59 protein-coding genes (2 of these 59 cut by a window edge) are annotated in these 53972 nt (G+C 66.5%); 34 read left to right on the top strand and 25 right to left on the bottom strand.

From position 1 onward, the window contains the following. The 3 genes in view from pyrR to J2T47_RS03385 are tightly spaced (at most 45 nt apart) and all read left to right on the top strand, a layout consistent with a single transcriptional unit that may run on beyond the window. A protein-coding gene (gene pyrR / locus J2T47_RS03395) for a bifunctional pyr operon transcriptional regulator/uracil phosphoribosyltransferase PyrR (protein WP_253442387.1) crosses the window boundary here: on the top strand, positions 1 to 156 show its 3' end. It extends 357 nt beyond the left edge of the window; 156 of the gene's 513 nt are visible here — the last part of the coding sequence; its start codon lies off the left edge, out of view; the stop codon is at positions 154 to 156. Between the two features lie 45 nt (positions 157 to 201). Further along, positions 202 to 1206, top strand: a complete 1005-nt coding sequence (locus J2T47_RS03390; RefSeq protein WP_138519691.1) for an aspartate carbamoyltransferase catalytic subunit — start codon at positions 202 to 204, stop codon at positions 1204 to 1206. Next, a complete protein-coding gene (locus J2T47_RS03385) occupies positions 1203 to 2474 on the top strand; it encodes a dihydroorotase (protein WP_253442385.1) in 1272 nt (423 codons plus the stop codon). The genes J2T47_RS03390 and J2T47_RS03385 overlap by 4 nt, the downstream gene beginning before the upstream one ends. Positions 2475 to 2624: 150 nt before the next feature. Here J2T47_RS03385 and J2T47_RS03380 read toward each other — a convergent pair whose 3' ends face one another. The 5 genes from J2T47_RS03380 to pilT all read right to left on the bottom strand — a co-directional run bounded on the left by J2T47_RS03380 (position 2625) and on the right by pilT (position 8143). Continuing rightward, the gene (locus tag J2T47_RS03380; RefSeq protein WP_253442382.1) at positions 2625 to 3794 is read right to left on the bottom strand and encodes a trans-sulfuration enzyme family protein; all 1170 of its coding nucleotides are present in this window, start codon (positions 3792 to 3794) and stop codon (positions 2625 to 2627) included. After that, entirely contained in the window at positions 3791 to 5164 is a 1374-nt protein-coding gene (locus J2T47_RS03375) for a pyridoxal-phosphate dependent enzyme (RefSeq protein WP_253442380.1), read from the bottom strand. The genes J2T47_RS03380 and J2T47_RS03375 overlap by 4 nt, the downstream gene beginning before the upstream one ends. 212 nt (positions 5165 to 5376) lie before the next feature. After that, positions 5377 to 5781 carry an NINE protein gene (locus J2T47_RS03370; protein WP_253442377.1) on the bottom strand — a complete coding sequence of 135 codons (405 nt, stop codon included), beginning with the start codon at positions 5779 to 5781 and terminating at the stop codon, positions 5377 to 5379. Positions 5782 to 5859: 78 nt separating this feature from the next. Further along, positions 5860 to 7005: a type IV pilus ATPase PilU gene (pilU, locus tag J2T47_RS03365; protein WP_253442375.1), complete on the bottom strand. Its 1146-nt coding sequence runs from the start codon at positions 7003 to 7005 to the stop codon at positions 5860 to 5862. A 103-nt stretch (positions 7006 to 7108) separates the two neighbouring features. Continuing rightward, complete coding sequence (pilT, locus tag J2T47_RS03360) at positions 7109 to 8143, bottom strand: type IV pilus twitching motility protein PilT (RefSeq protein WP_253442372.1); 1035 nt, start codon at positions 8141 to 8143, stop codon at positions 7109 to 7111. Between the two features lie 73 nt (positions 8144 to 8216). Between pilT and J2T47_RS03355 the strand changes: the two genes are divergently transcribed. From J2T47_RS03355 to J2T47_RS03300, 12 genes are all read left to right on the top strand, one after another. Next, entirely contained in the window at positions 8217 to 8906 is a 690-nt protein-coding gene (locus tag J2T47_RS03355; RefSeq protein WP_253442370.1) for a YggS family pyridoxal phosphate-dependent enzyme, read from the top strand. Between the two features lie 17 nt (positions 8907 to 8923). Further along, positions 8924 to 9757 (top strand): pyrroline-5-carboxylate reductase, encoded by an 834-nt coding sequence (proC, locus tag J2T47_RS03350; RefSeq protein ID WP_253442367.1) that lies wholly within the window; start codon positions 8924 to 8926, stop codon positions 9755 to 9757. Positions 9758 to 9979: 222 nt separating this feature from the next. Continuing rightward, the gene (locus tag J2T47_RS03345; protein WP_045212986.1) at positions 9980 to 10573 is read left to right on the top strand and encodes a YggT family protein; all 594 of its coding nucleotides are present in this window, start codon (positions 9980 to 9982) and stop codon (positions 10571 to 10573) included. 6 nt (positions 10574 to 10579) lie between these two features. Then, on the top strand, positions 10580 to 10870 hold the full coding sequence (locus J2T47_RS03340) for a DUF167 domain-containing protein (RefSeq protein ID WP_253442365.1): 291 nt from the start codon (positions 10580 to 10582) through the stop codon (positions 10868 to 10870). 118 nt (positions 10871 to 10988) lie between these two features. Beyond that, positions 10989 to 12956, top strand: a complete 1968-nt coding sequence (locus J2T47_RS03335) for a dynamin-like GTPase family protein (protein WP_253442363.1) — start codon at positions 10989 to 10991, stop codon at positions 12954 to 12956. Between the two features lie 99 nt (positions 12957 to 13055). Beyond that, positions 13056 to 14195, top strand: a complete 1140-nt coding sequence (metX, locus tag J2T47_RS03330; protein WP_081519586.1) for a homoserine O-succinyltransferase MetX — start codon at positions 13056 to 13058, stop codon at positions 14193 to 14195. Positions 14196 to 14203: 8 nt separating this feature from the next. Further along, positions 14204 to 14824, top strand: coding sequence for a methionine biosynthesis protein MetW (metW, locus tag J2T47_RS03325; RefSeq protein ID WP_253442361.1), 621 nt, complete (start codon positions 14204 to 14206; stop codon positions 14822 to 14824). A gap of 34 nt (positions 14825 to 14858) precedes the next feature. Further along, a complete protein-coding gene (locus J2T47_RS03320; protein WP_253442359.1) occupies positions 14859 to 15281 on the top strand; it encodes a DUF4426 domain-containing protein in 423 nt (140 codons plus the stop codon). Beyond that, the gene (rdgB, locus tag J2T47_RS03315) at positions 15278 to 15871 is read left to right on the top strand and encodes an RdgB/HAM1 family non-canonical purine NTP pyrophosphatase (protein ID WP_192210406.1); all 594 of its coding nucleotides are present in this window, start codon (positions 15278 to 15280) and stop codon (positions 15869 to 15871) included. Before J2T47_RS03320 ends, rdgB begins: the two co-directional genes overlap by 4 nt. After that, a complete protein-coding gene (gene hemW, locus J2T47_RS03310) occupies positions 15868 to 17055 on the top strand; it encodes a radical SAM family heme chaperone HemW (RefSeq protein ID WP_253442357.1) in 1188 nt (395 codons plus the stop codon). The genes rdgB and hemW overlap by 4 nt, the downstream gene beginning before the upstream one ends. 72 nt (positions 17056 to 17127) lie before the next feature. Then, positions 17128 to 17451, top strand: a complete 324-nt coding sequence (locus J2T47_RS03305) for a DUF3392 domain-containing protein (RefSeq protein WP_017520106.1) — start codon at positions 17128 to 17130, stop codon at positions 17449 to 17451. Positions 17452 to 17494: 43 nt separating this feature from the next. Next, entirely contained in the window at positions 17495 to 17749 is a 255-nt protein-coding gene (locus J2T47_RS03300) for a hypothetical protein (RefSeq protein ID WP_253442355.1), read from the top strand. A 244-nt stretch (positions 17750 to 17993) separates the two neighbouring features. On the opposite strand, the gene J2T47_RS03295 is transcribed toward J2T47_RS03300, so the two are convergent. The 5 genes from J2T47_RS03295 to J2T47_RS03275 all read right to left on the bottom strand — a co-directional run bounded on the left by J2T47_RS03295 (position 17994) and on the right by J2T47_RS03275 (position 21849). After that, positions 17994 to 19340: a DUF1329 domain-containing protein gene (locus J2T47_RS03295; protein WP_253442353.1), complete on the bottom strand. Its 1347-nt coding sequence runs from the start codon at positions 19338 to 19340 to the stop codon at positions 17994 to 17996. A gap of 170 nt (positions 19341 to 19510) precedes the next feature. After that, the gene (gene trmB, locus J2T47_RS03290; RefSeq protein WP_242015329.1) at positions 19511 to 20182 is read right to left on the bottom strand and encodes a tRNA (guanosine(46)-N7)-methyltransferase TrmB; all 672 of its coding nucleotides are present in this window, start codon (positions 20180 to 20182) and stop codon (positions 19511 to 19513) included. A gap of 135 nt (positions 20183 to 20317) precedes the next feature. Continuing rightward, positions 20318 to 21124 (bottom strand): thiazole synthase, encoded by an 807-nt coding sequence (locus J2T47_RS03285; RefSeq protein WP_253442351.1) that lies wholly within the window; start codon positions 21122 to 21124, stop codon positions 20318 to 20320. 54 nt (positions 21125 to 21178) lie between these two features. Further along, positions 21179 to 21379: a sulfur carrier protein ThiS gene (thiS, locus tag J2T47_RS03280; RefSeq protein WP_017520101.1), complete on the bottom strand. Its 201-nt coding sequence runs from the start codon at positions 21377 to 21379 to the stop codon at positions 21179 to 21181. A gap of 101 nt (positions 21380 to 21480) precedes the next feature. Continuing rightward, positions 21481 to 21849, bottom strand: coding sequence for a DUF423 domain-containing protein (locus J2T47_RS03275; protein ID WP_253442349.1), 369 nt, complete (start codon positions 21847 to 21849; stop codon positions 21481 to 21483). Positions 21850 to 21881: 32 nt separating this feature from the next. Between J2T47_RS03275 and mtgA the strand changes: the two genes are divergently transcribed. Further along, on the top strand, positions 21882 to 22604 hold the full coding sequence (gene mtgA, locus J2T47_RS03270; protein ID WP_253442347.1) for a monofunctional biosynthetic peptidoglycan transglycosylase: 723 nt from the start codon (positions 21882 to 21884) through the stop codon (positions 22602 to 22604). On the opposite strand, the gene J2T47_RS03265 is transcribed toward mtgA, so the two are convergent. From J2T47_RS03265 to ftsY, 5 genes are all read right to left on the bottom strand, one after another. After that, positions 22601 to 23215, bottom strand: a complete 615-nt coding sequence (locus tag J2T47_RS03265) for a hypothetical protein (protein WP_253442345.1) — start codon at positions 23213 to 23215, stop codon at positions 22601 to 22603. The genes mtgA and J2T47_RS03265 overlap by 4 nt on opposite strands. 83 nt (positions 23216 to 23298) lie before the next feature. Then, a complete protein-coding gene (gene rpoH, locus J2T47_RS03260) occupies positions 23299 to 24153 on the bottom strand; it encodes an RNA polymerase sigma factor RpoH (RefSeq protein ID WP_045213023.1) in 855 nt (284 codons plus the stop codon). Between the two features lie 110 nt (positions 24154 to 24263). After that, positions 24264 to 25274 carry a permease-like cell division protein FtsX gene (gene ftsX / locus J2T47_RS03255; protein WP_253442343.1) on the bottom strand — a complete coding sequence of 337 codons (1011 nt, stop codon included), beginning with the start codon at positions 25272 to 25274 and terminating at the stop codon, positions 24264 to 24266. Next, complete coding sequence (gene ftsE, locus J2T47_RS03250) at positions 25274 to 25945, bottom strand: cell division ATP-binding protein FtsE (RefSeq protein ID WP_017520095.1); 672 nt, start codon at positions 25943 to 25945, stop codon at positions 25274 to 25276. Before ftsE ends, ftsX begins: the two co-directional genes overlap by 1 nt. Beyond that, positions 25942 to 27408, bottom strand: coding sequence for a signal recognition particle-docking protein FtsY (gene ftsY, locus J2T47_RS03245; protein ID WP_253442341.1), 1467 nt, complete (start codon positions 27406 to 27408; stop codon positions 25942 to 25944). The genes ftsE and ftsY overlap by 4 nt, the downstream gene beginning before the upstream one ends. Positions 27409 to 27599: 191 nt before the next feature. Here ftsY and J2T47_RS03240 point away from each other — a divergent pair, with 191 nt between their 5' ends. Genes J2T47_RS03240 through rsmD form a run of 3 tightly spaced genes read left to right on the top strand, consistent with a single transcriptional unit; the run spans position 27600 to position 31094 of the window. Beyond that, positions 27600 to 28970, top strand: coding sequence for a M16 family metallopeptidase (locus tag J2T47_RS03240; protein ID WP_253442339.1), 1371 nt, complete (start codon positions 27600 to 27602; stop codon positions 28968 to 28970). Further along, positions 28963 to 30486 (top strand): M16 family metallopeptidase, encoded by a 1524-nt coding sequence (locus J2T47_RS03235; RefSeq protein ID WP_253442337.1) that lies wholly within the window; start codon positions 28963 to 28965, stop codon positions 30484 to 30486. The genes J2T47_RS03240 and J2T47_RS03235 overlap by 8 nt, the downstream gene beginning before the upstream one ends. Continuing rightward, on the top strand, positions 30486 to 31094 hold the full coding sequence (rsmD, locus tag J2T47_RS03230; protein ID WP_253442335.1) for a 16S rRNA (guanine(966)-N(2))-methyltransferase RsmD: 609 nt from the start codon (positions 30486 to 30488) through the stop codon (positions 31092 to 31094). Before J2T47_RS03235 ends, rsmD begins: the two co-directional genes overlap by 1 nt. A gap of 4 nt (positions 31095 to 31098) precedes the next feature. Here rsmD and J2T47_RS03225 read toward each other — a convergent pair whose 3' ends face one another. Continuing rightward, complete coding sequence (locus J2T47_RS03225) at positions 31099 to 31452, bottom strand: hypothetical protein (protein ID WP_253442333.1); 354 nt, start codon at positions 31450 to 31452, stop codon at positions 31099 to 31101. 108 nt (positions 31453 to 31560) lie between these two features. Between J2T47_RS03225 and J2T47_RS03220 the strand changes: the two genes are divergently transcribed. Continuing rightward, a complete protein-coding gene (locus J2T47_RS03220; protein WP_253442331.1) occupies positions 31561 to 32556 on the top strand; it encodes a hydrolase in 996 nt (331 codons plus the stop codon). An 82-nt stretch (positions 32557 to 32638) separates the two neighbouring features. Beyond that, a complete protein-coding gene (locus J2T47_RS03215) occupies positions 32639 to 33055 on the top strand; it encodes a GNAT family N-acetyltransferase (RefSeq protein WP_253442328.1) in 417 nt (138 codons plus the stop codon). A 105-nt stretch (positions 33056 to 33160) separates the two neighbouring features. Here J2T47_RS03215 and J2T47_RS03210 read toward each other — a convergent pair whose 3' ends face one another. Then, on the bottom strand, positions 33161 to 33814 hold the full coding sequence (locus tag J2T47_RS03210; protein ID WP_253442326.1) for a TetR/AcrR family transcriptional regulator: 654 nt from the start codon (positions 33812 to 33814) through the stop codon (positions 33161 to 33163). Positions 33815 to 34060: 246 nt separating this feature from the next. Between J2T47_RS03210 and J2T47_RS03205 the strand changes: the two genes are divergently transcribed. The 6 genes from J2T47_RS03205 to ggt all read left to right on the top strand — a co-directional run bounded on the left by J2T47_RS03205 (position 34061) and on the right by ggt (position 40711). Further along, positions 34061 to 35491, top strand: coding sequence for a coniferyl aldehyde dehydrogenase (locus J2T47_RS03205; RefSeq protein WP_253442324.1), 1431 nt, complete (start codon positions 34061 to 34063; stop codon positions 35489 to 35491). Positions 35492 to 35524: 33 nt separating this feature from the next. After that, positions 35525 to 36070, top strand: a complete 546-nt coding sequence (locus J2T47_RS03200; RefSeq protein ID WP_253442322.1) for a twin-arginine translocation pathway signal protein — start codon at positions 35525 to 35527, stop codon at positions 36068 to 36070. Positions 36071 to 36109: 39 nt separating this feature from the next. Then, entirely contained in the window at positions 36110 to 37705 is a 1596-nt protein-coding gene (locus tag J2T47_RS03195) for a GMC family oxidoreductase (protein ID WP_253442321.1), read from the top strand. Positions 37706 to 38019: 314 nt separating this feature from the next. Continuing rightward, positions 38020 to 38499, top strand: coding sequence for a pantetheine-phosphate adenylyltransferase (gene coaD, locus J2T47_RS03190; protein WP_024767001.1), 480 nt, complete (start codon positions 38020 to 38022; stop codon positions 38497 to 38499). A 133-nt stretch (positions 38500 to 38632) separates the two neighbouring features. Continuing rightward, on the top strand, positions 38633 to 38884 hold the full coding sequence (locus J2T47_RS03185) for a YfhL family 4Fe-4S dicluster ferredoxin (RefSeq protein ID WP_253442320.1): 252 nt from the start codon (positions 38633 to 38635) through the stop codon (positions 38882 to 38884). A 123-nt stretch (positions 38885 to 39007) separates the two neighbouring features. Beyond that, positions 39008 to 40711 carry a gamma-glutamyltransferase gene (ggt, locus tag J2T47_RS03180; RefSeq protein WP_253442319.1) on the top strand — a complete coding sequence of 568 codons (1704 nt, stop codon included), beginning with the start codon at positions 39008 to 39010 and terminating at the stop codon, positions 40709 to 40711. Here the strand turns inward: ggt and J2T47_RS03175 are convergent, their stop codons facing one another. The 6 genes from J2T47_RS03175 to nudE form a co-directional block, all read right to left on the bottom strand. Further along, on the bottom strand, positions 40712 to 42559 hold the full coding sequence (locus J2T47_RS03175; protein WP_253442318.1) for a Na/Pi cotransporter family protein: 1848 nt from the start codon (positions 42557 to 42559) through the stop codon (positions 40712 to 40714). Positions 42560 to 42632: 73 nt separating this feature from the next. Next, complete coding sequence (locus tag J2T47_RS03170; protein WP_045213063.1) at positions 42633 to 42971, bottom strand: hypothetical protein; 339 nt, start codon at positions 42969 to 42971, stop codon at positions 42633 to 42635. Between the two features lie 83 nt (positions 42972 to 43054). Further along, positions 43055 to 43633 (bottom strand): lysophospholipid acyltransferase family protein, encoded by a 579-nt coding sequence (locus J2T47_RS03165; protein ID WP_253442317.1) that lies wholly within the window; start codon positions 43631 to 43633, stop codon positions 43055 to 43057. An 81-nt stretch (positions 43634 to 43714) separates the two neighbouring features. Beyond that, a complete protein-coding gene (gene mutM / locus J2T47_RS03160) occupies positions 43715 to 44527 on the bottom strand; it encodes a bifunctional DNA-formamidopyrimidine glycosylase/DNA-(apurinic or apyrimidinic site) lyase (RefSeq protein ID WP_253442316.1) in 813 nt (270 codons plus the stop codon). Positions 44528 to 44626: 99 nt separating this feature from the next. Then, complete coding sequence (gene cysQ / locus J2T47_RS03155; RefSeq protein WP_253442710.1) at positions 44627 to 45445, bottom strand: 3'(2'),5'-bisphosphate nucleotidase CysQ; 819 nt, start codon at positions 45443 to 45445, stop codon at positions 44627 to 44629. Further along, entirely contained in the window at positions 45445 to 46011 is a 567-nt protein-coding gene (gene nudE, locus J2T47_RS03150; RefSeq protein ID WP_253442314.1) for an ADP compounds hydrolase NudE, read from the bottom strand. The genes cysQ and nudE overlap by 1 nt, the downstream gene beginning before the upstream one ends. A gap of 126 nt (positions 46012 to 46137) precedes the next feature. On the opposite strand from nudE, the gene yrfG reads away from it, so the two are divergent. Further along, positions 46138 to 46800 (top strand): GMP/IMP nucleotidase, encoded by a 663-nt coding sequence (yrfG, locus tag J2T47_RS03145; protein ID WP_253442312.1) that lies wholly within the window; start codon positions 46138 to 46140, stop codon positions 46798 to 46800. 51 nt (positions 46801 to 46851) lie between these two features. On the opposite strand, the gene lysM is transcribed toward yrfG, so the two are convergent. After that, the gene (lysM, locus tag J2T47_RS03140) at positions 46852 to 47289 is read right to left on the bottom strand and encodes a peptidoglycan-binding protein LysM (protein ID WP_253442310.1); all 438 of its coding nucleotides are present in this window, start codon (positions 47287 to 47289) and stop codon (positions 46852 to 46854) included. 149 nt (positions 47290 to 47438) lie between these two features. Here lysM and J2T47_RS03135 point away from each other — a divergent pair, with 149 nt between their 5' ends. The 6 genes from J2T47_RS03135 (at position 47439) to J2T47_RS03110 (ending at position 53898) form a co-directional block, all read left to right on the top strand. After that, on the top strand, positions 47439 to 48338 hold the full coding sequence (locus tag J2T47_RS03135; RefSeq protein WP_253442308.1) for a LysR family transcriptional regulator: 900 nt from the start codon (positions 47439 to 47441) through the stop codon (positions 48336 to 48338). A 93-nt stretch (positions 48339 to 48431) separates the two neighbouring features. Next, a complete protein-coding gene (gene fdhD, locus J2T47_RS03130) occupies positions 48432 to 49268 on the top strand; it encodes a formate dehydrogenase accessory sulfurtransferase FdhD (protein ID WP_253442306.1) in 837 nt (278 codons plus the stop codon). Positions 49269 to 49297: 29 nt separating this feature from the next. Then, on the top strand, positions 49298 to 51619 hold the full coding sequence (locus J2T47_RS03125) for an FdhF/YdeP family oxidoreductase (protein WP_253442304.1): 2322 nt from the start codon (positions 49298 to 49300) through the stop codon (positions 51617 to 51619). A gap of 397 nt (positions 51620 to 52016) precedes the next feature. Next, on the top strand, positions 52017 to 52517 hold the full coding sequence (locus J2T47_RS03120; protein WP_253442302.1) for a hypothetical protein: 501 nt from the start codon (positions 52017 to 52019) through the stop codon (positions 52515 to 52517). Between the two features lie 120 nt (positions 52518 to 52637). Next, the gene (locus J2T47_RS03115) at positions 52638 to 53075 is read left to right on the top strand and encodes a glycine zipper domain-containing protein (protein ID WP_253442299.1); all 438 of its coding nucleotides are present in this window, start codon (positions 52638 to 52640) and stop codon (positions 53073 to 53075) included. 457 nt (positions 53076 to 53532) lie between these two features. Continuing rightward, a complete protein-coding gene (locus J2T47_RS03110) occupies positions 53533 to 53898 on the top strand; it encodes a hypothetical protein (RefSeq protein ID WP_253442298.1) in 366 nt (121 codons plus the stop codon). An 18-nt stretch (positions 53899 to 53916) separates the two neighbouring features. On the opposite strand, the gene J2T47_RS03105 is transcribed toward J2T47_RS03110, so the two are convergent. Continuing rightward, a protein-coding gene (locus J2T47_RS03105) for an acyl-CoA thioesterase (RefSeq protein WP_253442296.1) crosses the window boundary here: on the bottom strand, positions 53917 to 53972 show its end. 379 nt of this gene lie beyond the right edge of the window; only the last 56 of its 435 coding nucleotides appear in the window; its start codon lies beyond the right edge, outside the window; the stop codon is at positions 53917 to 53919.

Genomic DNA, 53972 nt, shown 5'->3' with positions numbered 1-53972 from the left:
ACCCTGGTCAGCCTGGTCGACCTGAACAAGCGCGAGCTGCCCATCCGCCCGGATATCGTCGGCGAAACCCTGTCCCTGGCACCCAACGAGCGGGTAAAATTGCGCGGTCCCGCACCACTCGTCCTCGAGCGCACGCTTCTCAGCACGGCGCTGTAACTCCGCGCGCCCGGACCTCCACCCCCAACTTTCAGGGCCTGCCACATGCCGACCGACGCCAAGCGCCCGCTGCAGCTCAACGACCTGGGCCAGCTGCGCCACTTCCTCTCGCTCGACGGGTTGTCCCGCGAACTGCTGACTGAAATCCTCGATACCGCCGACTCCTTCCTCGAAGTCGGCGCCCGCGCGGTGAAGAAAGTCCCGCTGCTGCGCGGCAAGACCGTGTGCAACGTGTTCTTCGAGAACTCCACGCGCACCCGCACCACCTTCGAGCTGGCAGCGCAGCGCCTGTCCGCCGACGTCATCTCGCTGAACGTGTCGACCTCCTCGACCAGCAAGGGCGAGACGCTCACCGACACCCTGCGCAACCTCGAGGCCATGGCCGCCGACATGTTCGTCGTGCGCCACAGCGACTCGGGCGCCGCGCACTTCATCGCCGAGCACGTCAGCCCCAACGTCGCCGTGATCAACGGCGGCGACGGCCGCCACGGCCACCCGACCCAGGGCATGCTCGACATGCTCACCATCCGCCGCCACAAGGGCAGCTTCGAGAACCTCTCGGTGGCCATCGTCGGCGACATCCTGCACTCGCGGGTGGCGCGCTCGGACATGCTGGCGCTGAAAACCCTCGGCTGCCCGGACATCCGCGTGATCGCCCCACGCACCCTGCTGCCGGTGGGCCTGGAAGAGCAGTACGGGGTGAAGGTGTTCACCGACGCCAACGAAGGCCTGAAGGACGTCGACGTGGTGATCATGCTGCGCCTGCAGCGCGAGCGCATGGCTGGCGGCCTGCTGCCCAGCGAAGGCGAGTTCTTCAAGCTCTACGGCCTGACCCAGAAGCGCCTGCAGCTGGCCAAGCCCGACGCCATCGTCATGCACCCCGGCCCGATCAACCGCGGCGTGGAGATCGACTCGGCCGTGGCCGACGGTGAACAGTCGGTGATCCTCAACCAGGTCACCTACGGCATCGCCATCCGCATGGCCGTGCTGTCCATGGCCATGAGCGGCCAGAACGCCCAACGCCAGCTGGAACAGGAGGACGCGCAATGACCGTCAGTATTCGTGGCGCCCACCTGATCGACCCGGCCAGCGGCCTGGACAAGGTCTGCGACCTGCACATCGAGGCCGGCCGCATCGTCGCCATCGGCGACGCCCCGCAAGGCTTCCACGCCGCCCAGGAAATCGACGCCGCCGGCCTCGTCGCCGCGCCCGGCCTGGTGGACCTGAGCGTCGCCCTGCGCGAGCCGGGCTACAGCCGCAAGGGCAGCATCGAGAGCGAAACCCGCGCCGCCGCCGCCGGTGGTGTCACCAGCCTGTGCTTCCCGCCGCAGACCAAACCGGTGCTGGACACCTCCGCCGTCGCCGAGCTGATCCTCGACCGCGCCCGCGAAGCCGGCAACGCCAAGGTGTTCCCCATCGGTGCGCTGACCAAGGGGCTCGCCGGCGAGCAGCTCTCCGAACTGGTCGCCCTGCGCGACGCCGGCTGCGTGGCCTTCACCAACGGCCTGGCGCCGATGGCGAGCAACCGCGTGCTGCTGCGTTCACTGGAGTACGCGGCGACCTTCGACCTGACCGTGGTGTTCACCTCCCAGGACGCCGAACTGGCGGCCGACGGCATCGCCCACGAAGGCCCGACCGCCAGCTTCCGCGGCCTGGCCGGTATCCCGGAAACCGCCGAGACCGTGGCCCTGGCCCGCAACCTGCTGCTGGTCGAGCAGTCCGGCGTACGCGCGCACTTCAGCCAGCTGACCAGTGCCCGTGGCGTCGAAATGATCGCCCAGGCCCAGGCCCGCGGCCTGCCGGTCACCGCCGACGTGGCGCTGTACCAGCTGATCCTCACCGACGAGGCACTGGCGGACTTCTCCAGCCTGTACCACGTGCAGCCGCCGCTGCGCTCGCACAAGGACCGCGACGCCCTGCGCGAAGCGGTGAAGAGCGGCGTGATCCAGGCCATCGCCAGCCACCACCAGCCCCACGAGGCCGACGCGAAGAACGCCCCGTTCGCCGCGACCGACCCGGGCATCAGCAGCGTCGAACTGCTGCTGCCGCTGGCCATGACCCTGGTGCAGGACGGCCTGCTCGACCTGCCGACCCTGATCGCGCGCCTCTCCAGCGGCCCGGCCGCCGCCCTGCGCCTGCCGGCCGGCAAGCTGGCAGTGGGTGCCGCGGCAGACGTGGTGCTGTTCGAAGCCGACGGCCAGACCCTGGCGGGCGAGACCTGGCTCTCCCGCGGCCAGAACTGCCCGTTCCTCGGCCACTGCCTGCCGGGCGTGGTGCGCTGCACCCTGGTGGACGGGCATATCGTCCACGCGGTGTAACGCTTCGCTGCTCCATGAAAAAGCCCGCCGAATGGCGGGCTTTTTCATGCCCATTGTAGGAGCGAGCTTGCTCGCGACCCCGTACAACTCCGATGCTCGGTATGTTCGCGAGCAAGCTCGCTCCTACGAAAAGCCCGCAGGCGCCGGGATTCAGATCATCGCCAGAGCCTTGGCCAGGTCGGCCCGCAGGTCTTCCACGTCCTCCACGCCCACCGACAGGCGAATCAGCGAATCGCCGATGCCCAGCGCCGCGCGGTTCTCTGGCGGGATGCTGGCGTGGGTCATGATCGCCGGGTGTTCGATCAGGCTTTCCACGCCGCCCAGGCTTTCCGCCAGGGCAAACAGCTGGACGTTCTCCAGGAAGCGCCGCGAGCCAGCGAGGTCGGTATCCAGGTCCAGCGAGATCATCCCGCCAAAGCCCTTCATCTGCGTGCGCGCCAGCTCGTGCTGCGGGTGCGACGGCAGGCCGGGGTAATAGACGCGCTTCACCTGCGGCTGCTGTTCCAGCCATTTCGCCAGCTCCAGGGCATTGGCGCAGTGGCGCTCCATGCGCAGGGCCAGGGTCTTCACCCCGCGCAGGGTGAGGAAGGCGTCGAACGGGCCGGCAATGGCACCCACCGAGTTCTGCAGGAAGCCCAGGCGCTCGGCGAGGTCGGGGTTGTCGCCGACGATGGCGATGCCGCCGATGACGTCGGAGTGGCCATTGAGGTACTTGGTGGTGGAGTGCACGACGATGTCGAAGCCCAGGTCCAGCGGGCGCTGCACGTAGGGGCTGGCGAAGGTGTTGTCGGCCACGCAGAGGATGCCGCGCGCGCGGCAGGTGCGGGCGATGGCGGCCAGGTCGGTCAGGCGCAGCAGCGGGTTGCTCGGGGTTTCCACCCAGACCATGCGCGTCTTGTCGGTCAGCGCCGCTTCCAGCGCACCGGGCTGGGCCAGGTCGGCGAAGTGGAAGTCATGCCCGGCGCTGCGCCGGCGCACCCGCTCGAACAGGCGGAAGGTACCGCCGTACAGGTCGTTGCCGGAGACGATGTGCGAGCCGGCATCGAGGAGTTCCAGCACCGCCGAGATCGCCGCCAGCCCCGAGGCGAAGGCAAACGCCTTGCTGCCGCCCTCCAGGTCCGCCACGCAACGCTCCAGCGCCCAGCGCGTGGGGTTGTGCGAGCGGCCGTAGTCGAGCCCCTTGTGCACGCCGGGGCTTTCCTGGCGGTAGGTGGAGTTGGCGTAGATCGGCGGCATGATCGCCCCGGTGGACGGGTCCGGCTCCTGCCCGGCGTGGATCACGCGGGTGGCGAAACCGAGGCGGTCGTCGTGCTGGCTCATGGGAGGGTCCTCCGCAAGTGGTTGAGCAGGTCGAATCTTGTGATCAGGCCGTGGAAGCCCGAGGCGTCGGCGATGATCGCCACCAGGCCGCGCCCGAGCACCGCTTCCAGTTCGGCGAGGCTGGCGCCGGGGGCGAGGGTTTCCGGGGCGTCGCTCATGGCGCTGGAGACTTCGCAGCGGTAGTGCGCCGGGTCGTCATGCACGCCCATGAGGATGTCGGACTCGTCGATCACGCCCACCAGGCGCTTGCCGTCGAGCACGGGGAGTTGGGAGATGTCCGCCAGGCGCATGCGCTGGAAGGCGGTGAGCAGGGTGTCGCCGGGACCGACGCTGACTACCCGGCCTTCCTCGAAGCGCCGCGCGATGATGTCGCGCAGGTCACCGTAGCGCTTGCGCTGCAGCAGGCCCTGGTCGGTCATCCACTGGTCGTTGTAGATCTTCGACAGGTAGCGCGTGCCGGTGTCGCAGACCAGGCTGACCACGCGCCTGGGCTCCGTCTGCTCGCGGCAGAAGCGCAGCGCGGCGGCCAGTAGCGTGCCGGTGGACGAACCGGCGGCGATGCCTTCGTTGCGCAACAGCTCGCGGGCCGTGGCGAAGCTTTCCTCATCGCTGATCGAGTAGGCGTGGCGCACGCTGGAGAGATCGGCAATCGACGGCACGAAGTCTTCGCCGATACCCTCCACCGCCCAGGAGCCGGGCGTACCGATGGCGCCGGAGCGCGAGTACTCGGCCATGATCGAGCCCACCGGGTCGGCCAGGACCATTTCCAGCTCGGGCTGGACCTTCTGGAAGAAGCGCGTGAGACCGGTGAGGGTGCCGGCGGAGCCGACTCCGACCACCACAGCGTCGAGGTCGTGGCCGGTCTGCGCCCAGATTTCCGGGCCAGTGCCGGTCTCGTGGGCCAGCGGGTTGGCGGGGTTGTTGAACTGGTCGGCGAAGAAGGCATCGGGCAGGTCCTGCGCCAGCCGCGCCGCGACGTCCTGGTAATACTCGGGGTGACCCTTGCCGACGTCCGAACGGGTGATGTGCACCTCGGCGCCCATGGCGCGCAGGTGCAGGACCTTCTCGGTGGACATCTTGTCCGGCACCACCAGCACCACCCGGTAGCCCTTGGCGCGACCCACCAGCGCCAGGCCCAGGCCGGTGTTGCCGGCGGTGGCTTCGACTATCACGCCGCCGGGCTTGAGCCGGCCGTCGCGCTCGGCGGCCTCGATCATGGCGACGCCGATGCGGTCCTTGATGGAGCCGCCGGGGTTCTGCGATTCGAGCTTGAGGAACAGGGTGCAAAGTCCGGTATCGAAGCGCGTCACGCGGACCATGGGGGTATTGCCGATCAGGTCGAGTACGGCAGGGCGGGATTCGTTGCTCATGGCAGCCACTCCTTCTGCGGCGCCATGGGGATCGCCCGACGGCGCCTGCTACTGTCCTCCTGACCTTAGGCGGGCGGCACAGGTCGCGCCAGGCGGCACGACGAAAGACGGCGGATTGGCTTTTCGCAGGAGCGGACTGCGTCCGCGACAGGTGCGCATCGCGCTGGCGGTCATCGCGGACAGAGTCCGCTCCTGCGGGGAGTGAGCAGGGATCAAATGCGCTGCGGGCCGTTGCGCTCGGATATCTGGCTGTTCAGCGTCCAGAAGTCGTACAGCACGCCGACGAAGAACAGGCCGCCAGTGAGAAGGTAGAGGATGCCGGTGAGCCACTTGCCCATGTACATGCGGTGTACGCCGAACAAGCCGAGGAAGGTCAGCAGGATCCAGGCGACGTTGTAGTCCACGCCACCGGCGCGGAAGCGCTGGTCGGCCGCGTCATCCATGGACGGGATGAGGAACAGGTCGATGATCCAGCCGATGAAGAACAGGCCGAGGGTGAAGAACCAGATGGTGCCGGTGATCGGCTTGCCGTAATAAAAGCGGTGCGAGCCGGTGAAGCCGAAGATCCACAACAGGTAGCCAATGACCTTGCTGTGGGTGTCAGGGTTGGCGGACATGCCTTTCTCCCGTTGCGTGACAAGACCCTCAGCATAAACGAAAAGCCCGCACGGGGCGGGCTTCTCAAGCGGCACGAGTCAGCGGAAACGGCGACTGGGGTCGTCGTCGTTCAGCTCCAGGGTCAGGCCCTGGGTCATGCTGCTCAGGTGGTCGGCGTCGGTCTCCGAACCCAGCTTGATCATCAGGCGCAGGTCGTTCGCCGAGTCGGCGTAGGCCAGCGCATCTTCGTAGGTGATCTCGCCCTGGACGTAGAGCTGGTAAAGCGCCTGGTCGAAGGTCTGCATGCCCTGCTCGGTGGAGCGCTTCATCAGCGGCTTGAGCTCGTGGACCTCGCCCTTGCGGATCAGGTCGGCGGCCAGCGGGGTGTTCAGCAGCACTTCGATCACCGCGCGGCGGCCCTTGCCGTCCGGGGTCGGCACCAGCTGCTGGGCGACGATGGCCTTGAGGTTCAGCGAGAGGTCCATCCACACCTGGCCATGCCGGTCGGCCGGGAAGAAGTGGATGATCCGCTCCAGCGCCTGGTTGGCGTTGTTGGCGTGCAGGGTCGCCAGGCACAGGTGGCCGGTTTCGGCGAAGGCCACGGCGTGGTCCATGGTCTCGCGCGAGCGCACCTCGCCGATCATGATCACGTCCGGCGCCTGGCGCAGGGTGTTCTTCAGCGCCACCTCGAAGGTATCGGTATCCAGGCCCACCTCACGCTGGGTGACGATGCAGCCCTGGTGTTGGTGGATGTACTCGATGGGGTCTTCGATGGAGATGATGTGGCCGGTGGAGTTCTTGTTGCGGTAGCCGATCATCGCCGCCAGCGAGGTGGATTTGCCGGTTCCGGTGGCGCCGACGAAGATCACCAGGCCGCGCTTGGTCATCGCCAGCTTCTTGAGGATTTCCGGCAGCTTCAGGTCGTCGATGGTCGGGATGTTGGTCTCGATACGGCGCAGCACCATGCCCACCAGGTTGCGCTGGTAGAAGGCACTGACACGGAAGCGGCCAACGCCGCGGGCGCTGATGGCGAAGTTGCACTCGTGGTTCTCGGCGAAGTCGCGGCGCTGCTGCTCGTTCATCACCGACAGCACGGTCTCGCGGGTCTGCTCCGGCGACAGCGCGGTCTTGGTGACCGGCAGCACCTTGCCGTTGACCTTCATCGAAGGCGGCACGCCCGCCGTGATGAACAGGTCGGAGGCTCCCTTTTCCACCATCAGGCGCAACAGCTTCTCGAATTCCATGATCTTTCTCGCCGAGTTCACGCTGACTACGACAGGGCTGTCGGATCACGAAGCGGGTGCGTGTGGCGCGCTCCGTGCGCCGGGCCGCAGGGGCCCGGTGGGATTAGAAGTTTTCCGGGATCTTGGCTTTTTCTTTCGCCGCGTCACGGGTGACCAGGCCCTTGGCGACCAGGCCCTTGAGGCACATGTCGAGGGTCTGCATGCCCAGCGCGCCGCCGGTCTGGATGGCGGAGTACATCTGCGCGACCTTGTCCTCGCGGATCAGGTTACGGATCGCCGGGGTGCCGATCATGATCTCGTGGGCCGCGACCCGACCGCCACCGATCTTCTTCAGCAGGGTCTGGGAAATCACCGCCTGCAGGGATTCGGAGAGCATGGAGCGGACCATGGATTTCTCTTCGGCGGGGAACACGTCGACGATACGGTCGATGGTCTTGGCCGCGGAGGTGGTGTGCAGGGTGCCGAACACCAGGTGACCGGTTTCCGCGGCGGTCAGCGCCAGGCGGATGGTCTCCAGGTCACGCATCTCGCCCACCAGGATGATGTCCGGGTCTTCACGCAGGGCCGAGCGCAGGGCCTCGTTGAAGCCGAGGGTGTCGCGGTGCACCTCACGCTGGTTGACCAGGCACTTCTTCGATTCGTGGACGAATTCGATGGGGTCTTCGACGGTGAGGATGTGGCTGTACTTGGTGTTGTTCAGGTAGTCGAGCATCGCTGCCAGCGAGGTGGACTTGCCCGAACCGGTGGGGCCGGTGACCAGCACCAGGCCGCGCGGCACGTCGGAGACGCGCTTGAAGACCTCGCCCATTCCCAGGTCTTCCATGGTCAGCACCTTGGAGGGAATGGTCCGGAACACGGCGCCGGCGCCGCGGTTCTGGTTGAAGGCGTTGACCCGGAAACGCGCAACCCCCGGGACTTCGAAGGAGAAGTCGGTTTCCAGGAATTCTTCGAAATCCTTGCGCTGCTTGTCGTTCATGATGTCGTAGATCAGCGCGTGAACCTGCTTGTGCTCCAGCGGCGGCAGGTTGATGCGGCGAACATCGCCGTCGACGCGGATCATCGGCGGCAGACCGGCCGAGAGGTGCAGGTCCGAAGCGCCCTGCTTGGCGCTGAAGGCGAGCAGCTCGGTAATATCCATGGGACTCCCCAATCAAGAGCAAGCAGGTAGAATGCCGCAGAACACGCAGCAGCCAGGCGGAAAAGCGACGGTAATGTCCACGATAGCAGAGAATATTGCAAAGGTTCGCGTACGAATCCGTGAGGCGGAACAAGCGAAAAATCGCACGCCTGAGTCGGTGCAGTTGCTTGCCGTGAGCAAGACCAAACCCGCCGCCGCGATTCGCGAAGCGTTTGCCTGCGGCCTGGCCGATTTCGGTGAGAACTACCTGCAGGAAGCGCTGCTCAAGCAGGCCGAGCTGGCCGACCTGCCGCTGACCTGGCATTTCATCGGCCCCATCCAGTCGAACAAGACCCGACCGATCGCCGAGCACTTCGACTGGGTGCACTCGGTGGACCGCCTGAAGGTCGCCCAGCGCCTCTCCGAGCAGCGCCCGGCGAACCTGCCGCCGCTGAATGTGCTGCTGCAGGTGAATGTCAGCGGCGAGGACAGCAAGTCCGGCTGCTCCCCTGCCGAACTGCCCACCCTCGCCCAGGCCGTGGCGCAACTGCCCCACCTGAAACTGCGCGGCCTGATGGCCATCCCCGAGCCCACCGAGGACGTCGCCGCGCAGCACGCCGCGTTCGCTCGCCTGCGCGAGCTGATGCAAGCCCTGAATCTCGGCCTGGACACCCTGTCCATGGGCATGAGCCACGACCTCGAAGCCGCCATCGGCGAAGGCGCCACCTGGGTGCGGATCGGTACCGCCCTGTTCGGTGCCCGCGACTACGGCGCCTCCCACTAATTAAAGGAAGAGACTTCATGAGCAGCACCCGCATTGCCTTCATCGGCGCCGGCAACATGGCCGCCAGTCTCATCGGTGGCCTGCGCGCCAAGGGCGTCGCCGCGAGCGACATCCGCGCCAGCGATCCAGGCGCCGAGCAGCGCGCGAAGATCGCCGCCGAACACGGCATCGAAGTGGTCGGCGACAACGCCAGCGCCGTGGCCGGCGCCGACGTGGTGGTCCTGGCGGTCAAACCGCAGGTCATGAAGGATGTCTGCCTGGCGTTGGCGCCGGCGCTGACCGAGAACGCCCTGATCGTCTCCATCGCCGCCGGCATTCCCTGCGCCAGCCTCGAACGCTGGCTGGGCGAGGTGAACGGCCAGCCGCGCGCCATCGTCCGCTGCATGCCCAACACCCCGGCGCTGGTTGGCCTTGGCGCCAGCGGCCTGTACCCCAACGCCAGCGTCAGCAGCGCCCAGCGCGAGCAGGCGCAGCAACTGCTGAGCGCCGTGGGCATCGCCCTGTGGCTGGACGAGGAGCGTCAGATCGACGCGGTCACCGCCGTCTCCGGCAGTGGCCCGGCGTACTTCTTCCTGCTGATGGAAGCCATGACCGCCGCCGGCGAGAAACTCGGCCTGTCCCGCGAAGTCGCCGGTCAGCTGGCCCGCCAGACCGCCCTGGGCGCCGCGCAGATGGCCACCAGCAGCGATGTCGACCCGGCCGAACTGCGCCGCCGCGTGACCTCGCCCAAGGGCACCACCGAAGCAGCCATCACCACCTTCCAGGCCAACGGCTTCGAGGCGCTGGTGGAAAAGGCGGTAAACGCCGCCGACCACCGCTCCGCCGAGCTGGCCGAACAACTGGGCCGCTGATTGCCGTGTCGCAGGCGACCAGGGACGGCCGCCCCGCTCCCGCCGCTGAAGGACAACCCCTGATCGCCAGGCGGGGTTGAATTTGCACGCGACGAAACACACTTACAGGCGACCGGCGACGATGAATTCCCTAGAGTATGGCGTGACAGCGCCGTCGTTGACCGACCGCCCGATTCGCCCGGCCCTGCGCGCCGGCGCCCAACGTTCACCAAGGACCGCCCAATGACCGGACTTTCCACAGCCGCCATCTATGTGATCCAGACACTTGGCAGCCTGTACCTGCTGATCGTGCTGCTGCGCTTCATCCTGCAGCTGGTCCGCGCCGACTTCTACAACCCGCTCAGCCAGTTCATCGTGCGCGCCACCAAGCCGCTGCTGAACCCGCTGCGCCGCGTCATCCCCGGTTTCGGCGGCATCGACTTCGCCTCGCTGGTGCTGGCCATCCTGATCCAGCTGGTGCTGATGGTCGTCACCCTCACCCTGATGGGCTACGGCGTCGGCGGCTACATCCTGCAACTGCTGGTGTGGTCGATCATCGCGGTGACCTCGCTGTTCCTGAAGATCTTCTTCTTCGCCCTGATCATCAGCGTGATCCTCTCCTGGGTCGCCCCGGGCAGCTACAACCCCGGCGCCCAGCTGGTGAACCAGATCTGCGAGCCGTTCCTGGCACCCTTCCGCAAGCTGCTGCCAAACCTCGGCGGCCTGGATATCTCGCCGATCTTCGCGTTCATCGCGTTGAAGCTGATCGACATGCTGGTGATCGGCAACCTGGCCGCCATGACCGGGATGCCGCAAATCCTCTCGCCCTTCATGTAATCGGGCATGCCGTTCTACCACTGGGACGGCGAGGACCTGATCCTCGACTGCCACCTGCAGCCCAAGGCGAGCCGCGACGAGTTCGCCGGGCTGCACGGTGAGCGCCTGAAGATCCGTCTCACCGCGCCACCGGTCGAGGGCAAGGCCAACGCCCACCTGCTGGCCTTCCTCGGCAAGGCCTTCGGCGTGGCGAAAAGCGCAGTGAAGCTGGAAAGCGGCGAGCTGAACCGGCAGAAGCGCGTGCGCATTCCCCGTCCGACGAAACTTCCGACAGAACTGAGGATAGCCGCTCAGTAGCCTTGGCCGACCTTACGTGTAGGAATGTGCTGTAGGCCAATTGCTATTCCTACAGTCCATCGCATAATCCACGCCATCCATTCCCCGCGCAGGACGCGCCAGCCCAAGGAACGCCCGGATGAGCATGGAACGTCTCAGTCAGCAGATCGATGCCTACGTCACCTGGAAGCGCGAGCTGGTCCGCGAGATCACCCGCTATCGCAGCTGGCTGGAGCGCGCCCGGCTGAATACCCCGGAAATCGAGAACCGCCTCGAACGCACCCTGCGCCTGCTGCGCGTCGACCACATCACCCTGGCCTTCGTCGGCGAGTACTCGCGCGGCAAGACCGAGCTGATCAACAGCCTGTTCTTCGCCGGCTTCGGCCGCCGCATGCTGCCGTCCCAGGCCGGGCGCACCACCATGTGTCCCACCGAACTGTTCTTCGACCCCCGCTCCGAGCGCCCGTACATCCGCCTGCTGCCCATCGAGACCCGCGTCGCCGACGCCAGCGTCGCGCAGTTCAAGCGCATCCCGCGGCACTGGGTGAACATCCCGCTGGACACCTCGGACCCGGCGAACATGGCCGAGGCCTTCGCCCAGGTCGCGAAGACCAAGCCGTTGCCGGTGGAGCAGGCGATCCAGCTGGGCTTCCACCCGGACATGCTCGAAGCCACCGACAAGCCCGGCATCGTGCTGGTGCCGGCGTGGCGCCACGCACTGGTCAACTTCGACCACCCGCTGCTGCGCCAGGGCCTGCGCATCCTCGACACACCCGGCCTGAACGCCTTGGGCAGCGAACCGGAGCTGACCCTGTCGATGCTGCCCAGCGCGCAGTCGATCCTCTTCCTGCTGGCCGCCGACAGCGGCGTCACCGCCTCCGACATGGCCATCTGGCAGGACCACGTGCGCCAGCTCGGCGAGGACGGCCACACCTCTCTTTATGCGGTGCTGAACAAGATCGACGTGCTCTGGGACGACCTGGCTGGCGAAACCTTCGTGCAGAACGCCATCCGCCACATCCAGGACACCACCGCGCGCCAGCTGGGCATCGCCCGCGAGGATGTGCTGCCGCTGTCGGCCAAGCAGGCGCTGCTGGCCAAGGTGCGCGGCGACCGCGAACTGCTCGTGCGCAGCCAGATGGAATCCCTCGAAGACCTGCTCTGCGAGCGCATCGTCGCGCAGAAGGAGCGCCTGCTGGAGACCGCCGTGGTCGGCCAGGTGCTGGCACTGGTCAACAACAGCCAGCACAGCCTGCGTGTGCGCCTGGACAAGGTGAAGGAGCAGCAGGTGCTGCTCAACGACCAGCAGCAGGACAGCGGCCAGCTGCTGTTCGAGCTGACCGCGCGGACCAAGGACGACCACAACCTGCACCACAAGCGCCTGCTCAGCCTGAAGACCAACCAGCGCCTGCTGCGCCACCAGGGCGAGCAGCTGCGCGAGGCGGTGCGCGCCGAGCGTCTGGAACAGCACCTGAAGAAGGTCCACGACAAGCTGCGCGGCAGCTGGACCACGGTCGGCATCCACCAGGCCATCCTGCAGTTCTTCCGCACCGTGGAAGGCGACCTGGTCGCCCTCGGCCACGAAGCGGAAACCGCCAACCGCATGGTCGCGGCCATCTACCTGCGACACAACGAGGAAAACCCGCTCAATGCCCTGGACGCCCCGCAGTTCCGCGTTCAGCGCTACCTGCGCGACCTCGCCAAGCTGCAGGACAAGGCCGACCGCTTCCGCCTGCACCTGAAGACCCTGCTCACCGAGCAGCGCCTGCTGACCCGGCGCTTCTTCGCCACCGTCGCCCAGGAAGTCATCGGCCTGCACCAGCGCCTGCGCGAGGAGGCCGAGCAATGGGCCGCCGACGCCCTGATGCCATTGATGCAGTACAGCCTGGAACACAAGCAGATGCTGGAAACCCACATGCTGCGCCTCAAGGCACTCGCCCAGGAAACCCAGCAGGCACGGCAGCGCTCGCTGCTGCTGGGACGCTATACCGAGGAACTGGAACAACAGCTCAGCGAGGCCACCGACATCCTCCGCCAGCTGCGCCGCCCGGCGCCGCTGCAGCGCCAGGCCAAGGTCGTCACCCTGCCCACCTCCCAGCGCGCCTGAAAGCCGCGCCACGCCCGCCCTGCCCCTTGCCGAGCGCGCTTGCCGCAGGGGGCGGCGCTCTTTAGACTGGCCGTCCTTTTTTATTCATGAGCCGGGTCGATGCCAACAGTCTTCCCCGAAGATTCCGTCGGTCTGGTCACGCCCCAGACGCTGCAGTTCAACGAACCGCTGCCCCTGGCCTGCGGCAAGACCCTGCCCGAATACCAGCTGGTGATCGAGACCTACGGCGAGCTGAACGCCACGGCGAGCAACGCCGTGCTGATCTGCCATGCGCTCTCCGGCCACCACCACGCCGCCGGCTACCACAGCGAGGATGAGCGCAAGCCGGGCTGGTGGGACAGCTGCATCGGCCCGGGCAAGCCCATCGACACCCGCAAGTTCTTCGTCGTCGCGCTGAACAACCTGGGCGGCTGCAATGGATCCACCGGGCCGACCAGCCTCAATCCCGCCACCGGCAAGACCTATGGCGCGGATTTCCCGGTGGTCACGGTGGAAGACTGGGTCAACAGCCAGGCCCGTCTGGCCGACCGCCTCGGCATCCACAGCTGGGCCGCCATCGTCGGCGGCAGCCTGGGCGGCATGCAGGCGCTGCAGTGGACCATCAGCTACCCCGAGCGCGTGCGCCATTGCCTGTGCATTGCCAGCGCACCCAAGCTGTCGGCGCAGAACATCGCCTTCAACGAGGTCGCGCGCCAGGCCATCCTCTCGGACCCGGAGTTCTTCGGCGGGCATTTCCAGGAACACGACGTGATTCCCAAGCGCGGCCTGCGCCTGGCGCGGATGGTCGGGCACATCACCTACCTCTCCGATGACGCCATGGGCGCCAAGTTCGGCCGCGACATGAAGTCGGAGAAGCTCAACTACGACCTGCACAGCGTCGAGTTCCAGGTGGAAAGCTACCTGCGCTATCAGGGCGAGGAGTTCTCCACCCGTTTCGACGCCAACACCTACCTGCTGATGACCAAGGCGCTGGACTACTTCGACCCGGCCGCCGCCAACGGCGACGACCTCGCGCGCACCCTCGCGGGGGTGAAGGCGGACTTCTGCCTGATGTCCTTCACCACCGACTGGCGCTTTTCCCCGGCACGCTCGCGGGAGATCGTCGACGCACTGCTGGCAGCGAAGAAGAACGTCAGCTACCTGGAAATCGACGCACCGCAGGGCCACGACGCCTTCCTGATGCCGATTCCGCGCTACCTGCAAGCCTTCAGCGGTTACATGCACCGCATCAGCGTATAAGGACCACCATGCGCGCCGACCTGGAAATCATCCAAGACTGGATCCCCGCCGGCAGCCGCGTGCTCGACCTGGGCTGCGGCGACGGCGAGCTGCTCGCCTGGCTGCGCGACCACAAGCAGGTCGGCGGCTATGGCCTGGAGATCGACCCGGAAAAGATCGCCAAATGCATCGAACGCGGCGTCAACGTCATCGAACAGGACCTGGACAAGGGCCTGGGCAACTTCGCCAGCGACAGCTTCGACGTGGTGGTGATGACCCAGTCGCTGCAGGCCCTGCGCTACCCGGACAAGGTGCTGGCGGAGATGCTGCGCGTGGGCAAGACCTGCATCATCACCTTCCCCAACTTCGGTCACTGGCGCTGCCGCTGGTACCTCGCGCGCAATGGCCGCATGCCGGTGTCGGAGTTCCTTCCGTACACTTGGTACAACACGCCGAACATCCACTTCTGCACCTTCCGCGACTTCGAGGCGCTCTGCCACGAGCAGCACGCGAAGGTGCTCGACCGCCTGGCGGTGGACCACGAGCACCAGCATGGCTGGGCCTCGCGAATCTGGCCTAATCTGTTGGGTGAGATCGGCATCTACCGGATCAGCGGCGCTGGCGTGCAAGACCACCGCATCGCCGTCTGATCGCGGCTATCTGATAGAGCCCGGGAGAATCATCATGCGCCGCCTGCTTACCTTCTTCGCCTGCCTGGTCCTCGCCCTGCCCGCCTTCGCCGAACAGGTGAAGCGCCTGGGTGATCTGCAGGTGCACTACAGCGTGTTCAACTCCAGCTTCCTCCAGCCCAATGTCGCGCAAGCGGTGGGCGTGGTGCGCAGCAAGGCCCAGGGCGTGGTCAACATCGTGCCGCTGGACGCCAGCGGCAAGCCGGCCAACGTCACAGTCGCCGGCTCGGCGAAGAACCTGATGGGACAGACCGTCCCCCTGACCTTCAAGCGCGTGGTCGAGGAAGGCGCCGTCTACAACCTGGCGCAGTTCCCCATCGAAGGCCGCGAAACCCTGACCTTCTCCATCCAGGTCCAGTCCGGAAACGAAGCCCCGCAAAACTTCGATTTCATGCAGGAAATCTTCCCAGACGAATGATCAAGCTCGAACAACTGGTGCTGGCCAGTCACAACGCCGGCAAGCTCAAGGAACTCCAGGCCATGCTCGGAGCCCACGTGAAGGTGCGCTCCATCGGCGAGTTCAGCGACGTGGAACCGGAAGAGACCGGCCTGTCCTTCGTCGAGAACGCCATCCTCAAGGCCCGCAACGCCGCGCGCATCTCCGGCCTGCCGGCACTGGCCGACGACTCGGGCCTGGCGGTGGACTTCCTCGGCGGCGCGCCGGGCATCTACTCCGCGCGCTACGCCGACGGCAAGGGTGACGCGGCGAACAACGCCAAGCTGCTGGACGCCCTGAAGGACGTGCCGGACGAGCAACGCGGCGCCCAGTTCGTCAGCGTGCTGGCCCTGGTCCGCCACGCCGACGATCCGCTGCCGATCCTCTGCGAAGGCCTCTGGCACGGCAGCATCCTGCGCGAAGCCCGCGGCGAGCACGGCTTCGGTTACGACCCGCTGTTCTGGGTGCCGGAAGCCGAATGCTCCAGCGCCGAACTGGCACCGGAGCGCAAGAACCAGATCAGCCACCGCGCCCGCGCGATGGCCCTGCTGAAGCAGCGGCTGGGACTATGAGCCAGGCAGGAAGCCACGGGCTCGACGCCGGGCCGGTGGTTTCCGGCTTCCACCTGCCACCGCTGTCCGCGTACGTACACATCCCCTGGTGCGTGCGCAAATGCCCCTATTGCGACTTCAACTCCCACGCGGCTGGTCCGGAGCTGCCCGAGGACGCCTACGTCGAGGCGCTGCTGGCAGACCTGACGGCCGATCGCGGCTACATCCATGGCCGCAAACTGACCTCGATCTTCTTCGGCGGCGGCACGCCCAGCCTGTTCTCCGCCAGGGCACTGGGGCGCATCCTCGAGGGCCTGGAGCAGCAAGTCGGCTTCGAGAGCGACATCGAGATCACCCTGGAAGCCAACCCCGGGACCTTCGAGCAGGCCAAGTTCGCCGACTACCGGGCGCTGGGGATCAACCGCCTGTCCATCGGTATCCAGAGTTTCCAGGCCGAGAAGCTCAAGGCGCTGGGCCGCATCCACGATGGCGACGAAGCCGTTCGCGCTGCTGAAATGGCCCGCCGTGCCGGCTTCGACAACTTCAACCTGGACCTGATGCACGGCCTGCCGGAGCAGAGCGTCGCCGATGCCCTGGCCGACCTGCAGCAGGCCATCGACCTGGCGCCGACGCACCTGTCCTGGTACCAGCTGACCATGGAGCCGAACACGGTGTTCTGGAGCCAGCCACCGGAGCTGCCCGAGGACGACCAGCTGTGGGAAATCCAGGAAGCCGGCCAGGCGCTGCTCGCCCAGGCAGGTTATGTGCAGTACGAAACCTCGGCCTATGCCCTTGACGGCAAGCGCGCGAGGCACAATCTGAACTACTGGACCTTCGGCGACTTCCTCGGCATCGGCGCCGGCGCCCATGCCAAGCTGAGCACCCCGCAAGGCCGCATCCTGCGCACCTGGAAGACCCGCCTGCCGAAGGACTACCTGAACCCGGAGAAACCTTTCCAGGCCGGCGAACGCGACCTGGAGCCGGACGACCTGCCCTTCGAGTTCATGATGAACGCCTTGCGCCTCACCGACGGCGTACCGGCAGCCACCTTCGCCGAGCGCACCGGCCTGCCGCTGACCTTCATCGAAGAAGCCTGCCGCCAGGCACGTCAGGACGGCCTGCTGCTGGACGACCCGCAACGCCTCGCGCCCACCGAGCGCGGCCAGCTGTTCCTCAACGACCTGTTGCAGCGCTTCCTGCCTTGAGAATGCGTCGGGCGACGCTGCCGTCGCCCGCCGTGTACACTCCCCGGCGACTCTGAATCCCAAGGAGCCCCAATGGACTTCGCGCTCGACCTGATTGCCAACGTCTCCCGCTGGTGCCGCGGCCACCTGTCCGACATCGCCCTGGCGATCATGGCGACCGTGCTGGTGCTGTTCGGCCCGGCGATCAACGCCTGGGTGCAGCAACGCATCGGCAGCCTGAACTTCGTCTTCCGCACCCTGCTGTTCGTGCTGATCTGCGCCGTGGGCTACGGCCTGGCGATGGTCTTCGTCACCCCATGGCTGGCCAAGGGCCTGGGTTATTTCAACAACTACACCCTGGCGCCCGTCCTGCTGCTAGTGTTCTTCGTGATTGGCATGATCGCCGACCGCAGTTGACCTGCGTGCCTCCGGCGGTTGGCCACAACCCGCCGGAGGACACATGAAGCCGATCAAGCACCTGTACCTGCACTTCGCCGATGGCCAGCGCCTGGCGCTGCGCTTCCCGCAACAGAGCGACGATCCCACCGAAGTGGCCCGTGGCATCCGCAAGCAGATGGAATCGCCAGTCATCAGCATCGAGGTGGACGGCGACCTGCTGATCATCCCGCGCACCAGCATCAAGTACCTGCAGATCAGCCCGGCGCCGATGCGCATGCCGGAGACCACGGTGCTGGGTGCAGAGCTGATCGAATAGCCGGCCCTCACTTGCAGAGGCAAAGCACAACGCAGGAGCGGATTCATCCGCGATCGGGTTGGCACGGTGCAACCTGACAGCACCGCCTTTCAGGCGGTTCGCGGGCATGGCCCGCTCCTACAACCCATGCGCCATACAGCGGCGCACCCTGTAGGAGCGGGCCATGCCCGCGACTCGTTGCGCCAGCAACGACATCCCATCGAGCACAAACACAAAGGCCGCCTCGCGGCGGCCTCTGCTGGACTCAGTTGCCCTCGCGGCGCAAGGCCTGCGGGGTGAAGTCACGCGGCCCCAGCGGGACCTTGAAATCGTACATCGGCTCGTTGTTGTCCAGGCCGTCGACGAAGTAGCGCGCCCCTTCGAAGTCGTACAGCGCTTCCAGGGTGCTGAGCACCATGGGCACGTCGTAGTAGTTGATCGGGTGCACTTCTTGGGCGCGGATCAGCTTGCCGTCGGCGTTGTAGATGTCCGAGGCGAGGATCTGCCAGCTGTCTTCATCCAGGTAGAAGCGACGCTTGGCGAACGGATGGCCCATGCCCTTGCGCAGGGTCGCCTCGACTACCCAGACGCGGTGCGGCTCGTAGCGCAGCAGTTCGGGGTTGAGGGTCTTGGTCTTGAGTATGTCTGCGTAGGGGATGCCCTTCTGGTGCACGGCATAACTGTTGTACGGCACCAGCATCTCGCGCTTGCCCAGCAGCTGCCACTCGTAGTGATCCGGCGCACCGTTGTAGACGTCCACGGTGTCGGCGGTGGCCAGGCCGTTGGTGTCCGGCTGCAGGGTGTCGTAGGCCAGGCTCGGCAGGCGGCGCACGCGGCGCTCGCCGCTGGTGAAGCGCCAGGCCTTGCGGATCGACAGCACCTGGTCGATGGTTTCCTGCACCACCAGCGCGGAGCCGGCGAGCTTGGCCGGGGCGACGATGTTGTACTTGTAGTAGAACAGCGTGTTGTTCAGGTCCTGCGGGGTCATGCCCTCGCGGCCGTAGTTGAAGTACACGTAGCGGTCGAGCTTGAGCAGGTTGTAGCTGCCACTGGCGAGCACGGCGGCCTGGTTGGTCACCATGTGAATCTGCTCGCCACGGTAGCGCATGATGTGGTTCCAGATGGCTTCCAGGCCGGTCTTGGGCATCGGGAACGGTACGCCGGCGGCGGCGCCCTGCACGCCGTTGCCGTCAGCGATCAGCTCGGCGTTCTCGGCGTTGAAGCGGGTCGCGTCATAAATGCGCTGGGGCAGCGACGCGCTGCGACGGCTGGGGAAGACGCGCAGGTAGTAGTCCGGGTTTTCCTGCAGCAGCGCCTGGGTGCCGGGGGTGAGCAACGCCTGGTACTGCGCCAGGTTCTTGCTGTCGATCTTGTACTGCACGACATCGGCGGCGTACGGATCGGGGTGGTGCATGCCGGGCTGGTAACCCGCGGGCGGGGTGGTGATGCCGCCGGTCCACGCGGGAATGGTGCCACTGGCATTGCCGGCCATTTCCGCCCCCATCGGCGTCAGGTCGCGGCCCAGTCGAGCGGCCTCGGTGGCATCGACTTTCGCCTGCGCCGGCAGGGCCCACGCCCCCGCCATCAGCAGTACAGCAAGTTTCTTCAACACAGCAGACTCCTTTGCGACGGACTCCTGTCCATCACTCTTATTTTCGTCCGCGGCGGATGCCGCTTTTTATTCAGGAGGTGAGGGTGGCCTTGGCGGCCTGCCGGGTGGTCCCGGTCTATAAGCTGTCCAGCCGTGAAAAAGGCCTGCGCTGCAGGCCTTTTTCCGGTGAGTCAGTCGACGCGCTCGAACTTCAGGTCCCAGACGCCATGCCCGAGTCGCTCCCCGCGACGTTCGAACTTGGTGACCGGGCGCTCTTCCGGGCGCGGCACATAGGTATTGTCCGCCGAAAGGTTGCGATAGCCGGGTGCGGCATTCATCACTTCCAGCATGTGCTCGGCATATTGTTCCCAGTCGGTGGCCATGTGCAGTACGCCGCCGACCTTCAGTTTCTGCCGCACCAGCTCCGCCCAGGCCGGCTGCACGATGCGACGCTTGTGGTGGCGCGACTTGTGCCACGGGTCCGGGAAGAACAGCAGCAGGCGGTCAAGGCTGGCGTCGGCCACGCAATCGCGCAGCACTTCGAGGGCGTCGCAGCTGTAGACGCGGATGTTGCTCAGGTCCTGGGTCAGCATGCCGTTGAGCAGCGCGCCGACACCCGGACGGTGTACTTCCACACCGATGAAATCCTGCTCCGGCGCGGCAGCCGCCATCTCCAGGGTGGCATGGCCCATGCCGAAGCCGATCTCGAAGGTACGCGGCGCCTGACGCCCGAACACCTGGTCGAAGTCCCGTGCGCCGTCGGCCAGCTCCAGGCCGTACTTCGGCCAGCCCTGGTCGAGGCCGCGCTGCTGGCCTTCGGTCATGCGCCCGGCGCGCATGACGAAGCTCTTGATCGCGCGCATCGGGCGGTTGTCGGCGTCGGGCTGGTTCTCGGGCTGATTCTCGGGAATGTCACTCATGACTCGGACCTTGCGGGTAAATGCACGCGCGGGCCGGCTGCCTTTGGCAAACCGGCCCGCGCGTCGGGATGGAAATACTTAGTTGATCAGACCCGTCATCGGCGACGACGCGCTGGCGTACAGCTTGCGCGGCATACGGCCGGCCAGGTAGGCCAGGCGGCCGGCAACGATGGCGTGCTTCATGGCCTCGGCCATCATCACCGGATTCTGCGCATGGGCGATGGCGGTGTTCATCAGCACGGCCTCGCAGCCCAGCTCCATGGCGATGGTGGCGTCGGAGGCGGTGCCCACGCCGGCATCCACCAGCACCGGAACGGTGGCTTCTTCGAGGATGATGCGCAGGTTGTAGGGGTTGCAGATGCCCAGGCCCGAGCCGATCAGGCCGGCCAGCGGCATCACCGCGATGCAGCCGATCTCGGCCAGCTGGCGCGCGATGATCGGGTCGTCGCTGGTGTACACCATGACGTCGAAGCCGTCCTTGACCAGCACTTCGGCGGCCTTGAGGGTTTCCACGACGTTGGGGAAGAGGGTCTTCTGGTCAGCCAGGACTTCCAGCTTGACCAGGTTGTGACCATCGAGCAGCTCGCGGGCCAGGCGGCAGGTGCGCACGGCTTCAACGGCGTCGTAGCAGCCGGCGGTGTTCGGCAGGATGGTGTAGCGATCCGGCGGGATCACGTCCAGCAGGTTCGGTTCGCCCGGGTTCTGGCCGATGTTGGTGCGGCGCACGGCAACCGTGACGATCTCGGCGCCCGAGGCCTCGATGGCGACGCGGGTCTCATCGAGATCCTTGTACTTGCCGGTGCCGACCAGCAGGCGCGAATTGTAGGTGCGGCCAGCCAGGGTGAAGGGCTTGTCGACCGGCAGATTGGAGTTGGTTTGACTCATCGGATCACTCCTGAAGGGAAGGCGGGCGGGGCCTGAAAATCTGGGAGGCGGCGACTAGCCGCCGCCGATGGCATGCACCACTTCCACCTGGTCGCCTTCGCTCAGGGCGGTGGCGGCGTGCTGGCTGCGCGGCACGATGTCCTGGTTGAGCTCGACCGCGACACGCTTGCCGGTGAGGTCGAGACGCTCGAGCAGGTTGGCGACGCTGTGGCCGTCGGGCAGCTCGAAGGGTTCGCCGTTCAACTGAATACGCATGGGCGGGACGGTCGTTGCTGGAGGGGGTCGGCATTCTAGCCCGATCGCGCCGGATGACCAAGGTTCCGGAGTGCCGCACTCGGGCTTTTCTGACGCTCGGGTCAACCCAGCTGGAAGGCTGCAACCAGCAGCAGTGCCCAACCGATGAGGAAGAACAGCCCGCCGATCGGCGTGATGATGCCCACGCCCAGGCCCGCCAGGGTCAGCAGGTAGAGGCTGCCGGAGAACAGCAGGATACCGACGGTGAAGGCCCAGCCGGCCAGGCTGACCAGGGTGCCGCCGACGTGCGCCGAAAGCAGCGCCACGCCGAACAGCGCCAGGGCATGCAGCATCTGGTAGTGCACGCCGGTCTGGAACACCGCCAGGTACTCGGGCGTGAGCTTGCTCTTCAGGCCGTGGGCAGCAAAGGCGCCGAGGGCGACACCGGTGAAACCGAAGAAAGCGGCGAGCATCAGGAAAGTACGCAGCATCGGAAAGCTCCAGGCAGGTGAGTGCCGCTATAATGGCCCGCTCATCCGCCCAGTCAAAGCCTCGCATGCGCAACGTCCTCCGCCGCCTGTTCAAGATCGCGCTCTGGTTCGTCGCCATCAGCGTGGCGCTGGTCATCATCCTGCGCTGGGTACCGCCGCCGGGGACCATGGTGATGATCGAGCGCAAGGTCGAGTCGTGGTTCAACGGCCAGCCCATCGACCTGCAGCGCAGCTGGCGCTCCTGGGACGAGTTGCCGGACAGCCTCAAGCTGGCGGTGATTGCCAGCGAAGACCAGAAGTTCGCCGAGCATCATGGCTTCGACGTGCCGGCGATCCAGAAGGCCCTGGCGCACAACGAGCAGGGCGGCAGGGTGCGCGGCGGCAGCACCATCAGCCAGCAGGTGGCAAAGAACGTTTTCCTGTGGACCGGCCGCAGCTGGGTGCGCAAGGGCTTCGAAGCCTGGTTCACCCTGCTGATCGAGACCTTCTGGTCCAAGCAGCGGATTCTCGAGGTCTACCTCAACAGCGTGGAATGGGATGCCGGCGTGTTCGGCGCACAGGCCGCGGCCCAGCATCACTTCGGCGTCGACGCGAAACGCCTGTCGCAGCAGCAGTCCAGCCTGCTCGCCGCCGTGCTGCCGAATCCGCGCAAGTGGAGCGCCGGCAAGCCCGGCCCTTACGTGCGCCAGCGCGCCTCATGGATCCGCCAGCAGATGTGGCAGCTGGGCGGCAGCGACTATCTCGAACGCCTTTAAGGCGTTTCGCCGGCCTTGAAGGTATTGCGCGGCACCACCCGCACCCACTGCAGGGTGCCATCGCGGTGCAGCAGAGTCATGCCCTTCTCCGGATAGACCCAGGCTTCGCCGCCGTCCACCTGCAGGCGCAGGCGCGGATCGCCCAGACTCACCGCCAGACGACCGACCGCCAGGTCTTCCTGCGGCGCCAGCGCCAGCTCGGAGACCGGCTTGTTGCCCAACTGGCCCATCAGCTCCGCACTCAGCGGCTGGTCCTTGCTGGTCGGCTGCATGCCAGTAGCCTTGGCCAGGCTGGCGTGCTCGGCGTCGCTCAGGGCCAGCTCCGCCTCGACGTGCCAGGGTCCCTCTTCCGTCACCAGTTTGCCGCGATAGTGCAGCTGCGGACCGTCCTGACTGGCAGTCAGCCACAGCTCGCCTGGCTGCTGGGCCTGCAGATCATTCAACGAGAGCTTGTCGTCGGCCAACGGCTCGAAGACCTTTTCCTTCCAGTCATTGAACCATTGCGGCGGCTTGGGCGGCGCCGAGGTGCGGGCGACCCAGGAACCCAGGCCAAAGGCCAGCAGGGCAATGACCAGGAAGAACATCCCGTGGACGGGACGCAGGCGCGGCATGGGACTCTCCAGACACAGACAAGCGGACAGAAAAAAACCGCACCAGGGTGCGGTTCGCGACTCGCAGGGCGCGTCGAAGCCGGTCAGGCTTCGATGCGACCCTTGAGTTTGTTCATCGCGTTCTTTTCCAGCTGACGGATCCGCTCGGCGGACACGTTGTACTTGGCCGCCAGGTCGTGCAGGGTCGCCTTCTCCTCGGCCAGCCAACGCTGGTAGAGGATGTCGCGGCTGCGGTCGTCCAGGCCTTCCAGCGCCTCATGCAGGCTGGCGGTGGAGCTGTCGCTCCAGTCCGCTTCCTCCAGCTGGCGCGCCGGGTCGTAGCGATGGTCTTCCAGATAATGCGCCGGGGACTGGTAGGCGCTCTCGTCGTCGGCATCCGCCGCCGGGTCGAAGGCCATGTCCTGCCCGGTGAGACGGCTTTCCATCTCGCGGACTTCGCGGGCCTCGACACCGAGGGTTTCCGCGACGCGGTGCACTTCATCGTTGCTCAGCCAGGCCAGTTTCTTCTTCTGGCTGCGCAGGTTGAAGAACAGCTTGCGCTGCGCCTTGGTGGTCGCGACTTTGACGATCCGCCAGTTGCGCAGGATGAACTCATGGATCTCCGCCTTGATCCAGTGGACGGCGAACGACACCAGGCGCACACCCATTTCCGGGTTGAAGCGCTTCACGGCCTTCATCAGGCCGACGTTGCCTTCCTGGATCAGATCGGCCTGGGCCAGGCCGTACCCGGAGTAACTCCGGGCGATATGCACGACGAAGCGCAGGTGCGCCAGAACCATTTGCCGTGCCGCTTCCAGATCTTGCTGGTAGAAGAGGCGTTCGGCCAGTTCGCGCTCCTGCTCCGGCGTCAGCAGCGGAATGCTGTTCACCGAGTGCACATAGGCTTCCAGGTTCGCACCGGGAGCCAGGGCATAAACAGGTTGCAGAGAAGTGGTCATGCGAATCCTCCGATTCACGAAACTCGCGCAGTGTAGCACTGCGAAATCTGACTGCAAGCGGGTGTAAAAGTTCCTTTACACCCGCTTAACCCCTGCAAAATCAGGGGGTTTCAGCGCGGCGCCAACTCGCGCAGGTGGCGCGCTACGGCCAGCCAGGCGCCGATCCAGCCCAGCAGCACGGCGCCGATAGTGAGCGACAGGCCGTCGTCGACCGGCACGCCCGCCAGGCCGAAATCACTGCCGTAAAGCCCGGCCAGGTTGACCACCGAGCTGTTCAGCCAGTCCAGGCCGAAGGCCAGCAGCGCCCAGGACAGGATGCCCGCGCCCAGGCCGTACAACGCGCCCATATAGAGGAAGGGGCGACGCACGTAACCGTCCGTCCCGCCGACCAGCTTGATGACTTCGATTTCGTTACGGCGGTTTTCGATGTGCAGACGGATGGTGTTGCCGATCACCAGCAGCAGGGTCAGCACCAGCAGGAGGGTCAGGCCGAAGACGAAGCGGTCGCCCAGCTTGAGGATCGCCGACAGCCGCTCGACCCAGACCAGGTCCAGCTGTGCCTGTTGTACACCCGGCAGCTCCGCCAACCTTTGACGCAAGGCATCCAGCTGGGCCTTGTCGATCTGCTTGGGCGTCACCGAGATGACCGCCGGCAGCGGGTTGTCAGGCAATTCCTTCAGCGCCTCGCCGAGACCGGACTGTTCCTGCAGCTCTTTCAGCGCATCGTCGCGACTGATCAGCTGCGCCTCGATCACATCGGGCATCTTCTCGATCTGTTCGCGCAGGTCCTGGCCCTGTGCCTCGCTGGCCTTCAGGTCGAGGAACAGGGAAATCTGCGCAGCACGCTGCCAGGAGCCGCCGAGGCGCTCGACGTTGTTCAGCAGCAGCGAGAGACCCATGGGCAGGCTCAGGGTGATGCCCATCACCAGGCAGGTGAAGAAGCTGCCGAAAGGGTGGCTGACCAGGCGGTGCAGGCTGTCCATCAGGCTGGCGCGGTGGTTTTCCGCGTAGGCCGAGAGCGAGGCGCTGTGGTCCTGGTGTTCGTTATCTTCCGGGCGCTCACGGGTGTTGCGCGTCGGGGTGCCTTCTTCGTCGCCGCGGGGCAGGTCATTGGCGCTCATCAGGCGTTCTCCTCACGGTCGGCGATGATGCGGCCGCGCTGCAGGGTGATCATCCGGTGGCGCATCCGCGCGATCAGTGCCAGGTCGTGGCTGGCGATCAGCACAGTGGTGCCCAGGCGGTTGATGTCTTCGAACACGGACATGATTTCCGAGGCCAGGCGCGGGTCGAGGTTGCCGGTGGGTTCGTCGGCGAGCAGCAGGGCCGGACGGTGCACCACCGCGCGGGCGATACCGACGCGCTGCTGCTGGCCGGTGGAGAGGTCGGACGGACGGTCCTCGGCCTTCTCCTTGAGGTTCACCCGGTCCAGGGCCGCCTCGACGCGGTAGGCGATGTCCGCCTTGGGCAGGCCGAGGATCTGCATCGGCAGCGCGACGTTCTCGAACACGCTGCGATCATCGAGCAACTGGTGGTTCTGGAACACCACGCCGATCTGCCGGCGCAGGAAGGGAATCTGCGCGGTGGAAATGCGCGACACGTCCTGCCCGCCGAGCAACAGCTTGCCGGAGGTGGGTCGTTCCATCGCCAGGATCAGGCGCAGCAGGGTGCTCTTGCCCGCGCCGGAGTGGCCGGTGACGAACATGATCTCGCCGCGCGGCACGCGGAACGAAATCTCGTGCAGGCCGACATGGCCGTTGGGATAGCGTTTGCCAACCTGCTCGAAACGGATCATGCGATTTCCCGGGTCTCGAAGAGTGCACGGACGAAAGCATCGGCCTCGAAGGTTCGCAGATCGTCGATCCCTTCACCGACACCGATGTAGCGGATCGGCAGGCCGAACTGCTTGGCCAGGGCGAAGATCACCCCGCCCTTGGCGGTGCCGTCCAGTTTGGTCAGGGCCAGGCCGGTGAGTTCCACGGCGTTGTTGAACTGCTTGGCCTGGTTGATGGCGTTCTGCCCGGTGCCGGCATCCAGCACCAGCAGGACTTCGTGGGGAGCCGTCTGGTCCAGCTTGCCGATCACCCGGCGCACCTTCTTCAGCTCTTCCATCAGGTTGTCCTTGGTGTGCAGGCGACCGGCGGTGTCGGCGATCAGCACGTCCACGCCACGGGCCTTGGCGGCCTGCACGGCATCGAAGATCACCGAGGCCGAGTCCGCGCCGGTGTGCTGGGCGATCACCGCGATATTGTTGCGCTCGCCCCAGACCTGCAGCTGCTCGACGGCGGCGGCGCGGAAGGTGTCACCGGCAGCCAGCATGACCTTCTTGCCATCCAGCTGCAGCTTCTTCGCCAGCTTGCCGATGGTGGTGGTCTTGCCGACGCCGTTCACGCCAACCACGAGGATCACGTAGGGCTGCTTGTCGCGGGTGATGGTCAGTGGCTGCTCGACAGGGCGCAGCAGGCCGGCCAGCTCTTCCTGCAGGGCCTTGTACAGCGCTTCGCTGTCGGCCAGTTCCTTGCGCGCGACGCGCTTGGTCAGGTTCTGCACGATAGTGGTGGTGGCCTCGACGCCGACGTCGGCGGTCAGCAGGCGGGTCTCGATCTCGTCGAGCAGGTCGTCATCGATGGCCTTCTTGCCCAGGAACAGGCTGGCCATGCCTTCGCCAAGGCTGGCGCTGGTCTTCGACAGGCCCTGCTTGAGGCGGGCGAAGAAGCCAATCTTGGCCGGTTCGCTGGCAGCAGGCTTGGCCTGCGGCTCGGGTTCGGGCTGCGGGGCGGGCTCGGGTTCCGGCTGGACGACCACAACGGGGGCCTCGGCGGCGGGCTCGGGCTGGACGGGAGCGGCAACCGACGTGGGCTCGACCGGCTGCGGAACCACTGGCGCCTCGACCGGCTGGGCGGCGGGCTGCGGCGTTTCGGCAACGACTGGCGCAACGGTTTGCGGCTCAGGTTGCGGAGCGGGCTGCGGCTCAGCTTGCAAGGCAGGCTGCGCCAGCGGCTCGACCGGCACGCTGGCCGGCACGACATCGATCACCGGCTCGGGCGTCGGTTCGGCGCGCGGGGCGACCGGCTCGGCCTGGGCGGCAGAAGCCTGCCCAGGTGCGGGAACCGGTTCGGCGGCGACAGGCTGTTCAACCTGCGACTCGGCTTCGGCGGCGGGCTGCTCCTCGGCCTGGGGCTTCTTGCGCCACCAGCCGAACAGACCCTTCTTCTCCCCGGCTGGCGGGGCCTTCTTGTCGTCGTTGGAACCAAACATGTAGGGATCGAATCTCTAGGGGACGCCACGGAAACAGGCAGCAAAAAAGCCTCGAAACAGCTTTGAGAAGCCCTGAACGTGGCCGCCCGGAAAACGGATGGGTATCCTAGCATCTCCTCGCCCGCCGGGGTTAAGAGGCTGGCCGCCAGCCTGCATAGACCCCGCGGACAGCCTGAAAGGTTCAGTCCACGATGAAAACCCTTGCGCGCCGCCATGCCGGCCTGCTGCTCGGTACCCTGTTGCTGCCGCTGATGGCGAGCGCCGCAGAGCCACAGCCCACCCACGAATACACCCTGGACAACGGCCTGAAGGTCGTCGTCCGCGAGGACCACCGCGCCCCCGTGGTGGTCTCCCAGCTCTGGTACAAGGTCGGCTCCAGCTACGAGACGCCCGGCCTCACCGGACTTTCCCACGCCCTGGAGCACATGATGTTCAAGGGCAGCCGCAAGCTTGGCCCCGGTCAGGCATCGCTGGTGCTGCGCGACCTCGGCGCGGAAGAGAACGCCTTCACCACCGACGACTACACCGCCTATTACCAGGTGCTCGCCCGTGACCGCCTGCCGGTGGCGCTGGAGCTGGAAGCCGACCGCATGGCGCACCTCGCCCTGCCGGCCGACCAGTTCAAGAGCGAGATCGAGGTGATCAAGGAAGAGCGCCGCCTGCGTACCGAGGACAAGCCCAGCGCACTGGCCTTCGAGCGCTTCAAGGCCGCCGCCTACCCTGCCAGCGGCTACCGCACGCCGACCATCGGCTGGATGGCCGATCTGCAGCGCATGACCATCGATGACCTGCGCCACTGGTACCAGGCCTGGTATGCGCCGAACAACGCTACCCTGGTGGTGGTCGGCGACGTCAGCGGCGATGAAGTGAAGGCCCTGGCCGAGAAGTACTTCGGCGAGATTCCCAAGCGCGACCTGCCCGCCGCGCGCAAGCCGCTGGAGCTGGCCGAGCCGGGCGAGCGCCGCCTGAAGCTGCACGTGCGTACCCAGCTGCCCAGCCTGATCATGGGCTTCAACGTGCCGACCCTGGGCAGCAGCGATGACTCGAAACAGATCAACGCCCTGCGCCTGATCTCGGCGATCCTCGACGGCGGCTACAGCGCGCGCCTGTCCGCGCGCCTGGAGCGCGGCGAGGAAATCGTCGCCGGCGCCTCGGCCTCCTACGACGCCTTCTCCCGTGGCGACGGCCTGTTCTTCCTCTCGGCCACGCCCAACGTGCAGACCGGCAAGACCCTCGACGAGGTCGAGGCCGCGCTGTGGAAGCAGCTGGAAGACCTCAAGCAGAACCCGCCGAGCCAGGAAGAACTGGAGCGCGTACGCGCCCAGGTCATTGCCGGGCTGGTCTATGAGCGCGACTCCATCGCCGGGCAGGCCAGCACCATCGGCGAGCTGGAAAGCGTCGGCCTCGGCTGGCGCCTGGCGGACAAGGACCTGGAAGCCATCCAGGCCGTCACCGCCGAGGACATCCAGCAAGCCGCCCGCACCTACTTCACCCGTTCCCGCCTGACCCTCGCCCAGGTCCTGCCGGAAGTCGCCACCGACAAGGAGCCGAGCCATGAGTGAACGCAATGGCCTGCGCTACGGCCTGGTCGGGCTGATCGTCATCGCCCTGATCGCCGGACTGGTGCTGTTCGTTTCCCGCCCTGCCGCCGAGACGGCGGCAGCCGCACCCGCCTCCGCGCCAACATCTGCATCACCGGCCGCTGCCGAAAGCACCGCGCCCACCGGCCTGCAATCCCTCGCCGAAGCCGCCGGCAAGGCGCCCAGCCACCGCAAGCTGAACATCCAGCAATGGCAGACCGCCGAAGGCGCCCGCGTGCTCTTCGTCGAAGCCCATGAGCTGCCGATGTTCGACCTGCGCCTGACCTTTGCCGCCGGCAGCAGCCAGGACGGCGATGCCTACGGCCTGGCCATGCTGACCAACGCCATGCTCAACGAAGGCGTGCCCGGCAAGGACACCAGCGCCATCGCCGCCGGCTTCGACGACCTGGGCGCCAACTTCGGCAACGGCTCCTACCGCGACATGGCGGTGGCCAGCCTGCGCAGCCTGAGCGAGCCGGCCAAGCGCGACGCCGCCCTGGCGCTGTTCGACCAGGTGATCGGTCAGCCGACCTTCCCCGAGGACGCCCTGGCGCGCATCAAGAACCAGGTCATGGCCGGCTTCGAGTACCAGAAGCAGAACCCCGGCAAGCTGGCGGGCCTGGAGCTGTTCAAGCGGCTCTATGGCGACCACCCCTACGCCCACTCCAGCGACGGCAACGAGCAGTCGGTGCCGAAAATCAGCGTCGCCCAGCTGCGCGCCTTCCACCAGAAGGCCTACGCCGCTGGCAACGTGGTCATCGCACTGGTCGGCGACCTGACCCGCGAGCAGGCCGAAGCCATCGCCGGCAGCGTCTCGAAATCCCTGCCCAAGGGCCCTGCCCTGCCGGCACCGGGCGAGCCGCAGATGCCCAAGGCCGGCGTCACCCACATCGAGTTCCCGTCCAAGCAGACCCAGCTGATGCTGGCGCAGCTGGGCATCACCCGTAACGATCCGGACTACGCCGCACTCTACCTGGGCAACCAGATCCTCGGCGGCGGCGGCTTCGGCACCCGCCTGATGGACCAGGTGCGCGAGAAGCGCGGCCTGACCTACGGCGTGTACTCCGGCTTTACCGGCATGCAGTCGCGCGGGCCGTTCACCATCGGCCTGCAGACCCGCGCCGAGATGAGCGAAGGCACCCTCAAGCTGGTCCAGGACATCGTCCGCGACTACCTCGACAAGGGCCCGACGCAGAAGGAACTGGACGACGCCAAGCGCGAACTGGCCGGCAGCTTCCCGCTGTCCACCGCGAGCAACGCCGACATCGTCGGCCAGCTGGGCGCCATCGGCTTCTACAACCTGCCACTGGATTACCTGGAGACCTTCCTCAGCCAGGTCCAGGGCCTGAACGTGGAGCAGGTGAAGGAGGCCATGCGCCGCCACCTCGACCCGGACGCCTTCGTCATCGTCACCGCCGGCCCCACCGTGCCGCAGCAACCGCTGCCGCCGCCCACCGACAAGCCCGCCGCGCAACCTGCCGGCGTACCGGAGCACTGATGAGCAAACGACCCGGCGGCGCCCCGCGCGCCGCACACAAGCCCCACGGCGGCCAGGGCCAGCTGCGCATCATCGGCGGCGAATGGCGCAGCCGGCGCTTCACCTTCCCCGATGGCCCGGGCCTGCGCCCGACCCCCGACCGGGTGCGCGAGACCCTGTTCAACTGGCTCGCGCCCTACGTCCCCGGCGCCCGCGTGCTCGACCCCTTCGCCGGCAGCGGCGCGCTGTTCCTCGAAGCGCTGTCCCGCGGCGCCAGCGCAGGCCTCGCGCTGGACACCAACGGCGAAGCCGTGGCCGCCCTGCGCAGCACCCTCGACGCCTTGAAGTGCGCCAATGGCCAACTGCTGATGACCGACTCCTTGCGCTACCTGGACAACCAGGCGGCGCAGCCCTTTGACCTGGTCTTCCTCGACCCGCCCTTCCACCAGGACCTGCTGCAGAACACCTGCCGCCTGCTGGAAGAGCGCGGCTGGCTGGCCAGGGACGCCTGGGTCTACACCGAAAGCGAAGCCGTGCCCTCCAGCCTCGGCCTGCCAGTCAACTGGCGGCTGCACCGGGAGAAGAAGGCGGGTTCGGTGCACTACGCGTTGTGGCAGCGGGAAGGTTGATCGCTCAGATCGACTTGCCGACATCGACGGTGCTGGTGCGCACCAGCTCCACGCCGTCGACCACCATCTTCCATTGGTTACCGTCCTGATAGGGCGGTTTCGAGACCTTGAAGTGCGTGTCGAAGGGGCCGAAGCCCACGGTGAAGCCGTCGGTTTCGTAGCGCTTGATCGGCGCCTCGATGGACCTCGACGTACTGCCCTCCACACGCTTGTAAGCGACCCGGCCATCCGCCGTGACCAGCAGGCTCATCTGCGGCGCGGTCCACAGGCCAACATAGGAGCGATGCTCCTGCGGCACCGGTTCGCCGCACGCGGCGAGCCACACCAGCAGGCTCAGCGCCGCGATTTTCTTCCACATTCAGTCCCCTCCCTTGCGTGGGTTTTCCTGACGACGGCTGCATGAGGCGCCCATCGCACGGCCGACTTGGCGTTACTATCACGACTCGTCGGCCCCATTCGATCCGTGATGACTATACCCTCCCCGTTCAAACCCGCCTGGTGGCTACCCGGCCCGCACCTGCAGACACTCTATGGCTCGCTCGCACGCAAGGCGCCCAGCCTTGAGCGCACCCGCGAGCGCCTGTGGCTGGAAGATGGCGACTTCATCGACCTCGACTGGCACGGCCCGCACGAGGCGGACGCACCGCTGGTGCTGGCGCTGCACGGGCTGACCGGCTCGTCGTCCTCGCACTATATCCTCGGCCTGCAGCAACAGCTGGCGGCGCAGGGCTGGCCCAGCGTGGCGCTGAACTGGCGCGGCTGCTCGGGGGAGTCGAACCTGCTGCCGCGCGGCTATCACTCGGGTGTCAGCGAGGACCTCGCCTCGGTCGTCGCCCACGTCCGCGCCAAGCGGCCAATGGCGCCGCTCTACGCAGTGGGCTATTCGCTGGGCGGCAACGTCCTGCTCAAGTACCTGGGCGAAGCCTCGGACAGCTGTCCGCTGAAAGGCGCGGTGGCGGTGTCGGTACCCTTCCGCCTGGACCAGTGCGCCGACCGCATCGGCATCGGCTTCTCCAGGGTCTACCAGGCGCACTTCATGCGCGAGCTGGTGGCCTATGTGCAGACCAAGCGCCAGGCCTTCGCCGCTGGCGGCCACGCGGAAAACCTCGCCGCGCTGGAGCGCCTCGGGCCGCTGGACGGCATGCGCACCTTCTGGGACTTCGACGACCGGGTGACCGCACCGCTGCATGGTTTCGCCGATGTGCACGACTACTACCGGCGCGCCTCCAGCCGCTATTACCTGGGCGGCATCCGCGTGCCGACGCTGATCATCCAGTCCAGCGACGATCCGTTCATCCATGCCCACAGCGTGCCGCAGCTGGAAGAGCTTTCCGCTTCGACACAGATGGAGCTGCTGCCCCATGGCGGCCATGTCGGCTTCATCGGCGGCACGCCAACGCGCCCGGATTACTATCTGGAGCGTCGCATCCCGCGGTGGCTGCGCGAACGGTGGCAGGCCTGACTGCGCTGGGTCAGCCAACAGGCGCGGGAATGAGGCAGACTGGAACTGCACCAGGAAGGAAACGCCAGGAAGGAGCGCCGCCATGCACGACACGCCGCTGACGATTCTGCACAACGAACCTCTGAGCGATGCCCACTGCGCCGGCATCGCCGCGCTGTACCGCGCCGTGGGCTGGGGCTCGCCCGGCACCACCGCGGAGCTGCGCGATCTTTACGAATTCTCCAGCTACTTCCTGCTGGCTGTGGACGGCGAGCAGGTGCTCGGCCTGCTGCGTGCCGAAAGCGAAACGGCGCAGACCACCTGGCTGGCGGAAATCGCCGTGCTGCCGGGCTTCCAGTCCCGCGGGATTGGCCTGGCGCTGATGGCGCGCTTCCTCACCGACCACCCGAACCGCACGCTCTACACCGATGCCACCGAGGGCGTGGAGGAGTTCTTTCTGCGCCACGGCATCGCCCTGCGCCGACCACGGGTGCCGGGGCCGCGCCAGGCGGATGCGTGACGTCCTGGGCAGAGCGGTCGGCGGATAACGCTGGCGCGTTATGCGCCCTACGCAAAGGTTGGGCGTAGTGCGGATAACCGTTCACGGTTATCCGCCGTCTGAAGATCAGCCTTCCAACGGTACGTACAAGCGGTCGAACACCGCTGCCACCGCCGCGCGGAATGGCGGGGCGATGTGCCCGCTTTCCAGTGCCAGTACCTGGTAGATGCCACGGCGCATCAGCGCTTCGCTGAGGTCGCCGGCCACTTCACGGGTGGTGCACAGGTAGCGCACCCAGGAGGTGAGGATGATCCAGGCGTTGAGCGTCAGGGCCTCGAGCTGCGGTTCGTCCATCTGCAGGATGCCGGCGTCGGCGAAACCCCGGTAGATCGCCTTGGCATTGTCCATGGCGCGGCGGGCGAAGGCGCGGTAGCCGGCGGCCAGCTCCGGGTCGGAGTCCAGCAGATGTTCCAGGTCACGGTGCAGGAAGCGGTAGTGCCACATCGCGGCGAGCAGCGCTTCGAGGTAGAAGGTCTTGTCCTCCACCGTCAGTGCGCGGCCCTCGGGCAGGTGCAGGAACTGGTCGACGTGGCTTTCGTACTCGGCGAACAGCTGGGCGATGATCACCTGCTTGTTGCGGTAGTGGTAGTACAGATTGCCCGGCGAGATGCCCAGGTGCGCGGCGATGTGGTTGGTGGTGACGCTGCGCTCACCCTGGGCGTTGAACAGTTCCAGGCTGGCCTGAGCGATGCGGTCACGGGTGTTGATGCGTGGTGCCATTGCCAAAACTCATCGAAACGGATTGCGCGGACGCAAAGGTACACCGATTGCTACCACCTGACACAACTGGCGGCCCCGCCCAACTTTTCGTTGGCTGGGCCAAGCGGTGCGAAAACGGCATGCTGATTGACACTCTAGAGCAATTGCTCTAAAAAACCAGCGACAGCATAAAAATCGTGAAGCGTCCGGTACTCGCGTGCGAACTAACCGAGAGCTTCCCCACCAAGCTTCCGTCAGGAGCCCGTCATGGTTGCCGATATCGCCTACCTGCAGCAGACCCAGCAGCAGATCAGTCAGCTGGAAACCCTTCTCGAACGCCAGCGCCAGGCGTACCGCGCCAACCCGCTGCCCGAGGCCGGCCAGCGCATCCAGTGGCTGAAGAGCCTCGCCAACCTGCTGGTGACCGAGCAGAAGGCGATCATCGACGCGATCAGCAGCGACTTCAGCAACCGCTCCGCCGACGAGACCCTGCTCGCCGAAGTGATGCCCAGCCTGCACGGCGTGCACTACGCGACCAAGCGTGTGAAGAAGTGGATGAAGCCGTCGCGCCGCAGTGTCGGCATGCAGTTCATGCCGGCCTCGGCCAAGGTCATCTACCAGCCGCTGGGCGTGGTCGGCGTGATCGTGCCGTGGAACTACCCGCTGTTCCTCGCCATCGGCCCACTGACCGGGGCGCTGGCCGCCGGCAACCGGGTAATGATCAAGATGAGCGAGTCCACCCCGGAATCCGCACGGGTGCTGAAAGAGCTGCTGGGCAAGATCTTCCCCGAGGACCTGGTCGCCGTGGTGCAGGGTGAAGTCGACGTCGGTGTGGCCTTCTCCAAGCTGCCCTTCGACCACCTGCTGTTCACCGGCGCCACCAGCGTCGGCAAGCACGTGATGCGCGCCGCCGCCGAGAACCTCACCCCGGTCACCCTGGAGCTGGGCGGCAAGTCGCCGGCCATCGTTTCCGCGAGCGTGCCGATGAAGGATGCCGCCGAGCGCATCGCCTTCGGCAAGTCGCTCAATGCCGGCCAGACCTGCGTCGCGCCGGACTATGTGCTGGTGCCGCAGAACCGCGTCGACGAGTTCGTCGAGAGCTACCGCCAGGTGGTCCAGGGCTTCTTCCCGAAACTGGAGAACAACCCCGACTACACCGCGATCATCAACGAGCGCCAGCTCTCGCGCCTGAACGGCTACCTCGCCGATGCCAAGGCGCGCGGCGCCACCATCGTGCCGCTGTTCCCGCAGGCCCAGGGCCGCCGCCTGCCCCAGGCGCTGGTGCTGAACGTGACCGACGAGATGAAGATCATGCAGGAAGAGATCTTCGGCCCGCTGCTGCCGGTGATCCCCTACCAGAACCTCGACCAGGCGCTCAGCTACATCAACGAGCGCGACCGCCCGCTGGCGCTGTACTACTTCGGCTACGACAAGCGCGAGCAGGACCACGTGCTGGCCCAGACCCATTCGGGTGGCGTGTGCCTGAACGACACCCTGCTACACGTTGCCCAGGACGACATGCCGTTCGGCGGTGTCGGCCCTTCCGGCATGGGCCACTACCACGGCCACGAAGGCTTCCTGACCTTCTCCAAGGCCAAGGGCGTGTTCAGCAAGCCGCGCTTCAACGCCGCCCGGGTGATCTACCCGCCCTACGGCAAGTCGCTGCAGAAACTGGTCTACAAACTGTTCATCCGCTGACCGCCCCCATCCATCACAGGTGACAAAACAAGAATGACAGACACCTCCCTGAGCGCGCCGGGACTCTCCCGGCGCGGCGTGCTCAAGATCGGCCTGCTGGGCGGCGCCTTCCTCGCTACGGCGGGCGTTACCGCCAGCCTCAGCGGTTGCTCGGCCAGCACTCCGGCCAATGGCTTCGCCGTGCTGCGCGACTCCGACATGCCCTTCCTACGTGCGCTGATCCCGGTGATGCTGGCGGGCGCCGTGACCGCCGAAGGCATGGCCGAGGCCGTCAAGGGCACCATCCAGAGCCTGGACAGCAGCCTCAACCACCTCTCCCCGGAGATGCTCAAGCTCACCGTGCAGCTGTTCGACGTGCTCGCCCTGCCGATCACCCGCGGGCCGCTCACCGGCGTCTGGGGCAGCTGGGACAACGCCAGCGCAGCCGACGTGAAGAACTTCCTGCAGCGCTGGCAGAACAGCTCCATCTCGCTGCTGAAGATGGGCCACAGCTCGCTGCTGCAACTGGTGATGATGGCCTGGTACGGCCGCACGGAATCCTGGGGGCACTGCGGCTACCCCGGCCCGCCGAAGATCTGATGTCGCCAGAACAACAAGAATTCGCCTGAGAGACTCCCGATGCCTGTACCCGATCTGTTCGCCGAGGGCCTGGCCCGCGGCTGGAAAGTCCACAACGGCTCGCGCCTGGACAAGGACCTGACCCTGGAAGCCGATGTCGTCATCGTCGGCACCGGCGCTGGCGGCGGTACCACCGCTGAAACCCTCAGCGCCGCCGGCTACAAGGTGCTGCTGGTGGAAGAAGGCCCGCTCAAGACCAGCACCGACTTCAAGATGCAGGAAGCCGAGGCCTACCCCAGCCTGTACCAGGAAGGCATCGGCCGCATGAGCAAGGATGGCGCCATCACCATCCTCCAGGGCCGCGCCGTGGGCGGCACCACCCTGGTCAACTGGACCTCCAGCTTCCGCACCCCCGAGCCGACCCTGGAACACTGGGCCAAGGAACACGGCGTGAAGGGCCACAGCGTCGCCGAGATGGCGCCCTGGTTCGAGAAGATGGAACAGCGCCTGGGCGTCGCGCCCTGGGCGATGCCGCCGAATGCCAACAACGACGTGATCCGCAACGGCTGCGAGAAGCTCGGCCTGCACTGGAAAGTCATCCCGCGCAACGTGCGTGGCTGCTGGAACATCGGCTACTGCGGGATGGGCTGCCCGACCAACGCCAAACAGTCGATGCTGGTGACCACCATCCCGGCGACCCTGGAAAAGGGCGGCGAGCTGCTGTACCTGGCCCGCGCCGACCGCCTGCTGCACGACGGCAGCAAGGTGACCGGCCTGGAATGCTCGGCCATGGACGAGCGCTGCGTCGCCCCCACCGGCCGCAAGATCACCATCAAGGCGCGCCACTACGTGCTCTCCGGGGGCGGCATCAACACCCCGGCGATCCTCCTGCGCTCCAAGGCGCCGGACCCGAACGGCCGCGTCGGCCAGCGCACCTTCCTGCACACGGTGAACTTCAGCGCCGCCCTGTTCGACGAGGTCATCAACCCCTTCTACGGCGCGCCGCAGTCGATCTATTCCGACCACTTCCAGTGGGACGATGGCGCCGCCGGGCGCATGTCCTACAAGCTCGAAGTCCCGCCGCTGCAGCCGGCGCTCAGCGCCACCCTGCTCGGCCGTTTCGGCGAGGACAACGCGCTGCGCATGGAACAGCTGCCGCACACCAACGTGATCCTGGCGCTGATGCGCGACGGCTTCCACCCGGACAGCGCGGTGGGCTCGGTCAGCCTGCGCGGCGACGATACCCCGGTGCTCGACTACCAGATGACCGACTACACCTGGGACGGCATCCGCCGCGCCTTCCACACCATGGCCGACATCCAGTTCGCTGCCGGCGCCAAGGCTGTGCTGCCGCTGCATGCCGATGCCGACTATGTGAAGAGCGCCAAGGAGGCCCATGCGCTGATCGACAGCCTGAGCCTGGAGCTCTACCGCACCCGCCTGGGCAGCGCCCACGTGATGGGCGGCTGCGCCATGGGGGAGGATGCGAAGCAGTCGGTGTGCGACAGCCTCGGCCGTCACCACCAGTTGGAAAACCTGTCGATCCACGACGGCTCGCTGTTCCCCACCAGCATCGGCGCCAACCCGCAGCTCTCGGTCTACGGCCTCACCGCGCAACTGGCCGACGCCCTGGCCAAGCGCCTGGGCAAGGCCTGACACGCACCCGGGCGCCCATGCCGACTCCCGCGCTGCCGCAGGGCACATAACGCGCCAGCGTTATCCGCCGCAGGTTGGCCGGCGAATAACCCGATCCGGGTTATTCGCCCTACGGAACAGAGCCGGACCAGGAAAAAACGCACGCGCAGCCTCTGGCACGGGGCCTGCGCGTGACTCACCGGTCCCGCAGCGGAAAAATCAGGTAGTCCGTTTACGGAAGCACTACCAAGGTCGCTTGGCCCCACGGACATGCTGCGTTACCATCCGCCCGCTATTGCACCAGCCTGCCAACAAGAGCCGACCAGGACGCCGCGATGAATCGAGTGTTGTACCCGGGTACCTTCGACCCCATCACCAAAGGCCATGCCGATCTGGTCGAACGCGCCTCGCGACTGTTCGACCAGGTGATCATTGCCGTCGCCGCCAGCCCCAAGAAGAATCCCCTGTTCCCGCTGGAACAGCGCGTAGAACTGGCCCGCCAGGTCACCTCGCACCTGCCCAACGTGGAAGTCGTCGGTTTCTCGACGCTGCTCGCCCATTTCGCCAAGGAACAGAACGCCAACATCCTGCTGCGCGGCCTGCGCGCGGTGTCGGACTTCGAGTACGAGTTCCAGCTGGCCAACATGAACCGCCAGCTCGCCCCCGACCTGGAAAGCATGTTCCTGACGCCGTCGGAGAAGTACTCCTTCATCTCCTCCACCCTGGTGCGCGAGATCGCAGCGCTGGGCGGCGACATCACCAAGTTCGTCCATCCCGCGGTGGCCAGCGCCCTGGCCGAGCGCTTCAAGCGCTGACCGCCGAGCCGCCAAGGATGGCGGTTTGCGTCTGCTGACTCCCGGTTCGCGTGCACTCCGCGCGCCGATACGGCACAATTTCACCATTGTTGCTACCGATCACCATGGCTGCCGTCATGGTTGGAGTTGTTCGATGTCCCTGATAATCACTGACGATTGCATCAACTGCGACGTCTGCGAACCCGAGTGCCCCAACGCCGCGATCTCCCAGGGCGAGGAGATCTACGTCATCGACCCGAACCTGTGCACCGAGTGCGTCGGTCACTACGACGAGCCGCAGTGCCAGCAGGTCTGCCCGGTCGACTGCATCCCCCTCGACGAAAACAACGTCGAGAACAAGGATCAGCTGATGGAAAAGTACAAGAAGCTCACCGGAAAAGCCTGACTTCGCGCGTTTCGACACTTTTTCATTGAGTTCTCACAAACCCGGGGCGTTGTGGATTGTCTATCCTCCACCTTCGCCCCGTTTGGTTTTCCAGCCGGCCCTGCCGGCGGTTCGTGAGATGCCATGTCCCTGTTGAACTCCCGCTCCCGCGCCTCCCTGCTCGGCTTCTGCAGCCTCCTGCTGCTGAGCTTCGCCGTGCAGGCCGCGGAACATCCGGCCCAGGCCAGCGTCGCCACGGCGCACCCATCGGCGACCGTGGCCGGCCTGGAAACCCTCGCCGACGGCGGTAACGCCTTCGACGCCGCCGTGGCCATCGCCGCCGCGCTGGCGGTGGTCGAGCCCTATGGCTCGGGCCTGGGCGGCGGCGGTTTCTTCCTGCTGCGCAAGGCCGGCAGCCCGCCGACCTACCACTTCATCGACGCCCGCGAGCGCGCCCCGCTGGCCGCCCACGCGCGGATGTACGAACGCAACGGCAAGGTCGATCCGCAGCTCTCGCTCAACGGCCCGCTGGCTGCCGGCATTCCCGGCCTGCCCGCTGCCCTGGCGGACATCTCCAGCCGCTACGGCCGCAAGACCCTGGCCAATAACCTCGTCCCGGCGATCCGCCTGGCCACCGACGGCGTGTCCATCGACCGCGTCTACATCGACCGGGCCTCCTGGCGCCTCGACGCGATGCGCAAGGACCGCGAGACCGCACGCATCTTCCTCGACCAGGGCAACCTGCCCGAGGAATACAGCCTGATGCGCCAGCCGCAGCTGGCCAACACCCTGGAGAAGCTGGCGCGCTACGGCCGCACCGGTTTCTACGAAGGCGAAACCGCCGAGAAACTGGTCCAAGGTGTGCGCGCCGCCGGCGGCGTGTGGAGCCTGGAAGACCTGGCCAGCTATCGCACCGTCGAACGCCAGGCGCTGCGCTACCCGCTGGCCGACGGCCGTGAATTGATCAGCGCCCCGCCGCCTTCCGCCGGCGGTGTGGCCCTTGCGCAGAGCCTGGGCATGCTGCAGCAACTGCCGTGGCAGAAGGCCGAGCCGGTGCAGCGCGCGCACTATGTGGTGGAAGTCCTGCGCCGCGCCTACCGCGACCGTGGCCTGCTGGGCGATCCGGATCGCGTCGCCAACCCGGTCAACCAGCTGCTCGCGCCGGACTACCTGAAGCGCCTGGCCGCCGGTATCGATCCGCAGCGCGCCACGCCCAGCTCCGCCCTGCCGCCAGCGCCAGCCTGGCGCGAAGGCGATCACACCACGCACTTCGTGGTGATGGACGCCGACGGCAACGCCGTGGCCGCCACGCTCTCGGTCAACCTGCCGTTCGGCGCGGCCTTCACCGTTCCCGGCACCGGCTTGCTGCTCAACGACGAGATGGACGACTTCGCCACCGACGTCAGCGGCGCCAATGCCTACCAACTGGCCGGCAGCCAGGCCAATGCCGTGGCCGCCGGCAAGCGCCCGCTGTCGAGCATGAGCCCGAGCTTCATCGAAAGCCCCACGGAACTGGCCGCCTTTGGCACGCCGGGCGGCAGCCGGATTCCCAGCATGGTGCTGCTGGCGATGCTCGATTACCTGGACGGCAAGCCGGTGCAGCGCTGGGTGTCCACGCCGCGCTACCACCATCAGTACCTGCCCGACGTGATCGAGCATGAACCGCGCGCCTTCACCGCCGCCGACATGGCCGATCTGCAGCGCCGTGGCTACACCCTCAAGGACGTAGGCCGCGCCTACGGCAACCAACAGGTGCTGCTGTGGAACAAGAAGTCCGGTGAAGTGCAGTCCGCCAGCGACCCGCGCGGCATCGGCCTGGCGACCGAACTGGCGGCGCCGCTGCGCTGATCAGGGCAGGATGAGGGCTGGAGCGTCCTCTTCGCGGGCATCGAACAGACCATGTTCGGTGCCCAGTTGCAGCACGTTGCGCAGGCTCTGGATGATCCGGCTGACGTAGCCCAGGTCGTTCATCAGCGAGCTCATCTGCAGGCCGTCCAGCTCCTGCCGGCGCACAGCGGCGAACAGCCGCTGGCGGAACGCCGCGTCGAACTCCGCAGCGCTCTCGTCGAGCAGCTGCAGGCGCGCCACCAGGGCTTCTTCCGGCAGATCGCCGCCCAGCAGCGAGCCCAGCGCGCGCACCTCGCGCAGCATGGCGAGCAGGTGCCGGCGCAGCTCGACGTAGGTTTCCCTCAGCGCCGATGTCTCGCCTTGCAGTGCCTGGCCGAGGTTCTTCTGCAGGTGCTTGGCGTCCTTCACCGCATCCACCAGTTGCAGCGCCACCACCTGGCAGGACAGCCAGAAACGCTGGTGCTCCTCGTCCAGCGGCACCTCCAGGCGGCTCATGAAGCTCAGCAGGTCGCCGTACACGCCCTTGATATGGCGCTGGTAGAGCACTTCCGCGGCCAGCGCATGGCGATCCGGCGCGGCGCGCAGCTCATTCTCATCGACCCGCGGCTGGGTGAGCATGTCCACCGGCAGGTACAGCGCGTGGCAGATCACCTCGATGCTCAGCCGACCCAGGTGCCGAAGCTCCTGCAACACCGCGCTGGCGGCGGCGTCGGCGGAGTCCAGCGCGCGCTCATTGAGGTAGCGCGCATGGGTACGTTCGATGCTGGGCAGCGCCGGAGCCATGTCGGTGATCAGCACCGCCGGCTCTTCGACCTCCGGCAGCCAGCGCACCAGCGCATTGGCCAATGCACCCTGGATCGGCCAGAACAGCACCACGCCCATGCCGTTGAACAGGGTGTGGAACAGCGCCAGTTGGATCATCGGGTTGTCCGCCAGCCCCACCGGCGTCACCAGCCAGTGCACCAGCCAGGTCAGCGGTGCGAGCAGGAGGAACGCCAGCACCCCGGTCACCACGTTGAACAGCACGTGCGCCAGGGCCAGTCGCTGGCCGCTGCGGTTGCCGCCCAGGGAGCCGACGAAGGCCGTGGTCACGCTGCTGCCGACATTGGAACCGATGGCGATGGCCAGGCTCTGGCCCAGTTCCAGCTGGCCGCCGGCGAGGGCGGCGAGGGTCAGCATCAGGGTCGCATGACTGGACTGCAGCACCACGGTGATGAGGATGCCAAAGGTGACGAACAGCAGCGCACCGAGCATGCCTTCGTAGCGCAGCTCGCTCATGTCCATGGCGTCGCCGAAGCTGCCGAAGCCGTCCTTGATCTGGTCAATACCCAGGAAGATGAAGGCGATGCCCAGCAGGATGCGTCCGGCGGCCTTGCTCTTGGCGCCGTTGAAGCCCATCAGCACGCCGAATACCAGCAGCGGCAGCGCCAGGGGGCTCAGGCTGAGGTTCTGCCCGGCCAGCGCCAGCAGCCAGATGCCGCTGGTCGCGCCGAGGTTGGCGCCGAACAGAATCGCGATGCCACCGGCCAGCTGGATCAGACCGGTGCTGATGAAGGCGATGGTGAGCAGGGAGACCAGGGTCGAGGATTGCAGCAGGAAGGTGCCGAACAGCCCGAACAGCAGGCTCTTGCCGCGGGTGGCGGTACTCTTCTCCAGCCAGCGTTCGAGCTGGCTGCCGGCAAGATCGCGCAGGCCCTCTTCGAGGCACTGCATGCCGAACAGGAACAGCGCCAGGCCCGCTCCCAACTGCAACAGACCGGCGCTGGACCAGAAGGTGTAGCCCAGGATGACGGCGACCAGCAGCAGAAGCAGCGGACGCAGGTGCTTCTTCAGGCCGCTCAGGTTCATGGGCTACCCACAGGACTTACCCGGCAAGCCGGGCTGGCGGGGCGGACACGCCACCCCGGAGCAGGACGACGGATCAGTCCTTCTTGTAGCCGCTGGTGGTGCAGCCCAGGCAGCGCACGAAGGCGGCCTTGCCCGGATCGACGACCAGCGCCTTGCCCGCTTCGCCGATGTTGCCGCCGGCCGCACTGAACGGCAGGGTCACCACGAAGGCAGCGGTGCCTACCACGGTGGCGGCGATCAGCAGCGGGCGCGCGATCAGCAGGTCGCCCATCATGGAGTAGAACGGCGGGGCCGAGACGACATAGGTCGGATCACCGCTGACGTTGCTCACTTCTTCCTGAGCAACGGCCGGCAACACCGAGAATGCACAGACCAGGGCCATTGCAGTGGCGGCGGTGCGGAACACGTTCATGGAGGGAAGTCCTTTTTTGTGTAGTTGGGCAGGCAGACTGCCATAACTATAACAGCGCTCCGTGACTTGTCGCGTGACAGCCTTCAATCGCCGAAGAATGCGTATTCAGGCTTTTTCGGCACGAAAGGACGGTAGAAGGCCAGCATGCGGCGCAGGTCGGCGGACTCGTCGCCGGTGGGCCAGAACGGCTCGCCGATGACGATGCGTCGGCCGGGGTAATCCAGCGCCGCCAGCACGATGGGCACGCCTGCGCCACGGGCGATGTGGTAGAAGCCCATTTTCCAGCGCTCGACCTTCCTGCGCGTGCCCTCCGGGGAGAGGATCAGCATCATCTCGCGGTTGTCACCGAAGGCCTGGATCGCCTGATCCACGGTGTTCAGCTTGAGGTGGCGCTGGATCGGGATGCCGCCCCAGCGGCGCATCAGGCCGCCAAAGGGTGCGCGGAAGATTGTGTGCTTGCCGAACCAGCGGGCGTTCAGGCGCAGCACGAACTTGACCGCCAGGAACAGGATGAAGTCCCAGTTGGACGTATGGTGCGCGCCGATCACCACGAATTTGTCGAGTTTGGGCAGCGCACCTTCGATACGCCAGCCGGGCAGGCGCAGCATGGCGTGGCCGAGCGCCTCGGCGAAAGGGTTGCGAGGCAGATAATTGCCGGACATGGATCACCTGAAGGCCCCTCTGCGGGGGCCATTGTTGTTATGGGCAGATTGGACTGCGCAGCTTGAGGGCGGGCGCCGGGCTCAGCGTTGGCAGCGCGGACAGTAGACGCTGGCGCGCTGGCCGAGGCGCACCTCGCGCAGGGTCGAACCACAGACCTTGCAAGGCTCGCCGCCGCGACCGTAGGCGAAGAGTTCCTGCTGGAAGTAGCCGGGCTGGCCGTCGCCGCCGACGAAGTCGCGCAGCGTGGTGCCGCCGCGCTCGATGGCGATGGCGAGGATGCGCTTGATCTCCTGGGCGAGCTTCACGTAGCGCGCCCGCGAAATGGTCCCGGCCTCGCGGCGCGGGTCGATGCCGGCGGCGAACAGCGCCTCGGTTGCATAGATATTGCCCACGCCGACCACTACCGCGTTGTCCATGATGAAGGGCTTCACCGCCATGCTGCGATTGCGCGACAGCTGGAACAGCCGCTCCCCCTCGAAGGCATCGGTCAGCGGTTCCGGGCCGAGGTGGCGCAGCAGTTCGTGCTCCAGCGGCGTCAGGCTCCAGAGCAACGCACCGAAGCGGCGCGGATCGGTGTAGCGCAACGCCATTCCCGATTCCAGCTCGATATCCACATGCTCGTGGCGCACTGCCGGCGTGCCGCATTCCACCAGGCGCAGGTTGCCGGACATGCCCAGGTGACTGATCAGCGTCCCCACCTCGGCATTGAGCAGCAGGTACTTGGCGCGCCGCTCCACCTTCACGATGCGCTGCCCGGACAGGCGAACGTCCAGGTCCTCGGGGATCGGCCAGCGCAAGCGCCGCTCGCGGACGATCACGCGGCTGACGCGCTGACCTTCGAGGTGGGGCGCGATGCCCCGGCGGGTGGTTTCGACTTCAGGTAATTCGGGCATGGAGTACGGTATCTGAGGGACTTTTACGTAGGAGCGAGCTTGCTCGCGAACCGCCCGGCAAGTAAATGCCGGGCGTACGCCTACCGGATGAAGCGCAGGTCAGTCCAGCGCGCGCGCCAGCTGGATCAGGTCTGCGCGCCACGGTGCCGCCTTGGGCAGCGCCAGGAAGGACTCGTTGAGCAGGCTCTCGCGCGCTTCATAGGTGAAGGGCTCGCCGCGTACGTCCAGCACTTCGCCGCCGGCGCCTTCCAGCACGCCCTGTGCCGCCGCGGTATCCCACTGACTGGTCGGCGCCAGGCGTGGGTAGCAGTCCGCCGAGCCTTCGGCGAGCAGACAGAACTTCAGCGAGCTGCCGATGCTGGCCAGGTTCAGGTCGCCGAAGCGCTGCGCCAGGCCGGCCAGCAGGCGTTCCTGCTGCGGGCTGGAGTGGCGCTTGCTGGCCACCACGGTGAAGATGTCGTCCGGCTCGGTGCGCACCTCGATGGCTTCGGGCTCGTCGCCACGGTCTTCGCACCAGGCGCCCAGGCCCGCACCGCCGTAGTAGCAACGGCCGCTGGCAGGGATGCCGACCACGCCGAAGACCACACGGCCGTGCTCGATCAGGGCAACGTTGACAGTGAACTCGTCACTGCCGGAGATGAACTCCTTGGTGCCATCCAGCGGATCCACCAGCCACCAGCGCGTCCACTGTGCACGCTGCTCCAGGGGGATGTTGCAATCTTCCTCGGAGAGCACCGGCACGTCCGGCGCCAGCGCGCGCAGACCATCGGCCAGTACGCGGTGGGCGGCCAGGTCGGCGGCGGTCACCGGCGACTCGTCGGCCTTGCTCTGGACATCCAGGTCGCCCTGCCAGAACGGCAGGATCACATCGCCCGCCTTGTGCACCAGGTCGATCACGGCAGGCAGGAAAGCATTCATCACGGCTGGAATTCTCCTCGTTGGGTCAGCAGGTCACGCACCAGATAGAGTGCGGCCAGGGCCCGTCCTTCGCTGAACTGGGCATTCTGTGCGAGGCTGGAAAGCTCGCGCAGGTTGATCTTGTCCACACCCATCGGCTCGGGCTCGTCGCCGGGCAGCGACTCCTCGTAAAGGTCGCGGGCGAGCACCACCTGGATGCGCTGGCTCATGTAGCCGGGGGACAGCGACAGTTCGGTGATGTGTTCGAGCTGGCGGGCGCCGTAGCCGGCCTCTTCCTTCAGCTCGCGGTTGGCGGCATCGAGGATGTCCTCGCCCGGCTCCACCAGCCCCTTGGGCAGCGACAGCTGGTATTCGTCGACCCCGGCGCAGTATTCCTCGACCAGCACGGCGTGTTCGGCATCGAGCATGGCGATCACCATCACCGCGCCGTAGCCCTGCCCCTTGCCCACCAGGCGCTCGTAGGTGCGCTCGACGCCATTGGAGAAGCGCAGCTGCAGCTCCTCGACGGCAAAGAGCCGGCTTCTGGCAACGATCTCTCGGGCGAGGACCGTGGGTTTCTGACGCATGGGGCGACTCCTGGGGGTGGCCGGGTCGGCTATGATAACCCGCCTTTTCCGATTCTCCGTGTCAGATATCGCGCCGTTTCCGTCCGCCGGCGGTGCAATTGCGACACCCTTTTGCGAAAGCCCAGCATGCCACGCCTGCCCTGGAACCAGATCGACACCGTCCTGCTCGACATGGACGGCACCCTGCTCGATCTGCATTTCGACAACCACTTCTGGCTCGAACACCTGCCGCAACGCTACGCCGAGCACCATGGCATCAGCCGCGCCCAGGCCGACGCCGAGCTGCTGCCGCTGTTCCGCGACAACGCCGGTCAACTGAACTGGTACTGCCTGGATTTCTGGAGCCGCGAACTGAGGCTGTCGATCCTCGACCTCAAGCGCGAGGTCGCCGACCTCATCGCTCTGCGTCCGGATGCCGACCTGTTCCTCGCCGGGCTGCGCCGCCACGGCAAGCGCGCGGTGCTGATCACCAACGCGCACCGCGATTCACTGTCGCTGAAGCTGCAGCGGGTGGAGCTGTCGCCCTGGTTCGACCGGCTGATCAGCTCCCACGACTATGGTTTCCCCAAGGAAGACCAGCAGTTCTGGCAGGCGCTGCGGGCGGATGTCGGTTTCGACCCGGCGCGCAGCCTGTTCATCGACGACAGCCTGCCGATCCTGCGGGCTGCGCGAAGCTTTGGCGTCGCCCAATTGCTGGCGGTGCGCCAGCCGGACAGTCGTCAGGGGCCCAAGGACACCGAGGAATTCGCCGCCCAGGAAAACTACCGGGCGCTGCTCGAAGGTTTGTGAATCCCGGGTTCCAGAAACAGCGAGCCCGGCGCTGGGCCGGGCTCGTCGACTTCATTCCGGAATCCGCAGCACCTGGCCGGGATAGATCTTGTCCGGATGGCTGAGCATCGGCTTGTTCGCCTCGAAGATCTTCATGTAGGCGTTGGCATTGCCGTACTCGGCCTTGGCGATGGCGCTCAGCGTGTCGCCCTTCTTCACGGTAACGAAGCGCGCTTCCGGCGCCGGGGTGGCGACGGTGATGTGGTCTTCCACACCGGAAACCCCCGCGACGTTGCCCAGGGTGAGCAGGATCTTCTCCTTCTCTTCCTGGCTGGCCACCTCACCCGTGGCAATCACCTTGTCGCCCTCTACGCTGACCTGGATATTCGGGTTGCCCAGGCCAACCTTGGCAATGTGGTCCTTGAGCGATTCGGCGGCCTGCGCCTCCTGGCCCACAATGCTTTCCCACAGCTTCTCGCCGGCTTCCTTCACGAACGCAAAAATGCCCATTTCCAACCTCCCTACGGTTACAGTGACAGGCGGCCGGCATTGGGCAGACCGCGCGCCCCTGGAGTCTAGACGGCGACTTCCGCAGCGCCTGACGGAAAAGTCCTAATCCCGCCTCGACCCGACAGAACGCCCCCGGAGCCTTCCCGCCGATGGACATCAAGCAGCTGAAATTCCTCTGCGCCCTGGACGAGACCCGGCACTTCGGTCAGGCGGCGGCGCGCTGCCATGTCACCCAGCCAACACTGTCCATGCGCCTGCGCAGCCTGGAGGAAGAGCTGGGCCTGGAACTGGTGCGCCGCGGACAACGCTTCGAGGGTTTCACCGAAGCCGGCGAACGCGTACTGGCCTGGGCCCGCAGCCTGCTGGCGGCCCACGACGGGCTCTACGCCGAAGCGGCCGCGTGCCGGGGCCAGCTGGTCGGCACCCTGCGCCTTGGCCTGGTGCCTTTGGCGGGGTTCGACCCCATGCGGCTGATCGAGCTGTTCGCCCAGCGCCACCCGGAACTGCGCTTCCAGCTGTTCGCCCTGAGTTCGGAAAACATCCTCGAGGGCCTCGGCCGCAACCAGCTGGACCTCGGCCTGTCGTACCTGGATCGCCTCGATCGCGAGCATTTCGACAGCCTCGAACTGGCCGCCACGCGCATGGGTTTGCTGCATGACCGCCGGCACTTCCAGATCGACAGCCCGACCCTGAGCTGGGATGCCCTGGCAGAGTTGCCGCTGGGCCTGCTCTCGGCCGGCATGCATTTCCGCCAGTCCATCGACCACGGCTTCCGCAGCCGTGGCCTGACCCCCCGGGCACGCCTGGAGACCGACGCTGTGCATCAACTGGTGCAGGCCGTGGAACGCGGGCTGTGTTGCGCGATCATGCCGCTGGGCAGCGGGCTGGACGCCCAGGGCGAACACTTCGTCCTCACCCCGATAGAGGACGCGCGCACGCTATCGCCGCTGGGCCTGATCCTGCGCCGCAGCGAGCCGCGCTCGGCACTGGCCGAGGCCTGCTTCCGCGAAGCCGCCGTTCTGCTGGGCAGCTCCGAAAGCGACCGATAGACCGCATCTATCACAACATCGACAGCAGCCATTAGACGCTGCCCCGGCATCGGCATAGGCTGGTCGCATTACTAGAACCACAGGGCTCAGCCCATGCCTTGCCTGATCACCCGCCCGGCCAGCGCCGCGGTCCGGGATGCCGTCGTGCCTGCCGACGGCTACAGCTACGCCGAACTCACCCCGCAGGGCGACACCGGTCGCGCCGTGCTGGCCGGGGAAATCGCCCTGGCGATTGCCTACAACGGGCTCAGCCAGGCCGTCATGATGGTCTCGCCGAACGACCTGGAAGACTTCGTCTACGGTTTCAGCCTCGGCGCCGGCCTCATCGATTCCATCGACGACATCTATGACGTGCGCCTGACGCCCCACGGCGACGCCATCGCCGCCGAGCTGCAGGTCAGCAACCGCGCCTTCTGGGCCCTCAAGGACCAGCGCCGGCAACTGGCCGGCAATACTGGCTGCGGCCTGTGCGGTGTCGAGGCGCTGGACCAGGCGCTGCCCGGCCTGCCGGTGCTGCCGTCGGCACCGCTGCCGCCCGCCGCGCACTTCGACCACCTGCGTGAACGGGTCAACGCCGTGCAGGAGATCGGCCGCCGCAGCGGCGCCCTGCACGCCGCGCTGTTCGTCGATGCGGCGGGCGAGATTCGCCTGTGCCGTGAAGACATCGGCCGCCACAACGCCCTCGACAAGCTGATCGGCGCGCTCAAGCGCCAGCGCCTGGAGCTTGCCGGCGGTTTTGCCGTGGTCACCAGCCGCTGCAGCCTGGAACTTATCCACAAGGCCGTGCGCGGCGGGCTGTCGACCCTGGTCAGCCTCTCCGCGCCCACTGCCCTCACCGTGCAGTGGGCGCGCGAGCACAACCTGAACCTCATCCACCTGCCCCACCGCAGCGCACCCCGCATCTACAGCCCGGCTCCGCCCGCCGCCTGAACGCCCGCTTCTTCGAAGAAAGAGACCCCATGAGCCTGCAGCAAGAAAACCCCCGCTACCAACCCTACAAGGGCGCCGCCGCTGGCTGGGGCGCGCTGATCAGCGTCACGCGCTTCTGGCTCGACAGCAAGCAGCCGTTCAAGAACCTGCGCGCGCTGCTCAAGACCAACCAGAACGGCGGCTTCGACTGCCCCGGTTGCGCCTGGGGCGATTCGCCCGAAGACGGTCGGGTGAAGTTCTGCGAGAACGGCGCCAAGGCGGTCAACTGGGAAGCCACCAAGCGCCGCGTGGACCCGGCTTTCTTCGCCCGCCACAGCGTCAGCTCGCTGCGCGAGCAGAGCGACTACTGGCTCGAATACCAGGGCCGGCTGACCGAGCCGATGCGCTACGACCCGGCCACCGACCGCTATCAGCCGATCGCCTGGGACGACGCCTTCGCCCTGATCGCCAGGCACCTGAATGCCCTGGAAAGCCCCGACCAGGCCGAGTTCTACACCTCAGGCCGGGCCAGCAACGAGGCCGCGTACCTTTATCAGCTGTTCGTCCGCGCCTTCGGCACCAACAACTTCCCCGACTGCTCGAACATGTGCCACGAGGCCAGCGGCGTCGCCCTGGGCCAGAGCGTCGGCGTCGGCAAGGGCAGCGTGACCTTCGACGACTTCGAGCACGCCGACGCGATCTTCGTCTTCGGCCAGAACCCCGGCACCAACCACCCGCGCATGCTCGAACCGCTGCGCGAGGCGGTGAAGCGCGGCGCCCAGGTGGTCGCCTTCAACCCGCTGAAGGAGCGCGGCCTGGAGCGCTTCCAGCACCCGCAGCATGCGCTGGAGATGCTCACCAACGGCTCCGAGCCGCTGAACACGGCGTTCTTCCGCCCCGCACTGGGCGGCGACATGGCCGCCGTACGCGGCATGGCCAAGTTCCTCCTGCAATGGGAACGCGAGGCCCAGGCCAAGGGCGAGCCAGCGGTGTTCGACCATGCCTTCATCGCCGAGCACACCCAGGGCGTCGACGCCTACCTCGCCGCCGTGGACGACACCAGCTGGGACCATATCGTCCAGCAGTCGGGCCTGAGCCTGGAGGAGATCGAGCAGGCCGCGATCATGTACCGCCGCGCCGAGCGCGTGATCGTCTGCTGGGCCATGGGCATCACCCAGCACCACCACTCGGTACCGACCATCCAGGAACTGGTCAGCCTGCAACTGCTGCGCGGCAACGTCGGCCGCCCCGGCGCCGGCCTGTGCCCGGTGCGCGGCCACAGCAACGTGCAGGGCGACCGCACCATGGGCATCAACGACCGTCCGCCGGTGGCGTTGCTGGACGCCATCGAGCGCCGCTTCCAGTTCAAGGTGCCGCGCGAGAACGGCCACAACACCGTCGAGGCGATCAACGCCATGCTCGATGGCCAGTCGAAGGTGTTCATCGGCCTGGGCGGCAACTTCGCCCAGGCGACCCCGGACAGCCCGCGCACCCACAGTGCCCTGCAGAGCTGCGCGCTGACCGTGCAGATCAGCACCAAGCTCAACCGCAGCCACCTCACCGTCGGCGGCGACGCGCTGATCCTGCCGTGCCTGGGCCGCACCGACATCGACCGCCAGGCCGAAGGCCCGCAGGCAGTGACCGTGGAAGATTCCTTCAGCATGATCCACGCGTCCTTCGGCCAGCTGGAGCCGTCGTCGAAACTGATGCGTTCCGAGCCCGCCATCATCGCCGGCATCGCCAAGGCCACCCTGGGCAACCACCCGGTGGACTGGGACGCGATGATCGCCAACTACGACCGCATCCGCGACCTGATCGCCGACACCATTCCCGGCTTCGCCGACTTCAACCGTCGCGTGGCCAATCCCGGCGGCTTCCACCTGGGCAACTCGGCCGGTTCGCGGCGCTGGAACACCGCCAGCGGCAAGGCCAACTTCCACCATCACCCGCTGCCGGCAGACCTGGTCCACGCGAAGATCCGCGAGACCGGCCAGGAGCCGCACCTGATCCTGCAGACACTGCGCTCCCACGACCAGTACAACACCACCATCTATGGCCTGGACGACCGCTACCGCGGCGTGCGCGGCCATCGCGAGGTGGTGTTCGCCAACGAAGCCGACATCCGCCGCCTGGGCTTCGAGCCCGGCGAGAAGGTGGACATGGTGTCGCTCTGGTCCGATGGCGTGGATCGCCGCGTCAGCGGCTTCACCCTGCTGGCCTATGACATCCCCACCGGCCAGGCCGCGGCCTACTACCCGGAAACCAATCCGCTGGTGCCGCTGGACAGCCATGGGGTGGGCAGCCATACGCCGACCTCGAAGTTCGTCGCCATCCGCTTCGAGAAGGCGCGTCCGAGTCTGCGGATCGTTTGACGACCTGACGCTTCAATACTCCTTGCAGGAGCGCCCCATGGGCGCGATCGCGGGCATGGCCCGCTCCTACAAGGGGACTTCGTGCGCGCAGCAGAAGGCCATCCTGCGAAAAATCCGCTGGATTTGCGTCACATCAGAAAGGGATGAAAGGTAAACTCGGAAGGACCAGGGCTACTTCTGTGAAAAGCCATCATTTCAATGGCAATTTGTGAGAAAAACACCTCACAAATGGAACCCTAGAATAACACTCAGACCGCCCGAAATCGAAAAAGTTCTGACCATAAATCAAATACTTGCAATATTTGATGAAAGTCGTGTTACTCGTCGGAACCCCCTTGTCAGAGCCTTCGCACGAACCGAGGATCGCCACCAACATCCCCACAGAGAGATCCTCTCTATGAAGTACTCCTCGATGCTCCTGTTGTCTCTCGCGCTGGTCGGTGGCACCGCCTACGCGGACGGCGACACCCGTGCCGGCGTCGGTGGCGCCCTGGGCGGGGTATTGGGTTCGGTCATCGGCCAGTCGGTCGGTGGCAGCACCGGCGCCGCCATTGGTAGTGGTCTGGGCGGTGCGGCCGGTGGCGCGGTCGGTGCCCGCCACGGCAACAAGACGGAAGCCGCCATCGGCGGCGGCCTGGGCGCAGCTGGCGGCCAGGTGATCGGCAACAAGATGGGCGGCACCACCGGTGGCCTGATCGGCGCGGCCCTGGGTGGCGGTGCTGGCGGCGCGCTGGGCAACCATTACGCCGACAATAACCGTGACGACGATGACGACCACCACGGCGGCTACCGTCGCGCCCGTTACGACGACCATCGTCACTACGATCGCCGCTGGCACGACAACGGTCGCCACCGTGGCTGGTACAAGCACAAGCACCACCGTCGCGACTGGGATTGATTCGCGGCGTAGCAACCGCGATCAGTCCACGGAAACGACGACTGACAGCCGGGCCTGATTGCCCGGCTGTTTTGTGTGCGGGACAATTCTCCCGATAATTCCTACATTCAGGTTCGCAACATGCGTAAGACTCTTTCGGTTCTGGCACTGGCCCTGCTGGCCAGCCACGCAGTGGCCGACGACACCAAATCCGCCATTGGTGGGGGCGTCGGTGGCGCCCTCGGCAACGTGGTCGGCGGCGCCCTGGGCGGCTCCACCGGCGCGGCCATCGGTGCCGGCGTAGGCGGTGCTGCGGGCGGCGCGATGGGCGCGAAGAACGGCAACAAGACCGAGGCGGCCATCGGTGGCGGCCTGGGTGCGGCCGGCGGCTCGGTCATCGGCAACAAGGTCGGCGGTTCCACCGGTGGCGCCATCGGCGCGGGCCTGGGTGGTGCGGCCGGCGGCGCGCTGGGCAACCACCTGGCCGATGACAACAACGATGACCACCACAGCAGCAACAAGAGTCATCACAAGGGCAACGGCCACTACAAGCACAAACACAAGCATCACGACGACTGACAGATGCCGGTGTGAAAAGCCCGCCTTTTGGCGGGCTTTTTCGTTCAGGGTTCGGCCATCAGGCGCGGGCCGGCAGGCACGAAAGCAAGGCGCTCAGCTCCGGCGGCGGACGGCGCTCGATTCGCCAGCGATTTCGCCAGGGCGAAGATGTCGGAGGTATGACAAGGCAAGCGTTGCCTGGACACAGGGCAATTCTCGCTGCGTGCCAGGACTTCACGCGGGGGTTATCGGGGGGCACCCTTCCGCAGCGGCACGGGGAAAGTGTGTCGGATCGTCAAAAGTGCGGGGAACCGCGCGGCAGCTTCAGCGCTCTCCATACGGAGGTGGCGACGCCTGGGTGAACTGCCTCCCGGCGGCCGGAATCGGGCCGGACGCGCCCCTGGGACAAGCCCCGTGTCATCCCGCAAGGCTGGTATAGGCTTGCCGGGGAGGGATCACTGCCGACAAGGAGTTACTCGTGAAAGCTCTTGCTGCCGCCGGACTGCTACTGACGCTCAGCACCGCGCAGAGCACGTACGCCGGGGACTGGCAGGTCTGCCAGCTGGAAGTGGAGATCACCGGAGCGCTCAAGCTGCCCGTGCGCGGACTGGAAGGCCGGGTCGCATCGGCCAAGCCGCGCTCGGCGGGCACCGAGTGCCCGAACCCGGGCGAGGTCATCGCCTTCGAACCGGAAAGCGCCGACTGGCAGAGCCGCATCCCGCGCCAGCACTGGCCTGCAGCCGGGCAACGGGTATGGATGCGCTACCAGTACCTGGACGGCATCTGCAAGGGCGACGGCAACAGCCGGCCATGCCGGATCGAGCATTACCCGATGGGCTGGTGAGACGCCCGGCCCTGCAGGTCAGGCGCGAACCAGCACTTCCATTGCCTCGCGCAAGGGAGCCGGAATCGACACCG

This window comes from Pseudomonas nitroreducens, assembly GCF_024170165.1.
In the GTDB taxonomy this organism is placed as follows: domain Bacteria; phylum Pseudomonadota; class Gammaproteobacteria; order Pseudomonadales; family Pseudomonadaceae; genus Pseudomonas; species Pseudomonas nitroreducens_C.
This window is presented reverse-complemented; position numbering and strand designations above follow the sequence as displayed.

What these genes read in the sequence shown, in the direction of transcription:
- mtgA (WP_253442347.1), top strand. Translation starts at nt 21,882, where the DNA reads ATGGCCCGCTCATCCGCCCAGTCAAAGCCTCGCATGCGCAACGTCCTC.
- J2T47_RS03345 (WP_045212986.1), top strand. Translation starts at nt 9,980, where the DNA reads ATGACCGGACTTTCCACAGCCGCCATCTATGTGATCCAGACACTTGGC.
- lysM (WP_253442310.1), bottom strand. Translation starts at nt 47,289, where the DNA reads ATGGGCATTTTTGCGTTCGTGAAGGAAGCCGGCGAGAAGCTGTGGGAA.
- J2T47_RS03170 (WP_045213063.1), bottom strand. Translation starts at nt 42,971, where the DNA reads ATGAACGTGTTCCGCACCGCCGCCACTGCAATGGCCCTGGTCTGTGCA.
- J2T47_RS03185 (WP_253442320.1), top strand. Translation starts at nt 38,633, where the DNA reads ATGTCCCTGATAATCACTGACGATTGCATCAACTGCGACGTCTGCGAA.
- nudE (WP_253442314.1), bottom strand. Translation starts at nt 46,011, where the DNA reads ATGCGTCAGAAACCCACGGTCCTCGCCCGAGAGATCGTTGCCAGAAGC.
- J2T47_RS03305 (WP_017520106.1), top strand. Translation starts at nt 17,128, where the DNA reads ATGGACTTCGCGCTCGACCTGATTGCCAACGTCTCCCGCTGGTGCCGC.
- J2T47_RS03300 (WP_253442355.1), top strand. Translation starts at nt 17,495, where the DNA reads ATGAAGCCGATCAAGCACCTGTACCTGCACTTCGCCGATGGCCAGCGC.
- J2T47_RS03215 (WP_253442328.1), top strand. Translation starts at nt 32,639, where the DNA reads ATGCACGACACGCCGCTGACGATTCTGCACAACGAACCTCTGAGCGAT.
- pilT (WP_253442372.1), bottom strand. Translation starts at nt 8,143, where the DNA reads ATGGATATTACCGAGCTGCTCGCCTTCAGCGCCAAGCAGGGCGCTTCG.
- J2T47_RS03125 (WP_253442304.1), top strand. Translation starts at nt 49,298, where the DNA reads ATGAGCCTGCAGCAAGAAAACCCCCGCTACCAACCCTACAAGGGCGCC.
- rsmD (WP_253442335.1), top strand. Translation starts at nt 30,486, where the DNA reads ATGAGCAAACGACCCGGCGGCGCCCCGCGCGCCGCACACAAGCCCCAC.
- J2T47_RS03385 (WP_253442385.1), top strand. Translation starts at nt 1,203, where the DNA reads ATGACCGTCAGTATTCGTGGCGCCCACCTGATCGACCCGGCCAGCGGC.
- metX (WP_081519586.1), top strand. Translation starts at nt 13,056, where the DNA reads ATGCCAACAGTCTTCCCCGAAGATTCCGTCGGTCTGGTCACGCCCCAG.
- coaD (WP_024767001.1), top strand. Translation starts at nt 38,020, where the DNA reads ATGAATCGAGTGTTGTACCCGGGTACCTTCGACCCCATCACCAAAGGC.
- J2T47_RS03335 (WP_253442363.1), top strand. Translation starts at nt 10,989, where the DNA reads ATGAGCATGGAACGTCTCAGTCAGCAGATCGATGCCTACGTCACCTGG.
- pilU (WP_253442375.1), bottom strand. Translation starts at nt 7,005, where the DNA reads ATGGAATTCGAGAAGCTGTTGCGCCTGATGGTGGAAAAGGGAGCCTCC.
- cysQ (WP_253442710.1), bottom strand. Translation starts at nt 45,445, where the DNA reads ATGAATGCTTTCCTGCCTGCCGTGATCGACCTGGTGCACAAGGCGGGC.
- J2T47_RS03210 (WP_253442326.1), bottom strand. Translation starts at nt 33,814, where the DNA reads ATGGCACCACGCATCAACACCCGTGACCGCATCGCTCAGGCCAGCCTG.
- J2T47_RS03390 (WP_138519691.1), top strand. Translation starts at nt 202, where the DNA reads ATGCCGACCGACGCCAAGCGCCCGCTGCAGCTCAACGACCTGGGCCAG.
- fdhD (WP_253442306.1), top strand. Translation starts at nt 48,432, where the DNA reads ATGCCTTGCCTGATCACCCGCCCGGCCAGCGCCGCGGTCCGGGATGCC.
- J2T47_RS03165 (WP_253442317.1), bottom strand. Translation starts at nt 43,633, where the DNA reads ATGTCCGGCAATTATCTGCCTCGCAACCCTTTCGCCGAGGCGCTCGGC.
- ggt (WP_253442319.1), top strand. Translation starts at nt 39,008, where the DNA reads ATGTCCCTGTTGAACTCCCGCTCCCGCGCCTCCCTGCTCGGCTTCTGC.
- J2T47_RS03285 (WP_253442351.1), bottom strand. Translation starts at nt 21,124, where the DNA reads ATGAGTCAAACCAACTCCAATCTGCCGGTCGACAAGCCCTTCACCCTG.
- trmB (WP_242015329.1), bottom strand. Translation starts at nt 20,182, where the DNA reads ATGCGCGCGATCAAGAGCTTCGTCATGCGCGCCGGGCGCATGACCGAA.
- rdgB (WP_192210406.1), top strand. Translation starts at nt 15,278, where the DNA reads ATGATCAAGCTCGAACAACTGGTGCTGGCCAGTCACAACGCCGGCAAG.
- J2T47_RS03275 (WP_253442349.1), bottom strand. Translation starts at nt 21,849, where the DNA reads ATGCTGCGTACTTTCCTGATGCTCGCCGCTTTCTTCGGTTTCACCGGT.
- proC (WP_253442367.1), top strand. Translation starts at nt 8,924, where the DNA reads ATGAGCAGCACCCGCATTGCCTTCATCGGCGCCGGCAACATGGCCGCC.
- J2T47_RS03240 (WP_253442339.1), top strand. Translation starts at nt 27,600, where the DNA reads ATGAAAACCCTTGCGCGCCGCCATGCCGGCCTGCTGCTCGGTACCCTG.
- J2T47_RS03340 (WP_253442365.1), top strand. Translation starts at nt 10,580, where the DNA reads ATGCCGTTCTACCACTGGGACGGCGAGGACCTGATCCTCGACTGCCAC.
- J2T47_RS03220 (WP_253442331.1), top strand. Translation starts at nt 31,561, where the DNA reads ATGACTATACCCTCCCCGTTCAAACCCGCCTGGTGGCTACCCGGCCCG.
- J2T47_RS03205 (WP_253442324.1), top strand. Translation starts at nt 34,061, where the DNA reads ATGGTTGCCGATATCGCCTACCTGCAGCAGACCCAGCAGCAGATCAGT.
- metW (WP_253442361.1), top strand. Translation starts at nt 14,204, where the DNA reads ATGCGCGCCGACCTGGAAATCATCCAAGACTGGATCCCCGCCGGCAGC.
- J2T47_RS03235 (WP_253442337.1), top strand. Translation starts at nt 28,963, where the DNA reads ATGAGTGAACGCAATGGCCTGCGCTACGGCCTGGTCGGGCTGATCGTC.
- ftsX (WP_253442343.1), bottom strand. Translation starts at nt 25,274, where the DNA reads ATGAGCGCCAATGACCTGCCCCGCGGCGACGAAGAAGGCACCCCGACG.
- J2T47_RS03265 (WP_253442345.1), bottom strand. Translation starts at nt 23,215, where the DNA reads ATGCCGCGCCTGCGTCCCGTCCACGGGATGTTCTTCCTGGTCATTGCC.
- J2T47_RS03320 (WP_253442359.1), top strand. Translation starts at nt 14,859, where the DNA reads ATGCGCCGCCTGCTTACCTTCTTCGCCTGCCTGGTCCTCGCCCTGCCC.
- J2T47_RS03120 (WP_253442302.1), top strand. Translation starts at nt 52,017, where the DNA reads ATGAAGTACTCCTCGATGCTCCTGTTGTCTCTCGCGCTGGTCGGTGGC.
- J2T47_RS03375 (WP_253442380.1), bottom strand. Translation starts at nt 5,164, where the DNA reads ATGAGCAACGAATCCCGCCCTGCCGTACTCGACCTGATCGGCAATACC.
- J2T47_RS03175 (WP_253442318.1), bottom strand. Translation starts at nt 42,559, where the DNA reads ATGAACCTGAGCGGCCTGAAGAAGCACCTGCGTCCGCTGCTTCTGCTG.
- J2T47_RS03225 (WP_253442333.1), bottom strand. Translation starts at nt 31,452, where the DNA reads ATGTGGAAGAAAATCGCGGCGCTGAGCCTGCTGGTGTGGCTCGCCGCG.
- yrfG (WP_253442312.1), top strand. Translation starts at nt 46,138, where the DNA reads ATGCCACGCCTGCCCTGGAACCAGATCGACACCGTCCTGCTCGACATG.
- J2T47_RS03115 (WP_253442299.1), top strand. Translation starts at nt 52,638, where the DNA reads ATGCGTAAGACTCTTTCGGTTCTGGCACTGGCCCTGCTGGCCAGCCAC.
- ftsY (WP_253442341.1), bottom strand. Translation starts at nt 27,408, where the DNA reads ATGTTTGGTTCCAACGACGACAAGAAGGCCCCGCCAGCCGGGGAGAAG.
- J2T47_RS03135 (WP_253442308.1), top strand. Translation starts at nt 47,439, where the DNA reads ATGGACATCAAGCAGCTGAAATTCCTCTGCGCCCTGGACGAGACCCGG.
- rpoH (WP_045213023.1), bottom strand. Translation starts at nt 24,153, where the DNA reads ATGACCACTTCTCTGCAACCTGTTTATGCCCTGGCTCCCGGTGCGAAC.
- mutM (WP_253442316.1), bottom strand. Translation starts at nt 44,527, where the DNA reads ATGCCCGAATTACCTGAAGTCGAAACCACCCGCCGGGGCATCGCGCCC.
- hemW (WP_253442357.1), top strand. Translation starts at nt 15,868, where the DNA reads ATGAGCCAGGCAGGAAGCCACGGGCTCGACGCCGGGCCGGTGGTTTCC.
- J2T47_RS03380 (WP_253442382.1), bottom strand. Translation starts at nt 3,794, where the DNA reads ATGAGCCAGCACGACGACCGCCTCGGTTTCGCCACCCGCGTGATCCAC.
- thiS (WP_017520101.1), bottom strand. Translation starts at nt 21,379, where the DNA reads ATGCGTATTCAGTTGAACGGCGAACCCTTCGAGCTGCCCGACGGCCAC.
- J2T47_RS03370 (WP_253442377.1), bottom strand. Translation starts at nt 5,781, where the DNA reads ATGTCCGCCAACCCTGACACCCACAGCAAGGTCATTGGCTACCTGTTG.
- ftsE (WP_017520095.1), bottom strand. Translation starts at nt 25,945, where the DNA reads ATGATCCGTTTCGAGCAGGTTGGCAAACGCTATCCCAACGGCCATGTC.
- J2T47_RS03355 (WP_253442370.1), top strand. Translation starts at nt 8,217, where the DNA reads ATGTCCACGATAGCAGAGAATATTGCAAAGGTTCGCGTACGAATCCGT.
- J2T47_RS03195 (WP_253442321.1), top strand. Translation starts at nt 36,110, where the DNA reads ATGCCTGTACCCGATCTGTTCGCCGAGGGCCTGGCCCGCGGCTGGAAA.
- J2T47_RS03200 (WP_253442322.1), top strand. Translation starts at nt 35,525, where the DNA reads ATGACAGACACCTCCCTGAGCGCGCCGGGACTCTCCCGGCGCGGCGTG.